The 57,671-nt window shown below is 70.8% G+C and carries 42 protein-coding genes (2 of these 42 cut by a window edge); 11 read left to right on the top strand and 31 right to left on the bottom strand.

Features of this window, described 5'->3' with window-relative positions; all coding sequences use genetic code 11:
* The 5 genes in view from AB0C87_RS09950 to AB0C87_RS09930 are tightly spaced (at most 15 nt apart) and all read right to left on the bottom strand, a layout consistent with a single transcriptional unit that may run on beyond the window.
* A protein-coding gene (locus tag AB0C87_RS09950) for a hypothetical protein (protein ID WP_360577129.1) crosses the window boundary here: on the bottom strand, positions 1–4,365 show its 5' portion. Its footprint begins 873 nt before the window's first position; 4,365 of the gene's 5,238 nt are visible here — the first part of the coding sequence; it begins with the start codon at positions 4,363–4,365; its stop codon lies beyond the left edge, outside the window.
* Positions 4,362–7,499 carry a hypothetical protein gene (locus tag AB0C87_RS09945; RefSeq protein WP_360577128.1) on the bottom strand — a complete coding sequence of 1,046 codons (3,138 nt, stop codon included), beginning with the start codon at positions 7,497–7,499 and terminating at the stop codon, positions 4,362–4,364. The genes AB0C87_RS09950 and AB0C87_RS09945 overlap by 4 nt, the downstream gene beginning before the upstream one ends.
* Complete coding sequence (locus AB0C87_RS09940) at positions 7,496–8,677, bottom strand: kelch repeat-containing protein (protein WP_360577127.1); 1,182 nt, start codon at positions 8,675–8,677, stop codon at positions 7,496–7,498. Before AB0C87_RS09940 ends, AB0C87_RS09945 begins: the two co-directional genes overlap by 4 nt.
* 15 nt (positions 8,678–8,692) lie before the next feature.
* Entirely contained in the window at positions 8,693–13,402 is a 4,710-nt protein-coding gene (locus AB0C87_RS09935) for a DUF6603 domain-containing protein (protein WP_360577126.1), read from the bottom strand.
* Entirely contained in the window at positions 13,395–15,941 is a 2,547-nt protein-coding gene (locus AB0C87_RS09930) for a hypothetical protein (protein ID WP_360577125.1), read from the bottom strand. The genes AB0C87_RS09935 and AB0C87_RS09930 overlap by 8 nt, the downstream gene beginning before the upstream one ends.
* Positions 15,942–16,867: 926 nt before the next feature.
* Between AB0C87_RS09930 and AB0C87_RS09925 the strand changes: the two genes are divergently transcribed.
* On the top strand, positions 16,868–18,379 hold the full coding sequence (locus AB0C87_RS09925; protein ID WP_360577124.1) for a hypothetical protein: 1,512 nt from the start codon (positions 16,868–16,870) through the stop codon (positions 18,377–18,379).
* The gene (locus AB0C87_RS09920) at positions 18,312–19,619 is read left to right on the top strand and encodes a hypothetical protein (protein WP_360577123.1); all 1,308 of its coding nucleotides are present in this window, start codon (positions 18,312–18,314) and stop codon (positions 19,617–19,619) included. Before AB0C87_RS09925 ends, AB0C87_RS09920 begins: the two co-directional genes overlap by 68 nt.
* Before the next feature lie 241 nt (positions 19,620–19,860).
* Here the strand turns inward: AB0C87_RS09920 and AB0C87_RS09915 are convergent, their stop codons facing one another.
* The 20 genes from AB0C87_RS09915 to AB0C87_RS09820 form a co-directional block, all read right to left on the bottom strand.
* Positions 19,861–21,105: an amidohydrolase family protein gene (locus AB0C87_RS09915; protein WP_360577122.1), complete on the bottom strand. Its 1,245-nt coding sequence runs from the start codon at positions 21,103–21,105 to the stop codon at positions 19,861–19,863.
* Positions 21,089–21,574 carry a VOC family protein gene (locus AB0C87_RS09910; RefSeq protein ID WP_360577121.1) on the bottom strand — a complete coding sequence of 162 codons (486 nt, stop codon included), beginning with the start codon at positions 21,572–21,574 and terminating at the stop codon, positions 21,089–21,091. The genes AB0C87_RS09915 and AB0C87_RS09910 overlap by 17 nt, the downstream gene beginning before the upstream one ends.
* Positions 21,571–22,479, bottom strand: coding sequence for an alpha/beta hydrolase (locus tag AB0C87_RS09905; protein ID WP_360577120.1), 909 nt, complete (start codon positions 22,477–22,479; stop codon positions 21,571–21,573). The genes AB0C87_RS09910 and AB0C87_RS09905 overlap by 4 nt, the downstream gene beginning before the upstream one ends.
* Positions 22,476–23,342 carry an NAD(P)-dependent oxidoreductase gene (locus AB0C87_RS09900; RefSeq protein ID WP_360577119.1) on the bottom strand — a complete coding sequence of 289 codons (867 nt, stop codon included), beginning with the start codon at positions 23,340–23,342 and terminating at the stop codon, positions 22,476–22,478. Before AB0C87_RS09900 ends, AB0C87_RS09905 begins: the two co-directional genes overlap by 4 nt.
* Positions 23,339–23,671 (bottom strand): Dabb family protein, encoded by a 333-nt coding sequence (locus AB0C87_RS09895; RefSeq protein WP_360577118.1) that lies wholly within the window; start codon positions 23,669–23,671, stop codon positions 23,339–23,341. Before AB0C87_RS09895 ends, AB0C87_RS09900 begins: the two co-directional genes overlap by 4 nt.
* On the bottom strand, positions 23,668–25,167 hold the full coding sequence (locus tag AB0C87_RS09890; protein WP_360577117.1) for an aldehyde dehydrogenase family protein: 1,500 nt from the start codon (positions 25,165–25,167) through the stop codon (positions 23,668–23,670). Before AB0C87_RS09890 ends, AB0C87_RS09895 begins: the two co-directional genes overlap by 4 nt.
* Positions 25,164–25,466 carry an NIPSNAP family protein gene (locus tag AB0C87_RS09885; protein ID WP_345174042.1) on the bottom strand — a complete coding sequence of 101 codons (303 nt, stop codon included), beginning with the start codon at positions 25,464–25,466 and terminating at the stop codon, positions 25,164–25,166. The genes AB0C87_RS09890 and AB0C87_RS09885 overlap by 4 nt, the downstream gene beginning before the upstream one ends.
* Positions 25,467–25,488: 22 nt before the next feature.
* Positions 25,489–26,124 (bottom strand): isochorismatase family cysteine hydrolase, encoded by a 636-nt coding sequence (locus AB0C87_RS09880; protein WP_345174044.1) that lies wholly within the window; start codon positions 26,122–26,124, stop codon positions 25,489–25,491.
* Complete coding sequence (locus AB0C87_RS09875) at positions 26,121–26,822, bottom strand: MmgE/PrpD family protein (protein WP_353831219.1); 702 nt, start codon at positions 26,820–26,822, stop codon at positions 26,121–26,123. Before AB0C87_RS09875 ends, AB0C87_RS09880 begins: the two co-directional genes overlap by 4 nt.
* Complete coding sequence (locus AB0C87_RS09870; protein ID WP_360577116.1) at positions 26,819–28,177, bottom strand: MmgE/PrpD family protein; 1,359 nt, start codon at positions 28,175–28,177, stop codon at positions 26,819–26,821. The genes AB0C87_RS09875 and AB0C87_RS09870 overlap by 4 nt, the downstream gene beginning before the upstream one ends.
* A complete protein-coding gene (locus AB0C87_RS09865) occupies positions 28,174–28,542 on the bottom strand; it encodes a cupin domain-containing protein (RefSeq protein ID WP_345174050.1) in 369 nt (122 codons plus the stop codon). Before AB0C87_RS09865 ends, AB0C87_RS09870 begins: the two co-directional genes overlap by 4 nt.
* Complete coding sequence (locus AB0C87_RS09860) at positions 28,539–29,402, bottom strand: phosphoenolpyruvate hydrolase family protein (protein WP_360577115.1); 864 nt, start codon at positions 29,400–29,402, stop codon at positions 28,539–28,541. The genes AB0C87_RS09865 and AB0C87_RS09860 overlap by 4 nt, the downstream gene beginning before the upstream one ends.
* A gap of 47 nt (positions 29,403–29,449) precedes the next feature.
* Positions 29,450–29,923: a hypothetical protein gene (locus tag AB0C87_RS09855; RefSeq protein ID WP_360577114.1), complete on the bottom strand. Its 474-nt coding sequence runs from the start codon at positions 29,921–29,923 to the stop codon at positions 29,450–29,452.
* Positions 29,920–31,518, bottom strand: a complete 1,599-nt coding sequence (locus AB0C87_RS09850) for a GMC family oxidoreductase (protein WP_360577113.1) — start codon at positions 31,516–31,518, stop codon at positions 29,920–29,922. Before AB0C87_RS09850 ends, AB0C87_RS09855 begins: the two co-directional genes overlap by 4 nt.
* A gap of 67 nt (positions 31,519–31,585) precedes the next feature.
* Entirely contained in the window at positions 31,586–32,827 is a 1,242-nt protein-coding gene (locus AB0C87_RS09845) for a Tm-1-like ATP-binding domain-containing protein (protein ID WP_360577112.1), read from the bottom strand.
* Positions 32,824–33,720 carry an ABC transporter permease gene (locus AB0C87_RS09840; RefSeq protein WP_353833635.1) on the bottom strand — a complete coding sequence of 299 codons (897 nt, stop codon included), beginning with the start codon at positions 33,718–33,720 and terminating at the stop codon, positions 32,824–32,826. The genes AB0C87_RS09845 and AB0C87_RS09840 overlap by 4 nt, the downstream gene beginning before the upstream one ends.
* Positions 33,713–34,816, bottom strand: coding sequence for an ABC transporter permease (locus AB0C87_RS09835; protein ID WP_345174060.1), 1,104 nt, complete (start codon positions 34,814–34,816; stop codon positions 33,713–33,715). The genes AB0C87_RS09840 and AB0C87_RS09835 overlap by 8 nt, the downstream gene beginning before the upstream one ends.
* Complete coding sequence (locus AB0C87_RS09830) at positions 34,813–36,378, bottom strand: ATP-binding cassette domain-containing protein (protein ID WP_345174062.1); 1,566 nt, start codon at positions 36,376–36,378, stop codon at positions 34,813–34,815. Before AB0C87_RS09830 ends, AB0C87_RS09835 begins: the two co-directional genes overlap by 4 nt.
* 7 nt (positions 36,379–36,385) lie before the next feature.
* On the bottom strand, positions 36,386–37,417 hold the full coding sequence (locus AB0C87_RS09825; protein WP_345174064.1) for a BMP family ABC transporter substrate-binding protein: 1,032 nt from the start codon (positions 37,415–37,417) through the stop codon (positions 36,386–36,388).
* 212 nt (positions 37,418–37,629) lie between these two features.
* Positions 37,630–38,688: a CapA family protein gene (locus AB0C87_RS09820; RefSeq protein WP_345174066.1), complete on the bottom strand. Its 1,059-nt coding sequence runs from the start codon at positions 38,686–38,688 to the stop codon at positions 37,630–37,632.
* Positions 38,689–39,021: 333 nt separating this feature from the next.
* On the opposite strand from AB0C87_RS09820, the gene AB0C87_RS09815 reads away from it, so the two are divergent.
* Positions 39,022–40,557, top strand: a complete 1,536-nt coding sequence (locus AB0C87_RS09815; protein WP_360577145.1) for a PLP-dependent aminotransferase family protein — start codon at positions 39,022–39,024, stop codon at positions 40,555–40,557.
* Between the two features lie 385 nt (positions 40,558–40,942).
* On the opposite strand, the gene AB0C87_RS09810 is transcribed toward AB0C87_RS09815, so the two are convergent.
* Together AB0C87_RS09810 and AB0C87_RS09805 are read right to left on the bottom strand one after the other, a co-directional pair.
* Positions 40,943–42,304: a hypothetical protein gene (locus AB0C87_RS09810; RefSeq protein ID WP_360577111.1), complete on the bottom strand. Its 1,362-nt coding sequence runs from the start codon at positions 42,302–42,304 to the stop codon at positions 40,943–40,945.
* 265 nt (positions 42,305–42,569) lie between these two features.
* On the bottom strand, positions 42,570–43,442 hold the full coding sequence (locus AB0C87_RS09805; protein ID WP_360577110.1) for a LysR substrate-binding domain-containing protein: 873 nt from the start codon (positions 43,440–43,442) through the stop codon (positions 42,570–42,572).
* A 95-nt stretch (positions 43,443–43,537) separates the two neighbouring features.
* Between AB0C87_RS09805 and AB0C87_RS09800 the strand changes: the two genes are divergently transcribed.
* Positions 43,538–43,930, top strand: a complete 393-nt coding sequence (locus AB0C87_RS09800) for a tautomerase family protein (RefSeq protein WP_345174071.1) — start codon at positions 43,538–43,540, stop codon at positions 43,928–43,930.
* A gap of 323 nt (positions 43,931–44,253) precedes the next feature.
* Here AB0C87_RS09800 and AB0C87_RS09795 read toward each other — a convergent pair whose 3' ends face one another.
* Positions 44,254–44,778, bottom strand: a complete 525-nt coding sequence (locus AB0C87_RS09795) for a hypothetical protein (RefSeq protein WP_353833641.1) — start codon at positions 44,776–44,778, stop codon at positions 44,254–44,256.
* 724 nt (positions 44,779–45,502) lie between these two features.
* On the opposite strand from AB0C87_RS09795, the gene AB0C87_RS09790 reads away from it, so the two are divergent.
* The gene (locus tag AB0C87_RS09790) at positions 45,503–46,660 is read left to right on the top strand and encodes a serine/threonine-protein kinase (RefSeq protein ID WP_360577109.1); all 1,158 of its coding nucleotides are present in this window, start codon (positions 45,503–45,505) and stop codon (positions 46,658–46,660) included.
* A gap of 161 nt (positions 46,661–46,821) precedes the next feature.
* On the opposite strand, the gene AB0C87_RS09785 is transcribed toward AB0C87_RS09790, so the two are convergent.
* Positions 46,822–48,471, bottom strand: a complete 1,650-nt coding sequence (locus AB0C87_RS09785; protein ID WP_360577108.1) for an alpha-amylase family glycosyl hydrolase — start codon at positions 48,469–48,471, stop codon at positions 46,822–46,824.
* A 21-nt stretch (positions 48,472–48,492) separates the two neighbouring features.
* The gene (locus tag AB0C87_RS09780; protein ID WP_360577107.1) at positions 48,493–50,835 is read right to left on the bottom strand and encodes a hypothetical protein; all 2,343 of its coding nucleotides are present in this window, start codon (positions 50,833–50,835) and stop codon (positions 48,493–48,495) included.
* Between the two features lie 190 nt (positions 50,836–51,025).
* On the opposite strand from AB0C87_RS09780, the gene AB0C87_RS09775 reads away from it, so the two are divergent.
* Genes AB0C87_RS09775 through AB0C87_RS09755 form a run of 5 tightly spaced genes read left to right on the top strand, consistent with a single transcriptional unit; the run spans position 51,026 to position 56,793 of the window.
* Complete coding sequence (locus tag AB0C87_RS09775) at positions 51,026–52,075, top strand: LacI family DNA-binding transcriptional regulator (protein WP_345174078.1); 1,050 nt, start codon at positions 51,026–51,028, stop codon at positions 52,073–52,075.
* Complete coding sequence (locus AB0C87_RS09770; RefSeq protein ID WP_353833645.1) at positions 52,072–53,670, top strand: FAD-dependent oxidoreductase; 1,599 nt, start codon at positions 52,072–52,074, stop codon at positions 53,668–53,670. The genes AB0C87_RS09775 and AB0C87_RS09770 overlap by 4 nt, the downstream gene beginning before the upstream one ends.
* 48 nt (positions 53,671–53,718) lie before the next feature.
* Positions 53,719–54,990, top strand: coding sequence for a sugar ABC transporter substrate-binding protein (locus AB0C87_RS09765; RefSeq protein WP_360577106.1), 1,272 nt, complete (start codon positions 53,719–53,721; stop codon positions 54,988–54,990).
* 2 nt (positions 54,991–54,992) lie between these two features.
* Positions 54,993–55,958, top strand: a complete 966-nt coding sequence (locus AB0C87_RS09760) for a sugar ABC transporter permease (RefSeq protein WP_345174188.1) — start codon at positions 54,993–54,995, stop codon at positions 55,956–55,958.
* The gene (locus tag AB0C87_RS09755; protein WP_360577105.1) at positions 55,948–56,793 is read left to right on the top strand and encodes a carbohydrate ABC transporter permease; all 846 of its coding nucleotides are present in this window, start codon (positions 55,948–55,950) and stop codon (positions 56,791–56,793) included. Before AB0C87_RS09760 ends, AB0C87_RS09755 begins: the two co-directional genes overlap by 11 nt.
* A 137-nt stretch (positions 56,794–56,930) precedes the next feature.
* On the opposite strand, the gene AB0C87_RS09750 is transcribed toward AB0C87_RS09755, so the two are convergent.
* On the bottom strand, positions 56,931–57,353 hold the full coding sequence (locus AB0C87_RS09750) for a MarR family transcriptional regulator (protein ID WP_353833648.1): 423 nt from the start codon (positions 57,351–57,353) through the stop codon (positions 56,931–56,933).
* 38 nt (positions 57,354–57,391) lie between these two features.
* Here AB0C87_RS09750 and AB0C87_RS09745 point away from each other — a divergent pair, with 38 nt between their 5' ends.
* A protein-coding gene (locus AB0C87_RS09745; RefSeq protein ID WP_360577104.1) for an FUSC family protein crosses the window boundary here: on the top strand, positions 57,392–57,671 show its 5' end (the start). 1,166 nt of this gene lie beyond the right edge of the window; the window shows 280 of its 1,446 coding nt (coding positions 1–280); the start codon lies at positions 57,392–57,394; its stop codon lies off the right edge, out of view.

The following is a 57,671-nucleotide window of genomic DNA, read 5'->3' as shown; positions in this document are numbered from 1 at the left end:
CAGCAGTTCCTTCCCGTACGCGACGACCAGGTCCTGGTGGGGGGTCAGCGTCAGCCCGGCCGGGTCCAAGCCGGTCAGCGGCAGCAGCGCGGCGACCTCGGCCAGCAGCCCGCTCAGCGTCTTCTGGCCGGTGCCGGCGACCTCGCGCAGATCCCGCAGCTTGTTCTGGAACACCTGCCGCCGGTTGTTGATGATCGAGCGCAGCCGCTGAGGCGTGTTCGGGCGCGGCGCGGTCGGCGTGGTGGTCAGCAGCCGCTCGATCCGCTCCAGCAGCCGGAACCGCTCCGGGGCCACGGTGGCCGCAGGGAGCGCGTCGTAAGCGGCGATGAGCGCGTTGGCGTCGGCCAGCGCCTTGGCCATCCGGCCGGCGACCTCGTCGACGGCCGCGAGCACCTCGGTGTAGCGGTCCCGCCGCCACCCGGCGGCCTCGCCCCAGCCGCTGCGCACCATGCCGAACCCGCCCGCCGTCGCGATCAGATCCCCGTACCGGCGCAGGAACGCGTCGATGCCGCTGATCAACTCGCTGCGCCGGACCGGCGCAGGCGGCTCGGGGAACAGCGGCCCGAGGTCGTTCAGGTAGCCGGTGACGGCCGTGCGCAGCGCCACCAGCGCGTCCCGCACCGCCACCAGCCGTTCGCGGGGCAGCGTCACGGCCGCGTCGGCGGAGCGGTCGACCGGGGCGTCCCCAGCGGCCGGGATCAGGTCGGTGGGCCGCACGGGCCGGGACGTGGTCAGCAGCGACCGCAGAGCGGCGATCAGTGGCGACAGCTCGAAGAACGTCACCTTGCCGGTGATGCGCTGGGTGTGCTCGATCACCAGCCGCGCGTCCGGACGTGGCTGGTCGCGGGTGGCGACCACGCCGATGATCCGGTCGTCCAGATCGGTCATCGACGCCTCGCTCGCGGGCCGTACCGCCCACAGCAGGTCGATCGGCCGCAGCCGCAGGTCCCGCTGGGTGACCACGCTGCTGCGGGCCACCCCGTTGACCGGGTCGGTCCAGGTGACCAGCGCGGCCACGTCCCGCTGGTCGGGCAGCAGCGTGGGCAGCCAGTCGTCCACGGCGGGCTCGGCCTTGGCGCGCGGGCCTTCGCCCTGCACGGACGGTGCGCTGTGGCCCGGCCGGATGCCCGGCGTCAGCTGCAGAGCCATCCGGTGGGTCAAGGTGGTGCCGCTGCGCGGTGTCCGGACCACCTCGGGTTCGGGCGCGACCCCTTCCTTCGCGTAGGCGTCGAGGGTCGTCGTCGCCCGCTCGGGATTGCCCGCGAGCACCTGGTGCGTGCTTTCGGCCACCGCCAGGTCCGCCAGCGCGTCGTGGGTGTCGAGGAGCCGGTGCGCCTCCTCGTTGATGGCCCTGCGCTGGTCGGCGTCGGGGTCCGGGAGCCCCTGGGCGCCGAACGGGTAGACGTCCGCGCCGGGCACCTGGGTCACCCGCCGCACGAGTTCGAGGCCGTCGATGACGTTGCGGGCCTCGACCAGCTCGACGGCGGTGCCGGGGGACGGCTCGGTCTCCTCGATCCGCCCGGCCCGCAGCGGGAAGGCCCCGCGTAGCGCGGTGATGAACGAGTCCAGCTCGGCATCCGGATACCGGTCGTGCAGGGCCCGTTCGAGCCGGTAGCCGAGCAGGGCGCCCAGCGACTGGCCCCGCCGCAGCCCGTCCAGCAGGGTCAGCGCCACCCGGACCCGTTCGGAACTCAGGTTGACGGCGAACGTGTGCCGGTCGGCGGGACTGGCGTTGGCGATGTATCCGGCGCGGAGGACCGCGGCGGTCGTGGCCTGCGCGGGCGAGGGAGCGTGAATGTAACCGCCGTTGGCCTTGTCGTGCATCAGTGGCTGCGTGCCCGGCGGGTTGAACAGCTGCCCGAGGTCGCCGCTCAGCTCGACCGGCGTCATGCCGGGGCGCGGCTTGGGCCGTACCTCCTCCAGCCAGCCGTACGCACCGAGGTGGATGCCGCGCCGGGCCGGTCCCGTGCCGGACGCCCCGTAGCGCAGCTCCGCGAGCCGCTCGTTGACCAGCCCCAAGCGCCAAGCGTCGAGCCGGTACGTCGCGCAGTCCAGGTGCTCGGTCAGCACCCGTTCCAGCCGGGCGGTCGGCAGCCCGGCCAGGTGTTCCAGCGCGTCGATCTGTTCGGCGAGCTGCACGGTGGCCGGGCTCTGCCTGATGACCTCGGGGATGAAGCTCGCCACCAGCCGGTCCGGGCTGCCGGTGATGGCTCGGTCCGGCGAGTACAGCTGGCGGAACCGGCTCTCGCTGTCCACCGGGGGTGCGCCGGGCCGGTTGGGACGTACGTGGACGAACAGCGGATCGCGCGCGGGTGGCACCGTGCTCCCGGCTGCGGCGGCCAGGCGGCGGGCGGCGTCTTCCCAGGCGAGCAGGACCGCGTGCCGCGCCAGCAGATACAGCAGCGCCGCGGGCGGCTTGTCACCGTTGAAGCCCAGTTCGAGCCGGACGGTCTCCAGGTCCTGCTCGGCGTGCTGGGCGAGCCAGTGCAGGTAGTTGCCGCCGTCGGGAAGGTACGCGCGGATGTGGTCGGTCTCCGACAGCGGCCGGTCGTCGACCAGCGGTCCGAGCAGTGGATACTGGTCGCCCACGAACAGCCGCCGGATCACCTCCGGGCCGGCTCCAGGCGGGATGGCATAGCCGAGGCGGTTGAGCAGGGCACGGATCGGCTGCGGCATGTTGAGCTGGTCCAGCGCGGGGATGACGCGCGGGCCGCCGCTGTTGAGGTTCTCCCGGTTGAAGATGTCCTCGACGCTCTGCGCGTACCGCTGGTAGAACTCCGCCGACGTCGGATGCAGCGCCAGGATGTCCAGCAGCAGCTGGTGGGGGTCGCCGCCCTTGCCCAGGTAGCTGACCTTCGCGAGGGCCTTCTGCCAGTCCCCCGCCGCCACGCTGAGGAGCTTGTACAGCCCGCGGCGGTGCGTCGCGCCTGCCGGGAAGGTCATCTTGGAGAAGGCGGTGGTGGGCAGGATGCCGTACGGCTGCCGCCCTATCTTGACCGCCGGGACCGGGCCGCGCCCCGACACGTACCGCACGAAGAACTCGCGCGTCTGGTCGACCACCTGCTCGGACAGGATCGGATGCATCATGCCGCGCAGGTACGCGCCCCAGGTCGCCGGCCACAGGGCGACGTTGGCCGCGCGGGCGTCACTCTGGTCGGTGCCGTCGGCGTTGGGCATGCCGGTCAGCACGGCCGGGTCGATGCCGAGCAGGTCGGCCAGCCACTGCCCGTCGGTCCGGGTCCGCCAGTCGTCAGGCGCGTCCGCCGCCGCGAACCCGAAGGCGGTGCGCAGCGCTGCCTGGGCTTCGGCGCGGCGGTCCTGCCCGGCGGGGGCGGCCTCGCTGTTGTTGGTCGGGGTGCCCTGTGGCAGCAGCCCGTACCCGGACGGGCTGCGCAGCTGCCGGGTGATGAGGTCGGCCAGCTGGACGGCCGTCTGCTCGGGGCCGGACCGCTCCCGCAGCCCGAACACCAGTAGCCGGTCCAGGCCGTTGCGGATCTGCGGGGTGAGCGGGATGCGCAGGCCCATGCCGAGTGTCACCGCCCGCCCGAAGTCGGTCAGCCACTGGAGCTCGTCGGGCACCCGCAGCGCGCCGGTCCGCTCATCCACCTTGAGCTGTTCGTCGGCGTCGGCCTCGGGGTCGGGGCTGACCGCGAGCGCGTCGGGCACCGCCTCGCCGGTCGCCGCCAGCACCCGCTCGCCGCCCACGTATCCGAGCACGGTGAAGCGGTCCGGCAGGAGCCTGGCCTTCGCCGCCTGGGTCCACGACTGCTCGGCCAGGCTTCCCGCGGCCGGCGGCGGCAGCACGAGGAACGCGACCATCACCGCGTCGTCGACGGCGGTAGGCGCGGCGTCAACGCCCACCGGCCGCCGGGTCCGGATCGTGTCCGCCCGGCCGGCCCCGACGTCGGCGCGCAGCGCGGTGTCGGCGGCGCGCAGCTTGGCCCGGTCGCCGTGCGCGCGCCACACCGCCGTCCAGTACGTGACGGTCGGTTGCCGGTCCGCGGCCGGTACGGCCTGGCCGGTCACGACCACCAGCACGGTCGCGCCCTCCGGCACCGTCACGGGCCGGTCGGCGAGGTTGGCGGGGGTACGGGTCCGCAGCAGCCAGCCGGCCCGGCCGCCGGGCACCCGAGCGACCAGCTCCTGCCAGGCCGCCTGCTCGGCCACCGCGTTCCCGCCGGTCCGCCAGTGCGCCGTCCAGTACGCGTCCACCGCGGCGATCTCGGCGCGGGTCGGCTTGGGCTCGAACTTATCGGTGCACCACTCGTCCGGGAAGATCCGTACCAGCAGCTCGGTGGCGGTGAACCGGGTCTCCACCCGGACCGGGCCGAGCAGTACCGGGAAGTCGTCGCTGAGCGCGGTCACAGCAGCATCTCCTGAGCGTGGACGGCCATCAGCACCGGCGCCTGGAACAGCATGTAGGCCACGTCGGCCGAACTCAGCCCGCCGTGCCAGACGGGCAGGAACGCGTCCTCCAAGTGCTGGTCGTTCTTCTCTGCATCGGCGGCGGGGTCGTCGAAGTCCTTGAGCGGGACCTGCACAGTGCTCGCGTCCAGCCGGATGAACCCGGTCCCGCCCGGATCCACGTCGGCCCACGTCAGGTCGTTCCACACCTCGACCGGGGTGGGCGGGCCCTCGTCCGCGCCGAACCGGGGGTCGCCGGGACGTTCCTGGATCACGAAGAACCAGCCCGCCGCGCCGGTGGCGAAGTCGCCTTTGGCCTCGGCCGCCGTCAGGTCGAAGCCGAGCAGGGTCAGGTCGGGGTCCACCTTGGCCTCGTACAGCGGGAGCCTGATCTCCTCCAGCGTCGGGTGCGCGTGGTCTGCGAGTTCGACCGGAACCCGTTCCTGGGCCGGGTCCGGCGGTCCCGCCTCGGGCTGCCAGCGGGCGCGGTGCGCGTAGATGGCGGCGTTCGGATACTTCCTCAGCAGGTCGCCGCGGATGACCAGAACGAGGTCGTCGGCCTGCTCGCCGGTCTCCCGCGCGTCGTTCTCACCGAGTTCGGCGGCCTTCGGCCAGGTGTGCAGCGGCTGGATGTCGTACTGCTTCACGCCCCCGCGCGTGTCCCAGAACTGCCGGAAAGGCGAGCCGCGCTGGTCGGTGGGGTACTCGCGCCAGAGCAGCTCGCGGGCCATCTCGTGGTTGAGTCCGACGAGGTAGGACTCGATGAACTCCTGGTTGGTCTCCAGCAGCGTCACCGTGTTCCGCGGGATCAGCCCGAGGTTCGGGGCGAAGTAGTCCACCGACAGGTCCAGCAGCGCCTTGTACATCGGCAGGTCGATGACGGGATACGCCATCGCCTCGATGAACCGCTCGGCGAACGACCGCAGCCGTTCCGGCAGGCTGACCGACGTCAGCAGGCTGGTGGGCACGGTCTTCTCGGCGCGCAGGCCGGTCATCATCGCGTCGGTGGTGGCGCGGACGTTCAGCGGCTCGTCGCCGCCCTCGGTCCGGCCGCCGACGCCCGCCGCGTGCCAGCCCCGGTAGATGTCGCGCAGCCCGTCCTTGAAGCGCTTGGCCTCCTCGCTGTCGGCTCCGCCTTCGGAGGGGACGAACGTGTCGCCCGGCAAGGTGATCCGGAAGTCGGCGCTGCGCGGAAGCCGGTCGACCGGATCGGCTGGGTCGGCCTCGATGGCGGCCGTGAGCCCGATCGGCGGTGGTGCCGGGTGCAGGACATCGGTCAGCTGCTCGGTCGTCACCACCGCGTCGGGAGTCTCCTTGGCGGCGGCCGCCGTCACGGGGTCGTCCGGGTCGTCCATCCGCGGGATCAGCGCGTCGGGCGGCGTGGTCTCACTGAACGGCAGGTCGCGGATCAGCCGCCCCGGCCGCAGCATCCGCCGCATCGGCGGGGACAGCGGCGCGGCCGTCACGCGGCTGCGCGCCACGTGGAACCCGACCGCGACCCGCTCGCCCTCGACCGCCGCCGCCCCGCGCACAGCCCGATCACGCGTGGTCACCCGCGAGTTGGCGGGAGCGGTGAGCACGAGGGCCTTGCCGGACGGCACCGGCTCCTCGGCCAGCATGATCGGTGCGCCGGCGGGCTCCACATGCTTGGCCTGCAGCACGGTCCCGACCTCGCGGGCGAGCTGGGCGGCGCGGATCTTGGCGTTGGCCGCCAGCACGTCGCCGACCTGCGCCCAGGCGGCGACCATGAACTCCTCCTGCCGCTCCTGGACGACGCGGGTGCCCAGGTGGGCGGCGACGCGGTAGCGCGGGTCCAGGTTGAGCCGGTGCACCCAGTTGCGGTCGGGCGTGATCGGGCTGCCGTCACGCTCGGTCAGCAGCCGGTTCGCGGGGGCGTGCCAGCGCCCGTACAGCGGCGGGGTGATGATCGGATCGACCTCGCCCGCCACGTCCTGCACCCCGTGGGCGGCGTGCGCGGCGGCCGGGGTCTGGTCGAGGTAGGCGTCGGCCAGGTTGACCAGTCCAGCGAGGGCCTTCTGGAACGGATGCGGGTACGGCTCGTCCCACTTGTCGTAAACGTCGCCCTTGGGACGGTTGGGCGACTGGAGTGCGCCGCCCAGCTTGAGCACGCCGTGCAACTCCGCCGGGCTGGTGATGGGCGGCAGCCCCGGCCCGGCCGAGTTGTGCACGTCGAGGTCGCGGCGGCCGATGGCCGGGTCGGCGGGCCGGGGCTCCAGCAGCCGGACCAGGTACTCGAAGTCGCCCGCGCTGCCGGTGCCGAAGAACCAGCGGTGGTAGTACGGCAACGTCGCGGGCTCGGGGCGGCCTGGGTAGTCGGGGCCCCAGCTGGAGTGCAGCGCGCCGGGCGCGGTGGCCGGGTCCAGGCCGAGCCCGGCCAGGCGGCCCGTCTCGAACGCGGGGACCAGGAACGCGTGGTAGCCGGTGTCGGGCTTGAGCCGCCGCGGACACATCAGCCGCGAGCACGCCAGATCGGCGTTGGTGATCAGCACCTGGCGCAGGGCGGCGAGCGCACCGGCGGGATCGTCGTTGGCGACCAGGCCGTCCAGCGCGCCGTTGACGTGCACGTGCGCCCAGGCGCCGAGCTGGCCCGGTGGCGGCAGCGTCCCGGCCGGGTCCTTGACCTGGATCGACGGCAGCGGCCGCCCGGCGACCGCGCCCTCGGTGAACTCCGCGCCCGGGTCGCCCGCCGGCTCGGCCGCCCCGGCGAGCACGACGAGCGCCAGCCAGGGCAGCAGCCGCTTGGTGGCCCCGTCGGGCGGGGCCGGGCTGTAACTCCACGGCAGGCCCTCGTCGTAGAACTCGATGTGCGCCAGGTAGTTGGGCTCCACGTTGGTGATCCAGGGCCGCGGCTCCATTCGCGAGATCACCCGGGGATCGACCCCCACCACGTCGCCCGGCCCGTACAACTGCACGGCCTTCTCGACGTCGCGGGTGATCGTGCCGCCGGACACGCCGTCCCCGGTCAGCCGCAGCTTGACCGGGATGACCGCCCGGTCGGCGGTGCCCGGATCGGTCGTGATCCGGGTGCTGAGGCCGGTCCGCAGCCACGGCAGGAAGGAGTACGCGTTGCTCACGGTGTCACCGGGCCGGTGCCGAAGATCTCGCTGGTGGCGGTGACCTCGGTGGCGCCGGGGCCGGCGGCGGCAAGGCCCGCGCGGGCGATGCCGCCGGTGACCAGTACCGTGCCGCCGGTCAGCGGGACGGCGGCGAACCCCCACCGGCCCACCGCCAGACCGCCCGCCGGGCTCCAGTTCCGGGTGGCCGCGTCGAAGATCAGCGCGCTGGCGTAGCCGACGCCGTTGTCCGGGGTGTCGGTGCCGCCGGCCACCAGCACCTTGCCCCCGCCCAGGGAGACCGACCGATGCAGGCCGCGCCCGGCGGGCATGTCCTGCACCGCGCTCCACACGCCCGCGACGGGGTTGAACGTCTCGGCGGTGGCCCTGCTGAACGGGTCGAAGGTGCCGTTGCCCGGTGCGCCCGGAGGACTGCCGCCACTAGCCAGGACGGTGCCGTCCGGGAGCAGCGTGGCCTGGTGCCCGCTGCGCGCCACCAGCAGGCTCCCGGTCGGCGTCCAGGTACCGCCGGTGCCCGAGGCCGGATCGTACAGCTCGCAGAAGGCCAGGGCCGCGTCGGTCTCGCGGGACACGGGTGCGCTGCCGCCGACCACCAGCACCTTGCCGGTGTTGAGCACGAGCGCCGGGTGGCCGCAGCGCGCGTCGGTCATCGCGGTGACCTCCGTCCACGCGCCGGTGTCCGGGTCGTAGACCTCGGCCGAGCGCAGCGCCTTGACCGACTGCCCGGACCGGGTGGTGCAGCCGCCCGCGACGAGCACCTTACCGTCGGGCAGCAGCACCGCGCTGTGCCCCCACCGGCCGGTCTTCAGGCTGCCGGTCGCGGTCCAGGTGCCCTGAGCGGGGTCGAACAGCTCGGCGGAGGCCAGTCCGGCGGACGGGAACGTCGCCGCCCCGGTGATGCCACCGGTGACCAGCACCTTGCCACTGCCCAGCAGGGTGACGGTGTGCAGCCGCCTGGCGGTGTGCAGCGCGGCGGCGGCCGTCCACGTCTTGGCGGACGGGTCGTACAGCGACGCTTGCCCCAGCGCTTCTCCGGCGGCGCCGGCTCCACCGGCCACCAGGACCTTCCCGCCGGCGAGGACGACCGGGCTGTCATGCTGGCCGGACCACACGCGCGCGGAGGGAAGGGCCCCGGTGCTCGTCCACTGTCCGGTAGCCGCCGCGGTGGGACTGGTCATGGGGTGCCTCCGTCGTCAGGGCGTGAAGATCTCGGCGGTCGGGGTGAGGATGTCGGTGCCGGGGTGCGGGGCGGCAGCGGCCGAGCGGGTCCGGCCACCGGCCACGAGCACCCGGCCGTCGGGCAGGTCGATCACGGCGAACGCCCACCGGCCGGTGGCCAGGCCGCTCGCGGGGGTCCAGGTGCCGGCGGCCGGGTCGTAGAGCAGCGCACTGCGGAAGCCGCCGTCGAAGGCGGTGGCACGGGTGCCGCCCGCCACGAGCACCAGGCCGGACCGCAATGGCAGGGCGCGGTGCCGGGTGCGCCCGCCGGGCATGTCGCGAACCGCCGTCCATGTGCCGGATCCGACGGTGAAGCGTTCGGCACTGGCGAGGGCGGCGGAGTCGTACGGACCGCGCGCCGGGCCGGTCGGGGCATCGCCGCCGGTCACCAGGACGGTGTCGTCGGCGAGCAGCGTCGCCTGGTGACCCGCGCGAGGTGTGGCGAGCGAGCCGGTCGGGGTCCATTCGCCGGTCGCCGGGTCGTAGATCTCGCAAAAGCCGAGCGCGGCGCTGGTCCGGCCGGTCTTGAGGACGCCGCCGACCACCAGGACCCGGCCGTCCGCGAGCAGTACGGCTTGGTGGTCGGAGCGGGGGTCTGTCATCGCGGTCTCGGTCCACTGCCGTTTGGCCGGGTCGTACACCTCGGCGGACGCGAGCGAGTTGCCGCGGGCGCCGGTGCCGCCGGTGACCAGGATCCTGCCGTCGCGCAGCACGGTGGCACTATGGCCGGACCTGGCGGTGCGCATCGACGGAACGTCGCTGCTCCAGGTCGCGGTGAGCGGGTCGAAGATCTCGGTGGTCGCCAGGGGCTCGGTCTGGGTCACGCCGCCGGCGGCGAGGACCCGGCCGTCCGGCAGCAGGCAGAGGGTGTGCCCGTCGCGGGCGACCGGAAGCGGCGCGGCGGCGGCCCAGTTCCCGGCGATGGGATCGAAGAGCGCGGCGGCGACGAGCGGCTTGCCCGCGGCGTCCTGACCGCCGGCGATGAGAATCCTGCCGCTGCTCAGCCGTACCGCTGCCGGGGCGATGGCCGGGGTGGGCAGGGAGCCGGTGGAGGTCCACGACTGCGGGGCGACGGGCAGGGCGGCCGCCTCGGATTCGGGGATGACGTGCAGCCGGCCGATGAGCGCGGGGTCCGCCATGACCCACTCGGCGAGGGCCTCCTCGGCCGCCGCCTGGCTGCGGAAACTCGCCGCGGCCGAGCCGAGCGAGGCCGGCGGGAAGGCCTGGGCGTTGTTGCGCAGGTGGGCGACCACGAAGCGCTGGCCCGTGACCTGCACGGTCTCGTCAGGGGTGTACGGCCGGCGCTGGTCGGCCTCGCGCTGCGACAGGGGTGAACGGCTGGTGCTGCTGCCCTCCAGAAGCCGGGTGAACACGGCCGGGCTGACGCTGGTCAGCGTCTTGGTGGGCGCGGCGGTGGGGGCGACCTGGCGGACGAGTCCGTCGGCCCGCACGATCGTACGGGTCAGCGGTCGTACGGTGCCGGGCCGGCGGCGCAGCCTGCTGTCGATGACGATCTGCTCGTAGCGGGCGCTTCGCTTGACGACGCGGGCGGAGGCGATCGCGCCCTGCGCCGCCACCAGTTCCAGCCCCGCGTCCTGGTCCTCGTACGCCGGTCGCGACAGTTTGGTCGCGTCGTCCATGTCCTGGAACTGAGCCATCGCGAACTTGTCGGCGGTGATGGAGGCGCGCACGAGGCCGCTGCCGGGCAGGGGCTCGACGGTGAACCGTTTGCCGTCGCGCGGCCGCTGCGCGCCGATGCGATCCAGCCGTACGGCGAGCGGGATCGCACGCTGGCGGACGAACAGCGAGCCGAGGGGGTGCAGCACCAGGTCCTCGGTCGGCGGCAACGCGCGCAGCGTGACCAGCGGGTTGCCGCCGCCGGTCGGCAGCCGGGTCTGCCAGCCTTCGGGCTTGGCGACCTCGCCCGCCAGGAGCGGGAGCACGTCGACCGGGGGCAGCGTGGTGTCGCGGTCCTCGCCCCAGGTGATATCGAAGTCGGCGGAGATCTCGAAGAACAGCAGCGAGATCGAGCCCCGGCCGTGCGCCCGGAACGGGGCCGGTCCTTCGAGCTGGAAGTCCAGGTCGATGCCGAAGAGGCCGACGCCGAACGCCTTGAGCGAGACCCCCGCGGAGATGGCGATGACGAAGCGGAACGGGGAGAACTGGAAGAGCGCGTCGAAGCTGAGATGCCCTGAGATGCCGAAGTCGTCGAAGCCCAGCACCATTTCGGCGCGCGCACCGAACTGCACCGTGTTGCTGGTGATCGCGAAGTAGCCGGAGACGGTGATCCGGGCGCCCGGCCGGTTGAGGATGTCCACCCGGATGCGGGGCGGCACCGGAAACGGCAGCGGCGGCGGCTTGTACGACGGGTGGAAGCCGCCGACGGAGATGACCAGGTCGGGGTCGTCGCCCCAGCCGACCAGCAGGCCCATTCCGCCCTCGAGGGTCATGAACAGCACGCGCGACTCGAAGAGCTGGGCGAAGAACCACAGGCGCTGCTTGTCGAACTCGATCGCGCCGACGAACTGCACCTGCAGGACCAGCAGCGGCAGGTCGGTGGTGGGCAGCACGCAGCGCAGCACGCCGAGGATGGCGATGTTGCCGGGGATCTCGATGATCACCGCGAGCGAGACCGAGACCAGCGTGGGGGTGCCCCAGCCGATCTTGGCCATCGGCCCGACCAGGAACGTGCCCTGCTCGGGCGGGAAGAACGCGCGCAGGTCCGACAGGATGCGCGGCGCGTTGGCGACCACGTCGCGCGGGAACATCACCGACTCGATCGAGCCGCTCCGCACCCCCTCCACCAGAGCCTGCAGGTTCATCCGGCGGTTCAGCCCGACGATCCCGCCCACCGCCAGCAGGGTGAAGCCGAAGCCGAGCTGGATGCCGGTGCCGAACTCGGCGGTGATGATCAGCAGCAGCGAGAAGCCCGTGGAGCCGTCCGGCATCCTGGTGGTGATCAGCCCGATCGCCTTGACGTCGAAGAGCCCGGCGAACTCCAGCTCCAGCGCCCCGCCGTACTCCCCCCTGGCCGGGTCGAAGAACAGGTAGCCGCCGCCGCTGACCACCCCGGCGTCCACCGACAGGCCCGCGCCCTTGGGCGGCTTGAACCCCAGCGAGACGTCCAGCGGGCCGAGGTTGCCGTCGTTGCCGGACGTGAAGCCGAAGGTCGCCGCCAGACCGAGCTCCTCGACGACCGCCTTGATCGGGCCGAGCTCGGCCTTGATCGTCGCGCCGAGGTTGATCGGCAGGCCGTCCGCGCCGGGGGCGGCCGAGACGGTCAGCGACTGGACGTCGATGGGGCCGAGGTCGAGGTGGACGGGCAGCTGGATCTCCAGGCTGGAGGTGCCGCGGAAGTAGAAGCCGGTGCGCTGGGAGACGCCGAGCGTCAGGTCGGCCCCGAAGGAGAAGCCGCCGTCCGGCACGATCTTGGCGATGAAGCCGTCGGCCTCGCCGGGATCGAAGACGAACTCCAGACCGGCCAGCTCGAACTCGGCGAACACGTCCGCCGCACCGTCGGACAGCCGGATGCCGCCGGTGCCGCCGACCTTGCGGAACTGCAACCGAGTCGCTCCGGGCGAGCCGAGCAGGACGATCGGGGCGGCGTCGGCGCGACCGCGCTCCGCCTTGACCACCAGCGAGCCGGCGGCGTGGGACGGCGAGCCGCCGCCGGCGAAGCCGACGATGATCTCGATCGGGCGGTCCGGCCGCACCCGCAGCCCGATCCCGCCTTGCAGATCCAGGTCGGTACGGATGGTGAGGGCGATGTCGTCGCCCAGCTGGAACCTGAAGTCCAGCGCGCCGTTGAAGGCGGGGATCAGCGCCAGGCCGGGCGGGTCCCCGGCTGCCGCCGGCACCGGCAGCAGCCTCATCTCGGCGGCCATCCGGCCCGAGGCCTGCGCCCGTTCGAAGAAGACCGCCCGGATGCCGCGCACCGGCGGGTCGGTCAGCTTGGGAGCGGTGCCTTGCAGGGCGGCCGCACTCGCCTTCGGGATCTCGGCGGTGGCGATGTCCACGCCGAGGGCCATCATCAGGTTGTCGACCTGCACGGCCAGCGCCTCGAAGTCGAAGTCCGCCTCGCCCCAGCCGAAGGCGTTCTTGAGCACCAGCGAGGGTTCGCTCAGCGTCTTGGGCAGGTCCGCCAGGTCGAGCCGGACGTTCATGTAGGGCGGCCGATTGCCCTCAGCCGGTGCGTAGCCCGTCTTGACCACGCCCAGCGCGCGCAGTCCGAACCCGATCGACGGGTGGTACCGCTGCAGGTAGGTGATGACCAGGTAGTCGATGAGCTGGCCGGGGAACTTCTCCCTGAAGCCGTCCGCGCGCAGCGGCGCGGGTATGGCCGAGTCGGGTGCGGTCGCGATCGCCTTGATCGCGTTGACCACGTCCTGGAAGGCCCGCAGCACCCGGCCCACGTCGTCGGGCGAGATCTGCACGGAGGCCTCGCCGTCGCCCACGGAGCCGCCGACGTTGAGGCCGCCCTCGCCGAGCAGCCTGGTCAGACCGTCGTAGAGGGTCTCCACCCCGCTGCCGAGGTCGCGCAGCGGCTGCGGGACGTCCTCGGCGCGCCAGCCCAGCTTCTGCAGGAACGCGATGAAGGCCTCCGGGGAGGCGAGCGCCTCGCGCAGCGGCAGCAGCGCCTGCCCCAGCTCGGCCACCAGCCTGTCGAACGTGCCGGGCTCAGCCATTCTTCTTCGCCTTCGGGTAGAACATCGCGTCGAGGATGTTGTGATAGCCCGGATCGACCCGGTTGACGATCAGCCACTTGCAGACGAAGCAGAACTCGCCGTCGTTGTCCTCGTCGTCGGAGCGGCGCATCTTGCACGCTCCGGTCGGCCGGTAGTAGCCGCCCGCGAAGTCGAGCGCGCCCTCGTAGACGCCGATCAGTTTCGAGGACTTGCAGGGCGCTTTGAAGTCCGGAATGGACCTCGGGTTGTCGACCTCGTGCTTGGGATGCAGGACGTCGGGGTCGACGTTCAGCGGAAGCCTGTTGGCGGGCGTGGGAGTGGTCAGGTGTTTGCGGACCGCCGGCTCGACCACGGTGAGGAGCTGACCGGCGGCGTCCTTCAGCGGCACGTACACGGCCGAGCCCGCGGCGAACGTCGGGAACGGCGCGGGCGGCAGGCCCGGGCCGTCGAGCGTCATGGTGCCCAGCTCGGGCTCGATGTGGGCGATCTTCAGGTTGGTCAGGACCTGGGCGGAACCGGTGGCCAGCGGCAACTGGATCCCCTGCGGGCTGACGTGGAAGTTGCGCAGGTGCACCTCGGCAGGCGGGTTCTGCGCCGCGACCTTCTGCCACGGCGCCATGTATCGCTTGTCGATCACGATCTCGATGCCGCCGAGCCCCGGCGCGGAGTCGATCACCAGCCGTGCGGACTGGCGCATCCGGGGCAGCGCGAACCATTTGACCTTGGTGACGTCGATCTGCCGATCGGGCGCGGGGTTGATCCGTAGGAACCCCAGCATGCTCACGTTGTCGCCGAGGATGTCGTTCGTTGAGGTCGCGGGCGCGTTCGGGTCGTCTCCCCCGGAGTTCTCGTACTCGTCCATCAGGCCGAAGCTGTGGCCGAACTCGTGCGCGACCGTGTCGACGGTCTCGGTGAAGTTGACGTCGGGCTCCGACGACGGCTTGCGCCGCATCACCCGCTTGTCACCCGCGGCGTACTCGAACTCCACCCCGAGGCCCTTGTTGGTCGTCAGCGCCGTCAGGGTGTTGTTGTTGACGTTGCTGCCGCCGTTCACCTCGTCATAGGTGATGAGGGCGACCAGTCCGCGGCTGGGCTTGAAGTTGGCGTCGTCGGGCTCCCACACCGGCCCGATGTGATGGAACGGGGCGAACGCGTACTCCAGGCCCGCGAGGTACTGCAGGATCAGGTTGCCCGGATTGGTGCTGTCCCGGCCGGCGAAACGCTCAGGAGGATGCCTGCGGGGATCGGGCGTCAACGCTCTGGTCGCCTGTTCGGGCTCGTAGAACTCATAGAGCCGGGCGATGAACTCGCGCAGCCCCGGCGTGCCCGGCTGGTCGCTTCCGGGCGGGATCACCGCCGCGCTGCGGCCGGAGGAGCGGTCGCCCCACCGGCAGCCCAGATGCATCCCGAACAGGGTGTCGCGTGCGTGCAGGATCCCGGTCCCCTGGTGCTTCTTCCACGCCTCCAGCAGCGGGCCGTCCACCTTGTTGCGATCGAACCCGGTCAGCTCCTGCCCTGCCCAGATGTCCTTGAGGTTGGCCCTGCTCTCGTTGCGCATCGGCAGCCCGACCTTGGCGACCAGGTCCCGCAGCGTGTAGACGTTCTCGTTGTCGCTGACCGGGTGGATGAACGGGATGGGCACGCCGGTCCCCGTCGTCTGGTCCGCGTCGGCGATCCGGTGAGCGACGGTGGCGCAATGCTCCTGCGAGGCGCCGAAGGCCTTGAAGATGTTGAAGCTGCCCTCAAGCATCGGGTACGGCTGATGCCGGGGCTGGTCGAACATCTGGTCCACGACGCGAGTGACGATCTTGTCGAAGGTCCCTTCGTCGGACTTACGGAACCCTTCCGCGAGGAAGACGATGTTGTGCTGCTCGGCCGCGTGCGCGACGTTGGGCGTCTGGACCGGCTTCAGGTCGCGGCGGTGCTTGGCGTAGTTCACCACCCGCACGGGCAGCCGCTGGGTCTGGTTGACGAGGGTGCCCGTCAGGTCCACGGTCCCGGGGGTGCCGGTGGTCTCGCGCAGCCCGCGCAGCCGCCCCTGCGGGGTGACCACGAAGGTGGCGGTGTCGGCCGACGTCAGCGTCACGTACCCGTGCCCGGTGATGTCGCCGATCAGGTCCGTACCGGTCGGATCGTCGCTGAACTTGGCGTAGATCGACGGCTGGGCGTGCGCCACGGCGTCCACGGCGGTGGTGATGGAGTCATTGCCGAACCACCAGGCCACGATCGAGGTGTGCACCTGTAGCCGGCCGACGATGTAGTCCCTGCCGCGCCGGACCTGGAACAGGTACACCCCCGGCTGGGCGGCGGTGACCTGCCCGTTGGCGCTGTTGTACGCCGGCAGCGGCGGGAGAAGCCGCTGTCCGACCGGGCGATGCGGCGCGAAGAAGTCCACGGTGATCGCCCCCGGGGCGATCGGCGTCAGCGTGTACCCACCGGCCGTCACCACCCGGTCGAACACCTGCAGCGTCAACGGCGGCGTACCGGACAGGGCCAGGTGGAGATCGCAGTGCGGGAACAGCACGATGTCCGGTGTCATGAGCGCCCCCATCCACGTGGGACTTCGGACGGCTCAACGGAACACGACCGATTATCGCCGTCAGTGATGCCTGGAATACTCACCGTGCCATCAGGAATATCCGGATGTCTCGTTACTGGCCGACTCCGGCCGCAACTATCATGATCGTGACCTCAACTCACGGTCAGAACCCGTATTAACTCCGAACCGGAACTGCGGAACCAGGACCTGGCCTCACACAGCGGCCAGCGCGTTCACTATAGGGATCTTTGATATGGACAACCCCGTAAAAAAGCCAGAGTGAGCCTCGATAAACGATCGAAGTATCCAATATGTTTCTCGACGCTCAGGGGACGAGTTCAGCCCGGTTCGAGGGCTGCCGGTTTCCGAAGCCCGTTGCACTGATCGCTGTAGGCCCTGGCCCACGCGGTCCAGCGGGCGGCTCCCGCGAGAGCGGTGCGATCACCTGCCGAGGAAGGTGCCGAGCGCGCTCTACCTGGCCAGTGGCCCGAATGCGTCATGACCGGTGTTGGCCCATGGTGGGTATGTCTCGGCGCCGATCCCACGGGCCACCCCAGTTGACAGGCGCCCGTGCAGCCTCACCTCAGTCTGGGCTGAAACACCGACGCGAGCACACTGGGTGACTTGGTGGTCAATTCGGATGAGTAGACCGGGAGGGGCGGAAGCAGCCCCGTTTCGCGTTGTGACGGCTCGCCTGCATCGCTTCGGCCCGGAAATGCCGTAGTGGTAGCCGGATCACTCCGCAAGTGGGCGTTCTGACCGGCCCTCTCCAGAAATGCAAGTAAATTTCGGGCTAATGTTTTCGGTCCGTTGCTGTAGCGCCCTTGGGCGCCGGTTGCCCTGCCGGGAAGGCCGCGGGGACAGTGCCGTGAACCCGGTTCGACGGAAACTGGGATACAGCAAAGGGGCTGCTCTTCGTGGGCTTCATGCGGATCAAGAACACCGGGTACAACTCGGCGCTGGTGCTGCCGACCGGGGCATGGAAAACCATGTTCCTGCGCGGCGATCAGATGGCGCAGACCAGCGCGGCGGGCCTGGACCACAACGGGCCGATCGGCGCCACGAGCATTCACAGCGGGAAGCTGAACGGCATTCCCGAACCGTACAAGAGTGCCTGTGAGGGCGCGCTGATGCTGCCGATGACCGGCGGTTCCTGGCAGATGCTGCTGTTCAAGGGCGACCGGGTCTGCTGGTACCACTGGGACACCAAGGTCCGCAGCGAGGGGCCGGTCACCGAGTTGAGGCATGCCGACGGACTACCGGCCTGGGGCACGATGCTGCCCGTCGGCTACCGCGAGGGCGTGGACGCGCTGCTGATGGACTCCACGGCCGAGTCGCCGTACTGGACGACCTACGTCTTCAAGAACGAACGGGTCGCCACCATCGACTGGCGGAACGGCTGCACCCGGGAGTGCCGGATCTACGAGGGCGCGCAACCCACCGCGGGCTGGGCGAAGCTGCCGGCCGAGTGGCTGCGGGACTACGACCACGTACTGCCGCTGCCGGGCGCGTCGGACGCCAAACGCAGCCTGCTGGTCAAGGGCGGCAACGGGTGCGTGTTCAACTGGAAAACCGGCCCGGAGAAGACCGGCGCGCTCACCACGCTGATGCCCGAGCTGGCCGCGCTGCCCGCGCCCTACACCACGCAGTACAAGCCGATCGTGGGCCGCTGGGCCACTCCGGCCGCGCCCAATCCGGTCACCGTGCGTGTCGATCTGGACGGCCTGGGCGCGACGCGCCAGTTCAGCGGTGACTTCGACCTGGTCAGCGGCTCGACGCGGAGCCCCATGTACTCCTTCCGCGTCAGCGCGCCGGAGATCGCCGCCTCGGCCACCGAGGTGACCGCCACCGGCAGGGTGCGGTGGAAACCGGATTGGACCGGCTGCACCGCCAAGATCACAATCCCGCGGGTGACGCAGTCCTCCGCCGCCCCCGCCCTGCGGGCAGAGTTCCGCTTCGACGACGGCAACGTCCCCACCTACGATCTGCCCTTCGAGTCGACGCACCTGCGCACCATCGACGTGGAGATCGACACGATGGCCAACCGGGCCGCACTGGCCTCGTACAACACCGCCACCGACGCGGTGGCGGGCCCGCCCGACTACGTCGACCGGGAGCTGACCATCGCCTCCGCCTTCGCTGAGGCGGGCATCGAGTTGCGCTCCGCGGGCACGGTCAACGAGGTCGGCACCGCCGACGCCGGCACCGACCTGAAATGGTCGGACTCCGAACTACACACCGCGATGCTCCACAACTTCTCGGGCCACGCCGAGACCGAGCAATGGAAGCTGTGGGCGTTCGTAGCCAGCCGGCACGTCAACGACAGCACGGGCGTCATGTTCGATGTCAACGAGGGCAAGCAGCGGCGGCATGGCCGTCTTCTACGACCAGATCAGCGGCCAGCCCGGCTACTTCATCCTGGGCCTGTACGTCCATGAGCTCGGCCACTGCCTCAACCTGCAGCACTCGTGGCAGAAGAACGACTCCGGGGCCCCGCTCGGCCCCAGAAACGGCCATGGCGACCTGTCATGGATGCAGTACTGGAACCTGTACACCGCCGAGGACGGCAGTAGCGGCTGGGACGTCTTCTGGAGCCGGTTCCCGTTCACCTTCACCGCCAACGAGCTCGCCCACCTGCGGCACGCCTTCCGCTACGACATCATCCCCGGCGGGGCCAACTGGGCCGCGCAGGGCAGCGCCGCCTACAACACCAACGACCCGGCGCTCGCCGCGATGGGCGACCCGATCGCCGACGACTCCGGCCTGGCCCTCACCCTGTCGGCCCGGCCGTTCGCCTATGGCGAGCCGGTCACCGTCGAGATCAAACTCGCCCGCGACGGCCGTGATGTCACCGTGCACCGCGACCTGTCACCCAAGAGCGAATACCTCACCATCGCCATCACCGCCCCCTCCGGCATCACCCGGCCGTTCCGGCCGCTGGCCCGCCAGTGCAGCGGGCACGGCAACGACACCCTGACCACGTTGACCGCCGAGGCGCCCGCCCTGTACGAATCGGCCTACCTGGGCGCGGGCGCCGACGGCCAGTACTTCACCGACCCCGGGCTCTACACCGTCCGCGCCCTCTACACCGCACCCGACGGCTCCCGCGTGGTCTCACCCGACCTGACCATCCGGATCCGGCTGCCGCTCACCGGCGACGACCAGGACGCCGGTGAACTGCTCATGGGCGACCAGGCCGGCACCCTGATGGCCCTGCTGGGCTCGGACTCACCCGCCCTGCAAGCGGGCAACGACGCCCTGGCCGAACTGTCGGACCGCTTCCCCGACCACCCCCTGGCCATCTACTCCCACCTCGCCCAGGGCGCCAACGCCGGCCGCCACTATCAGCACATCCGCGACGGCCGGCTTCACATCCGGCAACCTGACACCGAGGACGCCGTCACCCAACTGACCGCCGCGATCAACGCCTCCACCGGCTCGGGCGGCCTCAACGACATCACCCTCAACGCCGCCATGCGCCGCCTGGCCACCGTCCACGCCAAGGCCGGCGACCGCACCGCCGCCGGCGCCACCCTCGACCGCATGGTCGACCACTTCCGCGCCCGACACCTCCCCACGCACGTCCTGACCACCATCCAGGACCAGGCCGACGCCACCCGTCGGCAGATCATTCCCGGCGACCAGAACCGCCCCCACAAGGGTCGCAAGCGCACCTGATCCCCACCACCCCGGCCACATCGTGCGCCCGCCGCCAACAGGCGGCGGGCGCACACTCACCCGCTTCGACAAGCCCGCCCGCCACACCGCAGCGAGAGGGCATGAGGCTGAGGTTCATACTTCTTGGGGACGAGCCTTAGCCTCCCGGCGCAGAGGCGCTTTTCTTGTCTGGACGGTCACTCCGGACCCGCCGGCCAGTGAAAGCCTGTGGCTAACACTGACACGAGCGCCGGTTTCGGTTTCAGGTCGTCCAGACGCTTGAGCTGGCGCCGCCTACTATGCGGCCTCGCTTGATGGTGGTTCGGCGGCCGGGGGCGTTCCGGAGAACGTCGCTGAGGTGGGTGGCCGAGAACAGCACCAGGTCCGCCATGGCTCCCACATGGACGCCTTCGGCCGGTGCGCCGACATAGTGGGCCGCGTTCACCGTCACCATGTCGAAGACCTGCCTGAGTTGCCGGTCCGACCACATGCGGGCGGCGATGGCGGTCACCATGGCGACCTCCGCCGGATCAAGTCGGCCGAACGGGAACCACATGTCGTTCATGTTGTCGCCTCCCGCGGCGACGGTGACGCCATGGGCGAGCAGCGACCTGAGACGGGCCACTCCCCTGCCTGGCGGGCGGGGGGAGTCCCCCACCAGCAGCAAGTTGCCCATAGGGCAGACGCAGACGGCGATCCCGGCGGCGAGCACTGCTTCGACGACCTCGGTGGCGGTCGTTTCGTCGTAGGCGTCCAGGGCACAGCAGTGGCCGGCTCGGACGCGGCCGGTGAGGCCCGCGTCGATGGTTCTGCGCGCGAGTTCCTCCAGGTCGCGCTGGGCGGGGTCGTAGCTGTAGTCGCAGTGGACGTCGAGGTCCGCACCGGTCTCCGCGGCCAGTTCGACGAGCAGGTCGAGGTGCCGGAGCCGGTCTTGGGGCTCTTCCACGTCGGGGGCCCCGCCGAGCACGTCGGCGCCTGAGGTCAGGGCTTCGCGGAGGAGCCGCAGTGCTCCGGGGTCGCGGACGATGCTCTCCTGGGGGAACGCCACGAGCTGGATGTCGAGCAGGTCGCGGTGGCGGTCCCGCAGGTCGGCCATGACGCCGAGGGCCGACAGTCCCCCCACCGGGTCGACGTCGACATGGGCGCGCAAGGTTCCCACACCGTGACCGACGGCGAGCCGGATCGCGGTGGTCGCACGGTCTCTCAGTTCCTCGGGGGTGTAGCGGGCCTTGACGTACCGGGTGCGCTCAAGCGCGGCTTCCAGAGGATGGTCATGGTCGCTCGGGGGCAGGCTCGGGTGTGTGAGCGCCTTGTCCATGTGGAAATGAGGTTCGACGAAGGCGGGCGTCAGAAGCCCGCCCTCCGCGTCGATGATCTCCACGGTCGGCGGGGCCGGGAGGTCGCCGATCGCGGCGATCCGCCCGCCGGCCAGGTGGACGTCGACCGGGGCGGTCGAGTCGAGCAGGCGGGCGCCGCGGATCAGCAGCGGTTCAGGGTCCGGTCGCATCGGACCGTTCCTGCTCGGTGCCGAACCCGTCCAGAGCGCTGCGCTCCTCCAGGGTCGTCAGCTCCTCGAACAGCGTGATCTGCACGCCGCCGGGCGCGTCCAGGCGGGCGTTGAGCGACTGCCAGGGCGTGACGGTGGGCGGGGCGACGGGTTCGGCGCCCGCGTCCAGCAGCCGGTCGTTGACCGAGCGGGTGTCGCCGACCTCGAACGCGACCCTGAACTTCGGCGCGACCTGCCGGCCGACCTCCACCTCGTCGATGAGCCGCTTCTGCGCCGGGTTGGCGATCTCGAGCGTGGCCCGGCCGGCGTCGAGGATCACTACCCGGGCGTCGCCCTCACCCGAGAACGCGGCCTGCTCGGGCAGGCCGAGCGCGTCGCGGAAGAAGGCGACGGCGGCCTCGTAGTCCTCCGCCACAACGACGAGGCGCAGTTGGCGGACGGCAGGGGCGTCGTCTCTTTCGGCGGTCATGGCAACTCCTTCTCTTCGAGCCGTACGGGGGTCATGCCGACAAGACCGCGCCCCAAGGTGGCGGGGTCCCTGGGCGTCCACCGGCCGTGGGTGACCTTGTCCAGGAAATCGTCGAGCACCGCGTTGAACGCCGCGGGCTCTTCCAGGTTGAGGGTGTGGCCGGTACGCGGCAGCACCGCGAGGGCGGCCCCGGGGATGGTCCGCTTGAGCATGACCTTGACGTCGAGGCAACCGTCGTCCTCGTCGCCGACGACCAGCAGGACGGGGGTCCGCACCGCCGCCAGGCGGTCGCGCAGGTCGTCCAGCGAGGGGCGTTCGGCAAGGACCTGGGAGAACGTCAGGGACATGCCGACCGGGTCGCGTCCGGCGAGCCGTTCGCCGAACGAACGCCATCCGCCGGGGTCCTTGAGCCGGTACTGCACGCGCGTGGGGCCGTTCTGGTAGGCGTTCGCGGCGGCCCGCACGTCCTCCCGGAACATGCGGGCGGCCGTGCGCGCCTCTTCGGTGAACCCGGCCCGCTGGTGCGGCGCCGAGCCGTATCCGGCCCCGGCCACCGTCGCGCTGAGGCAGCGTTCCGGGTGCTGCAGCATCAGGTGGACGGCACAGAATCCGCCCATCGAGAGGCCTGCGACGTGGGCGGCGTCGAAGCCGAGCCCGTCCAGGACGGCGATCGCGTCCTGGACGGCGATGTGCTGCCCGTAGCTGTCCGGGGCGGCTGGGACGTCGGACGGCGGGTAGCCGCGAGCGTTGTAACGGACGCAGGTGTACCGGTCGGCGAAATGCGCCACCTGCGCGCGCCAGTCGCGCAGGTCACCGGCCACCTCATGCAGGAAGAGCAGGGGCGGGCCGGCCCCGTCCACCTCGACCGCCAGGCGAGTGCCGTCAGGGGTCGTCACGGTGGTCATTCCGGCACCTCCCCCGCCCGGGCGGCCTTGAGCGCGGCCCATGCCGGCCACACATGCCGCATGAGCTGGAACGCCAGCGCGGTGACGGGCATGGGGAAGTCGCCACTGTCCGCTTCCCGCTGCACCGACCGCATGTCCTTCAGGAGGATGTCGAGGTCCTCGCCGGGCACGTAATGCTCCCACCAGGGCTTGACGCGCCGCCAGTTGTCCACGACCCAGCTGCCGCCCACGCTGACCGACAGCATCTCCATCAACTGGTCTTCGCCAACGCCGAACTCGTCGGCCAGACGGATCGCCTCGTACACGCCCATCATGTTGACGCCGAAGGTGAGTTGCACGGCGAGCTTGGCCGCCTGAGCGGTGCCCACCTCCTCGCCGACATGGAAGATGTTGCGGCCCATGAGGTCCAGGAGGGGGCGAAGCCGCCCGAACACCTCGGGTGCGGCCGACACCATCAGCGTCAGTGCGCCCGCCTCGGCGCCCCAGGGTCCCCCGGACATGGTCGCGTCGACGGCGGTCACGCCGTGTCCGCCGAGTTCGGCCGCCAGCGCGCGCATCGTGGACGGGTCGAGGGTGCTGGCCACGACGACGGTGAGCGGGCGGCCCTCCCGGACGACACCCTGCTCGCCGAGCAGGACCTCGCGGGTCTGCGCGGCGTCCCGCACCACGGACAGGACCACGCCCGAGGACGCCCTGGCCGCCTCCCGGGGGGAGTCCACCAGCCGGATGCCCGCCTCGGCGGCCTTCTCGCGGCGTTCCGGCGAGGGATCGTATCCGTGTACTTCGTGGCCGCCCTTGACGAGGTTGCCGGCCATTCCGAGCCCCATCGCGCCGAGGCCGATGAAGCCGATGCTTTCCGTCATGTCCGCTGCGCTCCCTGGGATGCGAGGCCGGTGGCGGCCGCCGGCAGGTCGACGACCAGCACCGAATCGGCCGCCGCGGGCAGTTCGCGGGCCAACTCGGCGTGCCGGGGGTTTCGAAGGTAGGCGTCCCGGGCGCGCTCGCCGGGGAAGGCGATGGCGAGCCCGGTCGTGTAGCCGCCGCCGAACGGCTCGATGCTCACGTCGGGGCCGGCGTAGACGTCGCCGGCGCCCAGTTCGGCGGCGAGCGCGGCGAGCCGGGAGGCGAGGTCGTCTGCCCGTGACTCCTGTCCGTCCCGGGGCCTGACGAGCACGATGTGGACGAGGCTCATCGGGCCGGCTCCGCTCTGGTGAACGGGCTCACGCGGGGTTCTCCGCGGAACTGCACAGTCTTGTACTCGGTGAACTCCCGCATCCCCTCCTCGCCGCCCTCGCGTCCGAAGCCGGACGCCTTCACGCCGCCGAACGCCAGCGCCGGTGACCCGTCGCTGGCGGTGTTCACCCAGACGGTGCCGGCCTGGAGCTCGCCGCTGACCGCGAAAGCACGGTCGAGGTCCCTGGTCCACAGGGACTGGGCGAGGCCGTACTCGGTGGCGTTCGCCAGCTCGACGGCCTCCCGGTCGGTGCCGAACGTCGTCACCGACAGGACGGGCCCGAAGATCTCCTGCTGGAACACCGGCGACTCGCGGTCCACGGAGGCGAGCACGGTCGGCTGGTAGAAGGCGCCCTCCGCCAGTTCGGGGGCGTCGGGTGAACTCCCGCCGGTCAGGACCTTCCCGCCGGCGTCGACCCCGGCGAGCACGGCCGCGTGGACCCGGTCCCGGTGCTCGTGGTGGATGAGCGCCCCGATGTCGGCCCGAGGATCGTCGGGCATCCCCACCCGCAGCGCGGACGCGCGGGCGGCGACGGCGGCGGCGAAATCGTCGGCCACGGTCTCGTCCACGAGCAGCCGCGAGCTGGCGACGCACGACTCCCCCTGGTTGGCGAAGGCGGCGAAGACGATGCCGTCGGCCGCCGCTTCCAGGTCGGCATCGGCGAAGACCACGTTGCCGGTCTTGCCGCCCAGCTCCAGCCCGACCCGGGTGAGGGAGTCGGCGGCCGCGCGCATCACCTCCCGGCCGACCCGCGTTGATCCGGTGAACGAGACATAGGAGACCAGGGGGTGGGTCACCATGGGGAGCCCGGCGCCGGGCCCCGTGCCGGTGACGACGTTCACCACGCCGGGCGGGAAGCCCGCGTCCTCGCAGCGGGCGGCGATCTCCAGCGCGCTGCCGGAGGTGAACTCCGACGGCTTGACCACCACGGTGCATCCGGCGGCGAGGGCGTAGGGGAGTTTCTGCAGGAGGACGAGCGCCGGGAAGTTCCACGGGATGATCAGCGCGGCGACCCCCACCGGTTCCCGGGTCGCGAGCGCTGTGTACGCGGGTGCCAGGCCGGTGTAGGCCTCGCCCCTGGACGTGCGGGCGAGCGCCGCGGCCTGCCGGACGTGCGCGATGCCGAGCTCGATGTCGCCGCGCGCGAACGCCAGCGGCTTCCCGACCTCCTCGGAGTCGAGGGCGGCGAGCCGGTCGGCGTCGTGTTCCAGGAGGGCGGCCAGGTTCTCCAGGAGCCTGGCCCGGGCCATAGCGGGGGTGCGTCGCCACTGCTCGGACGCGAACGCCCGAGCGGCGGCGCAGGCGGCGGCGTCCACGTCGTCCGCCGTGCCGGCGGCGTAGCGGGCCACGACCCTGTTCGAGGCGGGGGCGCGTCGCTCCAGGAGCGGGCCGTCGACTCGCTCTCCGGCGATGTGGTGGCCGTGGACGCGGACGGCGGTGTCACGGGAGCTCATCGGCTCAGCTCCACGATCTCGCCGCCCGCGATGTGCGGGACCTGGCCCCGGCCGGCCTCGACGACGGCCTGCCATTCGGGATCCTCGCGGAACGCCGTCCAGCGGGTCTCGCGGTCGTGCTCGTCGGCGAACTCCAGGACGTAGACGAGTTGCTCCCCCTTGGTCAGCCGCCGCAGCCACGGGCCGTGCGCGGTGATGCCGTGCTTGGCGAACAGAGGCAGGCTGGTGCCGGTGAACTGGTCGAGCAGCGCCTCGGTGTGGCCGGGCGTGATGGTGTAGTAGCGCAGTTCTGCGATCATGTGGCCTCCTCGTCGGATTCGGTCAGGTCCAGGCGGCAAGGACGTCCCCGGTCGCCGCCACCACGGCGAACCGGCTCTCGGCGGTGCTGAGCGCCGCGGCGTGCAGGCCCATGTCCCACGACGCGCAGGCGTCGGCGGCGATGGTGACGTAGAAGTCGCGGGCGAACGCCTCGCGGGCGGTGGTGTCCACGCAGACATTGGTGGAGACGCCGCAGCAGAGGACGCTGTCGCGTCCCAGGCTGCGCAGGATCAGTTCCAGGTTGGTCCCGGTGAAGCCGCCGTAGCGGTACTTCTTGACGACATGGTCTCCGGGCCGGGGCGCGACCTCCTCGGCGATCTCCTGCCCCCAGGATCCGTCGAGGCAGATGTCGGGGGCGGAGTACGCGGCGCGTGAGCGCGCGTCCCGCCACACCGGTGAGTCGCCGGCGCCGCCCGGCAGCGTGGTGTGCTGGCTGTGGATCACGGCCACCCCGGCCTCGCGGGCGGCCTCCGCGAGGCCGGCGGCGACGGGCAGGATCCGCTGGGCGTGGCTGACGTCCCGGCCGCCCACGGTGGCGGTCTTGCCGCGTGGATGGACGAAGTCGTTGGACAGGTCGATGAGGATCAGCGCCGTCCGGTCCGGCCGCAGCCGGTCGGCCAGCGTGGCGGTCGCCGTCATGACAGGGCCTCCGCGGCTCGCTCGATCGGGTTCGGCCGCCGCTCCTCCCGGCCGGGCGGCGGGGTTCGGCCTTCCGCGGTCGGGAGCGCGGTGACGAGCCACCGCCGGCCGAGCCGGTCGGCGGCGGCGGCCGGGTCCGCGGTGGGCGCCATCAGCGCGTACAGGCCGCGCCTTCCTTCCAGCCCGGTGACGGGAGCGGTCATGCCCGCGCCGGCCAGCCGGGCGGCCTCCAGTCCGTTGCGGGCGGCCATGCGTCGCTGGAACGTTCCGAGCGGGGTGTCCGAAAGGATCTCCAGGCCGGACGCCTGGGTGACGGCGATGCCGACCGCGCGGGCCGTCGCCTCCCCGTCCAGGCCGTCCTGGCGGGCGGCGGCGCAGGCGGAGCCGACGAGCACGGCCGCGCACACCGGATCCCACCCGCCCACGACGTGGCCGTCCAGCGAGTCGCGCACCCGCAGAGCGGGTTCCAGCCCGGCGGCCAGACTCTCCGTCGCGAGGTCGTCGGCGCTGCCGGCGTGATGCAGGAGGGCGCAGGCGACCCAGTAGGCGACCGCCGCCCGCTGGTCGCGGACGGACGCTGTCTCCAGTCCGGACAGGTTCTCGCACAGAGCCGCCGCGGCGGCGGCCGCGTCCGGCGGGACGGGCGTCTCGGCGACGAAGCCGGCGACGCTCGCGGTCGTCCCCTCGGTAGCGGTCATCGGGCCACCACTTCCCTCCGGGTCTCCTCCAGCAACGCCTGGACGGTCCCCGGTCCGGACCCCTCCCCCAGGCGCGCGACCGCGTCCCAGATCGCCTGTGCCCGGCCGGGCGCCAGGGCCTCGGCCTTGCCGATGAGCTCGTCGTCGGTCAGCGGGCGCAGCAGGCTTCCCCGCGCGTGCTCGACGGCCGACACGACGGTTCCCCCGTCGACGGTGTGGATCTCCAGGACGGCCGAGTCCCGCGGCATGCGGGGTTCCGGGCACAGGTCGACGCGCGCCCGCAGCCGGGCCAGCACCGGGTCCGCCGCCGCCGCGTCGCCGAATTCGGCGAGCCCGCCGGTGCCGCGGGCCAGGCCGGCGGCCACCCCGTGCACCGCCGAGAAGCGCGCTTGCAAGCCGGTCCGCGGCTCGAGCCGCCCCATCAGCTCCGGGACCAGCGGATGGCAGCGGTAGCGGATCCGGACGACGTTCGCCGGGGCGACACCGCGGTCATGGGCTCTGACGGCCGCGTCGATGCCGGGGTGCGCGACGATGCCGCAGGGATAGGGCTTGAAGGTGTTGTCGGCCAGTTCCCACCGCGTCCCGAACCCGTCGAGAAGGCGGCCCGGGGACCGGCCCCCGGGCGCGAGGGCGCGCAGCAGCCCGCCGGTGTCGGGGAGGACGGCCGCGGCGCCCGCGGTGAACCGGCCGCGGCCGGCCTCCGCCGCGGCCAGCACCCCGGCCGCAGCCGCCTTCCCGGCGTGGAAGGGCTTGACCTCGGTACCGAACGCCTCCCGGTGCCCGAGCGTCTGCAGGGACGCCAGCCGGAGCGCGGCCGCCATCCGGTCGCGGCCGGGCTCGCCGATCAGTCCGGCGGTGACCGCGGCCCCGGCGACCCCGCAGGTGCCGGTGATGTGCCAGCCCCGGTCGTAGTGCTCCGGACTGACCGCCAGGCCGAGCCGCAGCTGCACCTCGCAGCCGAGGGCGAAGGCCGCCAGCAGGTCCCGTCCGGACGCGCCGGCGGGCCATCCGGCCGCCCACGCCGCACCAAGGACGCTCGCCCCGGGGTGGATGACCGTCTCCAGGTGGGTGTCGTCGAAATCGTCCAGGTGGGCGGCGAAGCCGGTGAGCAGCGCCGCGCCGACCGGGCTCGCCTTCCCGCGCACCCCGGGAGCCGCGGGGACGCCGGTCGGTGCGGCCAGCGCGGCCGCAAGCCTGCCGACCTGGGGGGAGCCGGACGCTCCCAGGGCCACTGCCAGGACGTTGAAGAGCGTCCGGCTCGCGGCCTTCGCCACCTCTCCGGGGAGCGGCCGGGAGGCGCAGTCGAGCACCGCCTCGGCGAGCTCCTCGTAGGAGGGTGCGTCACCGGTGGTCATGTGCTCGGCTCCAGCCAGGTGATGGCACCGAAGGAGAAGGCCAGCTGGGCCAGCCCGGCAGCGGAGGCCCCGTGCCAGTGCTCCTCTCCCGGCTCGATCCACACGATGTCGCCCCCGGTCACCTCCAACGGTTCACGGCCGCGGCGCCCGACGAAGCCGGAACCCGCCACGATGTGGATCACCTGGCCGTCGGCGTGGCTGTGCCAGTGGCCGCGCACGCCCGGGTCCAGTCGGATCAGCGCGGTGGTCGCCTTGCTGGTAGGACACCCCTGGACCGGGGAGCTGAACGCGGCGCCGGTGAAGCGTTCCGGTTCGGGGACCGGCGTGGGGTCCTTCAGCAGGTCCGCGGTACGGAAGAGCTTCACGCCATGACCTCCTTTTCGTGCGGGCCATCGGCGGCGGGTTCGACGGAGACCTCGGTGAAGCGCCGCATGGTCTCGACGAGGGCGGTCTCCGCGGGCAGCCGCTCCATGCTGGACGCCCCCAGGAAACCGGCCGCGCCCGGGACCATCCGCAGCACTTCCTGGGCGTCGTCGGGCGTGGCGATCGGTCCTCCGTGGCACACGACCAGCACGTCCTCGCGCGCGGACTCGGCCTGGTCGCGGATCTCCCGCGTCCGCGCCGCCGCGTCGGCGAGCGACATGGGGGCCCTTGCGCCGATCATCCCGGCGGTCGTCAGCCCGACGTGCGCCACGACGATGTCGGCGCCCGCGGCGGCCATGTCATAGGCCTCCTGTTCGGTGCGCACGTAGGCGGCCGTGATCAGGTCCATCTCGCGGGCGGTGCGGACCATCTCGACCTCCTTGTCGAAGCCGTAGCCCGTGGCCTCCAGGTCCGCCCGCACGCTGCCGTCCAGGAGGCAGACCGACGGGAAGTTCTGCACCCCGGCGAATCCGAGTTCCTTGAGCTGCCCCAGGAACAGCGGGATGTTCTTGAACGGGTCCGTGGCGCAGACGCCGGCGAGCACCGGTGTCCTGCGCACCACCGGGAGGACCTCTGCGGACATCTCCACGACGATGTCGTTGGCGTTGCCGTAGGGCATCATCCCGGCCATCGAGCCGCGCCCGGCCATACGGAACCTGCCCGCGTTGTAGATGACGATGAAGTCGACGCCGGCCTCCTCCGCGCACTTGGCGGACAGGCCGGTGCCGGCACCCGCGCCGATCAGGGCGCGGCCCGACCGGACCCGCTCGTGGAACAGGGGGACGTAGTGCTGGCGGCTCATTGCCGTTACCTCCAAGTGGATGTGAGACGGGCTGCCTCCCCGCCCGGTCACGGGCGGTGCTCCGGCGGGGAGTCCGGGGGCAGCCGGTAGAGGGGCGCGCGTTCGGCGACCAGGTCGAGCAGGCCCTCCCCGACGACGGCCGTGATCTCCCGCGGATCGACGATCTTGGCTTCCTGGAAGGGGTACTTCAGCAGCGCGGCGACACGCGGCGACATCAGGTAGCCGCCGGCGACGACCAGCGTGAGCACCTCGTGCAGTTCCGGCCGCCGTTCGGCCAGTCGCTCGACCGCCGCGAGGTCGAGGGCGGGCCCCAGCTCGTCCAGCGCCCGCAGCAGCGGCGGGACGAGGTCGGGACGCGCCTTGACCACCTGGTCGAGCAGATCGGTGTGCACACCGGCCTGCGACCCGGACGGCAGTCCGGCGCCTGCCTCGATCAGCGCGTCCGCGACCTGCCCGAGCCGCCGGCGGGCCTCCGGCGGCACGGTCACGGCCGGCGTCTCCCCGGTCTTCGCGGTGGTCATGAGGTCACCTCCACATCGCGGCGGCGAGCGACCAGGGACCGGGCGCAGCGCAGCGCGTTGGCCGCGATGGTCGCGGTGGGGTTGACGCCGGACGACGTCGGGAACACCGAGCCGTCGAAGACGTACAGGTTGGGCACATCGTGGCACTGGCCGTGCGCGTCGACCACGGACGAGCCCGGGTCATCGCCCATCACGGTCGTCCCCATCAGGTGCCATCCGGTGCCGCGCAGACCCGAGTTGAGGATCTTCTTCGTGGCCCCCATGGCGTCGAGCACCTCGGAGAGGCGCTCCAAGTGCCAGGCCATCATGGCCCGCGTGTTGTCGGACGTGCGGTACTGGATCCGCACGCCGGGGACCCCGCCCGCGGCGGCGCCGTCGTCCAGCAGCACCCGGTTCGCCGGGTCGGGCAGGTCCTCGCAGATGACGCCCCAGATCGCCGAGTGGCCGAGCCGTTCGCGCAGCAGCCGGGTGAAGTTCGGGCCCCACACCGGTTCGTCCCCCCAGGTGCCCGGGAGCATGAACGACAGCGGCGCGCCGGAGGGGATCAGGTTCCACTTCGCGCCGCGCACGAAGCCGCGGGACCGGTCGGTCTCGTAGAACTCCAGGGAGTGCAGGTACTGGCCGAGCGGCCCGCGCCAGGACTCCAGGTCCTCGTCGAAGATTCCGATCGCGTTGCCGAACGGGTGCATCATGAGGCGCCTGCCGACCAGGCCGCTGGAGTTGGCGACCCCGGACCCGTCCGCCGACGCGAGCATGATGCGGGGCGTGCCGATCGCGTTGGCGCACAGCACCACGACGCCGGCGCGAACCTCATGGCGCACGCCGTCGGCGTCGAGATAGGTGACGCCGGTGGCGCGGCCCCGGTCGTCCAGGAGTACCTGCTCGACCGTCGCCCGCACCGTCAGGCGCACCTGGTCCTTAGCGAGGGACTGCCAGTGGGTGCGGTCCGCGGACGCCTTGGCTCCTGTGGGGCAGCCGAAGGGACAGGCGGTCCGCTGCGCGCACGCGTGCAGGGGGCCGTACTCGGCGGTGGCGATGGCGTTGCTGCCGGGCCACCAGTGCCAGCCGAGCTTGTTCAGCGCCTCCGCGCCCCGCCGGCCGAGCTTGTTGAGCGGCACGGGCGGCAGCGGCGGCGGCGTGCTCGGGGGAAGCGCCGGATCACCCTCGAGGCCGCTGACGGCGAACTGCCGCTCGACCTCGTCGTAGTAGGGCTCCAGATCCCAGTACCCGATCGGCCAGTCGTCGCCGACACCGTCCATGGTGCGGGTGCGGAAGTCCGAGGGCAGGAAGCGTTCCCAGTGCGCCGCGTAGAGGACGGTGCTGCCGCCGACACCGTTGTACATGAGGGCGGTGACGTCCGACTCGGCGTCGTCGATGGGATAGTCGCCGCCGGCGCGGCGCTGGTTCGGATCCCAGTTCCAGTGCTTGCGGGACACGAGTTCGAAGTCGGCATAGCCCGCGCGCGCCTTCTCGTAGTCGGGCCAGTCCCCCTGTTCCAGGCACGTGACCCGCATTCCGGCGCGGGCGAACTCCTGGGCGGCGACCGCGCCCGAGGGGCCGGCGCCGACGATCAGGACGTCGCAGTCTTCGCGCACATCCCCGTCCTTTCCTTCGATCTTCTCCACGGGCCGCCCGCACCGCGTCGTCCGGGCGAGATGTCCATCACGGTTCGCGGCTCCCCGCCGCCGGCTTCCCGGCGAGCCGGGCCAGCAGCAGTCGCGCCGCCTGCTCGCCGAACGCCGGGGTGTTCAGTGCCACCGGGGAACGCTCCACGGTGACGTGGGGCGCCAACGACTCCAGCAGCGCTTGTTCGAGGGCGGCGTCCGCCTCAGGCCAGTAGAACGGGCCTCCCGGCTCCGACAGGGCGGACGTCCCGCCGGTGGGCAGCAGCAGCGCGACCGGTCCGCGCGCAGCCGACAGCTTCGCGCCGAGGCGCGCGCCGAGGACGGCGGCCTCCCGCGGATCGGTGCGCATCAGCGTCGCCGTCGCGTTGTGCGAGTAGAGCCGCCGCCCCCGGTACGCTTCCGGCACGGTCTCGGGCGCCCCGAAGTTGACGACGTCCAGCGCTCCGGTCGACACGACCTGCGGGGTCCCCCGCCGGCCGGCGGCGACCAGGCGGCCGGGCCCCGCACTCGCCACGCCGCCGGCGAGGTCGTCGGCCAGCTCCGTCGTCGTCAGATCGAGCACCCCTGACAGCCATCCGTCCTCGGCCAGCGACTCCAGCGTCCTGCCGCCGAGCCCGTTGGCGTGGAAGACCAGGACGTCCAGGCCTCGTGACTCCAGCACCCGGCAGGCGCGCGACACGCCGGCGGTCGTCACCCCGAACATGCTGGCGGCCACCATCGGCTTCCCGTCGCCGCCCGTCGCCGACGGCACCGGCCGTCCCAACTGGGCCGCCAGCATCGCCACCGACCGTTCGAGGACGAAGCGGCTCACCGTGTTGAGCCCGGCGATGTCCACGATGGAAGGGACCAGCAGCAGATCGCTGGCTCCCACGTGGGGACGGGTGTCACCGGAGGCCATCGTGGTGACGATCATCTTGGGCACGCCCAGCGGCAGGGACCGGAAGCCCGGCGCCAGCACGCTCAGCGCTCCCGAACCGCCCATGCCGAAGGCGGCGTCCACCTCGCCGGCCTCTCGCAGGGACCCCAGCAGGGCGGCCACCCCCTCGGCCATGGCGGCCAGGGCCTCCGCCCGGGTGGCGAGCGCGGCGATCTCGCGGCGGTCACGGCCCGCGGCCCGCGCCACCTCCGAACGGGTCACGTCGGGCCGGATCCGCGGCTCCCCGCGAACACCCGCGTCGACCAGCAACGGCCTCAGGCCGGCGTCCGCCAGCAGGTCCCGGACGTAGGCGTACTCGACGCCCTTGGTGTCGAGCGCCCCGACGAGGACGACCCGGCTCACAGCGTTCGCTCCATGATCACTTCCGGCTGCTCTCCCCGGCGCCGCTTGATCACGACCGTGGCCGAGATGGCGGCGATGGTCGCCGCGTAGGGCAGCATGAGCACGAACTGCGGCGGCAGGACCCCGTTGAAGTCCAGCTGCGACTGGATGCCGAAGGCCAGCGCGGATCCGAAGAACACTGCCGCCACCGACACCCCGACCGGGGCCACCCCACCGAGCAGGACCGCCGCGAAGGCGAGGTAACCGCGGCCCTGCGCGATGTTGTCGGAGAAGGACCGCACCTGGGCCAGCGACAGCTCTGTACCGGCCAGCGCGCACAGCAAACCGGCGACCTGCAGCGCCGCCATCCGGTAGAGGTCCACCGGGACGCCGGCGCTGCGCGCCGCGAACGGGTCGCTGCCGCAGGCGCTGAGCTTCAGCCCGGCCCGGGTCCGCCGGATCGTCCACCACGACAGCCAGGTCAGCCCGAACGCCGCGAAGGTCAGCACCGACAGGCCGCCGAGCGGCCCGCCGACCGCGCCGAGCGGCCGCGGCAGCCCGACGGGCGACTCGATGGCAGCCTCGGTGTCGAAGAAGGCCACCAGGGCGTAGCCCGTCGCACCGGCGGCGGTCATCGACAGGCCGAGCCCGACGATGAGCACGTTCGCCTTGAAATGCGTGACCAGCACCCAGAACAGCAGCGACAGCAGCAGGTTCACGGCGATGGCGGCGCCCACGGCCGCGAGAACCGACCCGGTGCGGATGGCAGTGGCGGTCGCGACGAACGCGCCGCTGAGCATCAGCCCCTCCAACCCGAGGTGCAGGATGCCGCTGCGCTGGGCGAACAGTCCGGCGAGCGCCGCCAGCCAGATGGGCGTGGCGGCCTGCAGGCAGGTCACCAGGAAGTCAACCACGGGAGTTCACCACCTCCGGATCGCGGTGGGCGGGCCCACCCGGCGGATCACCGGCCTGGGCCGCGGCCCGCGTTCGCCGGCGTCTCAGCAGGGCGGGCACCGTGGAGACCGTGATCCACAGGGCGACCATCCCGTTGAGCATGTCGAGACCCGCCTGCGGCAGGTCGCTCACGACCGGCAGGTAGATCGTGGCGGCGCGCAGCGCACCGAAGAACACCGCGGCCAGCAGCGTGCGGAGCGGACCGAACGTGCCGACCAGCGCCACGATGACCGCCATGAAGCCGACCATCGGCGAGAACCCGACCCGCAGGCTGCCCGACGGGCCGTAGGCCTCGACGGCGCCCGCGAGCCCGGCCGCCGCACCGCTCAGCGCGAAGACCACCAGGCCGACCCGGGAGGCACGGATTCCCATCCACTGCGCCATCACCGGGTTGCGTCCCACGAGGCGGATCTCCAGGCCCAGCCGCGTGCGGCCGGTCAGGACCACGGCGCCCGCCATGAGGAGGCCGCACAGGATCAGCAGGGCGGGCGAGACTCCGCTGCCGTCGCTGAGCCGGAAGGCCCCCGGCAGCTGATCGGTCGTGGCCGCCTGGCCCGTGCCGTCGCGGCTCTTCAGCGGGCCGGTGCAGACCCACTCCAGGACCAGCACGGCGATGAAGTTCATCATCAGGCTGGTGACGACCTCATCGGCGCCGAGCCGCGTCCGCAGCAGCCCGGGCACCAGCGACCACAGCGCCCCGAGCGCGATCCCGACCGCGAAGGCGCACGGGAGCACCACGAGCACGGGACCGTCCCGCCACACCAGGCCGAGGGCGAGCGAGCCGATCGCCCCGACGTACATCTGTCCCTGGGCGCCGATGTTGAAGTAGCCGGCCTGGAAGGCGAGCCCGACTCCGAGCGCGATGATGAGCAGAGGAATGGCCCAGCGGATCGTCTGCGTCCATGCGGCCGGCGAGCCGACGCTGCCGTCGACCGTTCCCGCGATGATCGCCTCCACGTCATAGCCGGACAGGGCGAAGATGCCGAGGACCAGCAGCAGGGACACACCGATGACCGCGACGGGCCGGGCCGCGGCCGGCCTTGGCCGAAACCTCACGCGGCCTCACCCCTCACCATGGCGCCGCCCACTCGATCCAGATCGAACGGCCGGTCGAACTCGGCCACCACGCGCCCGGCGAACATCACCAGTACGCGATGGCACACCTCGAACATCTCCTCCAGGTCCGCGCTGACGATGAGGACGGCGGCGCCGGACGCCGCGGCGTCCACCAGCGCCGCCCGCACGTCACCGGCCGCGGCGATGTCCAGCCCGCGTGTCGGGTGCGCGGCGATGAGAACCCGCACGTCACCGGTGATCTCGCGCGCCAGGACGGTCTTCTGGACGTTGCCGCCGGACAGGTTCCCGGCCGGCTGGGTCTCGGTCCGGTAGGCGACCCGCCAGCGGTCCAGCGCCTCCCGGCACCGTTCCCGCAGGGCCCGTGGATCGAGCATCAACCCGTCCCCGACGCGCCGCGGGGCGGCGTGGTTCTCCCACAGGGCGCTGCTGAGGCTGACCCCTTCCACGTTGCGTTCGAAAGGGATGATGCGCAGGCCGCGGTCGCGGCGCCGCCGTACCGAGGCCCCCGAGATGTCGGAGCCGGCCAGGGACACCGTCCCGCCGCGCAGCGGCGCCATCCCGACGAGCGCCTCGACGAGGCTGCGCTGCCCGTTGCCCTCGACGCCGGCGATCCCCACGATCTCTCCTGCGCGGATCTCCAGCGACACGTCGGTCGCGGCCGCGTCGTGCGACCCGGACCGCGCGGTCAGCCGGGTCGTGCTCAGCACCGCCGGCGCGTCCGGCGCGGGTTTCGCGACGGTCGGCACCTCCCTGGCCGAGGCGTCGCCGATGATGGCCCGCGAGACGTCCGACGGCTCCAGGTCGCCGATGGGCGTCGGCTCCAGGACGAGCCTGCCGGCCCGCAGCGCGGTGACGGTGTCGGCGACCGCGAACACCTCGTCCAGCTTGTGCAGCACCACGATCACGCACAGGCCCGCGGCGGCCAGGTCGCGCAGCCGGTCGAACAGCCCGCGCATCGCGGGTGGCGGCAGAACCGCCGTGGGTTCGTCCAGGACCAGGACGCGGGGGCCGGAGGCGAGGGCGCGGGCGATCTCCACCGCCTGCATCGTCTCGATCGGCAGCCTGCCGATCAGGGCGTCCGGGGCGACGGCGGCTCCCCCGTCCTCCAGGAGCGTCCGCGCCCTGCGGTGCAACGCGGCCTTGGAGAAGCCGCCGAGGGGGCGGCGCTCGTCGTTGAACAGTTCCAGTGCCTGGGCGACGGTGAAGTCCGAGGGCAGCGCGAAGTGCTGGTGAACCAGCTCCACGCCCTGTCTGCGTGACTCGGCGACGTTCCCTCCGGCGAGCAGGTGCTCTCCCACCCGGACGGTGCCGCCGGAGGGTTCGACCAGCCCGGCCAGCACCCGCGCGAAGGTGGTCTTGCCGGCGCCGTTCTGGCCGACGATGGCGTGCACCTTGCCCGGTGCGAAGGTCCCGCTGACTCCGTCGAGGGCACAGAAGTCACCGAAAAGTACCGAGACGTCCTGGCAGGTGACGGGTGCTCCGGCGCGTTGCGGACCGCCCGCCGCGGCGGGTCCGGTTCTCTCGTGTGGTCGGGCTCGCATGGCCCGCTCACACGTTGCCGGTGTTGACGGGCACGTCGACGGAACCGTCGACGATCTTCTGCTTGGTCTCGCCGACCTTCTGGAACGCCGAGTCCAGGTCCAGGGCCCCGGCGCCGGGCCGGAACATCTTGGCGCGTTCCAGGAAGGTGCCGTCGTCGGCGAGGCCCGCTTCGCTGCCACCGGGCTTCCAGGTCCCGTCGGCGATGGTGAGCACCCGCTTGGCCATGGTCGCGCCGTAGTGCTGCGACGCGACCGCGATCACGCTGGTAGCGGTCTGGGCGCTCTCCGCGTTGTCGTAGATGACGAAGGTCTTGGCCTGGTCGGCGGCCTTCACGACGCCGACCGAGGAGCCGCCCGCGTAGGCGAGGACCACGTCGACCTTGTTGTTGAACATGGTCTGGGCGATCTGCTGGCCCTTCACCGGGTCGCCGAACGACCCGACGAACGCGCTCTTGACGGCGATGCCGGCGCGGGTGGCCTTCGCCCCCGCCTCGAAGGCGTGGTAGTCGGCGTTCAGCGAGGGGATCGCGGTTCCGCCGATGAACCCCACGACGCCCGTCTTCGACACGGTGGCGGCCAGCACCCCGGCCAGGTACGAGGGGCCCTGCGTGTCGAACGAGACCGTCTGGACGTTCGGCAGCTCGGGCTTGTACGGGTCGGAGTAGATGTGCACGAACCTGGTCTTGGGGAAGTCGGGCGCCACGGTCTTGAGTACCTGCGTGAAGTCCGAGAACGACACGACGATCACCGGCGTCCCCGACTGGGCCAGGCTGCGCAGCGTCGACTCGTGCGAGGAGGGGTCGGGCGCGGCCACGTGGCGGGTGGTGTAGCCGGCCGCCTTCAGCGTGTTCAGACCGGCGATCAGGTTGTCGGTCGGCCCTCCGTCCCCGGCCTTCTGCGGGGTGACGAGCGCCACCGACTTCTCGTCTCCGCCTCCCCGCTGGTCTCCGGTCCCGCATCCGGTGAGCGCGAGAGCCGATGCCAGGCTCGCGGCGACGAGGAAACGACGGCGGTTCAGCGGCCCTGTTCCGAGACGCATAACAGGCTCCGTTCTGTCGGCCCGTTCACCGACACGGTCCTTCGTCCACCGGGTCCTGCGCCCGGCGGTTCTGCGAACGTACACGGCTGTCATCTTGGTGTCTAGAGGATGTATGCATAACAATCAGTACGCTTACTCCGGAACACCTGGCCGCGGCGGACGGGGAGGCCGTGCCCGCGGGGCGTTGCACCGGCGGGCACGGCCGACGGGATTCAGCCGGTGACGATCACGCGAGCGCCGTCGAACGCGACGACGGTGTCGAGATCCGCCGATTCGACGGCCAGCCGGTCCGCGATACGGCGGGCGTTCTCCGGATCCGCCAGGACGGGGAGCCCGTGCTCGGCCGTCATGATCGGCACCAGTGACACCTGCGGGACGTCTCCGCCGGCCAGGTCGACGACCGTGATGAAGGCGTCCCGGCTGAACGCGTCGTAGATCTCCTCGATCTCCGGGGTGATGTTCTCCCTCGGCTGCTGGGCCACGAAGTTGCCCGGGCTGTACACGATGACCCGATCCCGGTACACCTCCACCCCCTGCGGGGCGTGCACGTGATGGCCGAGGACGAGGTCGGCCCCCGCGTCCACGAGCGCGTGTCCGAACACCCGCTGGTACTCGGCGCGCGCGCTGCCGAACCCGAAGCCCCAGTGCACGGTGACCACCACGACGTCGACGCGCTCCCGCAGTTCCCGGACGCGGCCGATGACCCGCTCGTGGTCGGCCGCGCGTACCCGAGTCCGGATGACCGGGGGCACGCCCGGTTCCTCCAGCTGGAACTCGCCGTTCACGACCCACTCGGTCTCCACGTGCACGGGAGAGATGCCCGGCTTGGACGGGCCGGCCGCGGCTCCCAGCGGCAGCAGGCAGGACCAGGCGAGGATCCCTACGCGGCGGCCGGCGATATCCAGGACGACGGCCTCCTCGGCGGCCGCGAGATCCTCTCCCGCACCGATCGCCGTCACTCCCACCGAGCGCAGTCTCCGCACGGTGTCGTCCAGGGCGTCCCAGCCGTAGTCAGAACTGTGGTTGTTGGCGAGTGTCGCCACCCTCAGGTTGAAGGCGGCCAGCTCGTGGACGAGTTCGGGACGCGCCCGGAAGTTGAGGATCCGGTCGGAAGGGTGACCCCGGTCGGAGAAGGGCAGTTCCACGCTCGACAGCACGCAGGACGATGCTCCGAGCACCTCCTGAAGTGCGGTGAAGCCGGGATCAGCGGGCACCTCGGCCAGGGACCTGGTGAGAACGATGTCACCGGTGGCGGTCAGATGGGAGATCACGCGCGGCGCCTTCCTGTACTGCGGACGGTCGCCGTACCGGCACGCACTGCCGGAACGGCGAGCGCGTCAGGCCATGCCGGACCAGACGGTACGGCGCTGAGGACGGACGTCACAGTGTCACGCTCGCGTAACACAGTCAATACGTTAGGGGTACAGTTGACGGAGGCTGTGGTGCTCGGTCCGGCCGCATCTCTGTGCCCGACAGACCTTCCCAAAGAAGCACGCAGGCCCCAGAACGCCATGCCACGGGGGGCTTCCCAGCGGAGGCAGAGGCCCACCCGCTCTCTGGGGGCACTCCAACGCCGCAAGACGTACTGGTAAAATGTATGCGTGATGCTTGAGGTGCAACGACGGATAATGACCTTGCGCGACTCCTCGGGCAACGGGCGTCCGCTCTACGAACGAGTGGCACACGAGATGTCCGAGGCGATCCGGACGGGCGAACTGGGCCCCGGCGAGCGCTTGCCGTCCGTCCGGCAACTCGCCACCGACCTGGGCCTCAGCGTCACGACCGTCATGAGCGTCTACGCCCGGCTCGGAGAGCTCGGCCTGGTGCACGGGGAGGCCGGCCGCGGCACCTTCGTCAGCGAGGCCGCCGACCTCCCGCGGACGGCACCGCCCCCCCGCGGAGGCGAACCCCCGATGCCCGCCCGCGGTGGCAGGGCATGGCGGCGCCAGGTTCTCGCCCAGACCGAGGCACGACTGCAGCGCAGCCATCCGAACGCGCGCGACCTCACGCGCGGCGGGCCGGACCCGCGACTGCTGCCGCTGACCGTCGTCAAGCGCGCCTACCGGGACGTCGCCGCCCGGTTGCAGGCTCGGGACCTGGAGTATCCGGCGACGCTGAGCACCGAGCCGGAACTGGCCGCTGCGCTCGCCAAACGGCTCGCCCACGACGGCATCGAGACCGATGCCGACGACCTGCTCATCGCCAGTTCCACGCAGCAGTTCCTGGCCCTGCTCGCCATGCTGCTCCAACGTCGCTCCCCCGGCGAGACCGTCCTTGTGGGCGTCGAGGAGCCCGGTTACCAGACCGCCATGGACACCCTCGAATTCCAAGGACTGGGGCTCGTCCCCATGCCGCTGGACGAGGCGGGGGTCACCGTCGAGGGGCTACTCGGTGCCATCGACGCGGGCGTCTCGGCCGTGCTTTTCACCCCGCGCGCCCAGAGCCCGACCGGCTGCTGCTGGACGGCGCAACGCCGACGCGCGCTGGCAGACGCCCTCGCGCCACATCCCGACGTCTGGATCATCGAGGACGACCAGTTCGCCGAGGCCGCGACCCTGCGACCAGGGTCGCTGTACACCGATCCCCGGCTACGGGACCGCGTCGTGTACCTTCGCTCATTCTCCAAGTCCATCGCTCCTGACATGCGGCTGGCGGTGGCCCTCGCCAAGCAGCCGATCCGCCATCCGCTCACGCTGGCCAAGTCCTTCGCCGACGGATGGACGTCCCGGACGTCCCAGCGCGTACTCGCGGCGACGCTCACCGACCCCCGCCTCGACGAACTTCTCACGGAGGCGCGCACCGAGTACGCGCACCGCCGGGCCGCCGTCCGCGAGGCCCTCCGGCAGGCCAGCGCCTCCCAGCAGATCGGCCTTTTCGTCCCCGAGTACGACACTGACGGTTTGCACGTCTGGGTCACGCTCCCAGACGGTTGTGACGCCGACCGGGTGGTCGAAGCCACGGCGCAGCGAGGGTTCCTACTGGCAGCCGGGCAGCCCTTCTACCTGTCCCCCGGCCACCAACGCCACCTGCGGATCAACGCGGGCGCACTTCCCGCCGAGCACGCCCCGCAGCTCGCCGCGGCGATCGGCGAGGCCGTCGTCACCCTGATGGGCCAGCCCACCGCCCTGCTCACGCCCTGACTCGGCAACCGACCGAACCATGCCGCCGACCCGCGTCCCACGGTTCAGCGCGTGCGCCACGGCCACCGGCTCCCCCCGTAGCGGGAGACGCGGCCCTGCCGCCGGGCCCGGCCAAAGGGTGTATCCGGCTGGGTTCAGCGTGGTGTTGAGCTGGCAGTAGATGAGCTGGTGCGCGGCGGCCCCAGGGCCTAGTGGGGATTTCCATCTCGTTGGTCTGTGCCCAGTTCCAGGTAGGGGCCAACGACCCGTGTGCCGACCATCGGTCTTTCCCGTGATCGTGATCGATCGGCAGATCACTACGTGAGGCGCTGACCGTACGGAACGATCCAATTCTGCCCGGTTGCCCGATCGACGTTTCCGCAGTTCAGCCCGAACTTCCCGGAGGTCACAAGCCGGCAGCGGTAAGGATCCGATACATCTGGGTCGGCCGTAGCGCAGAGTTGGCAGCGGCGTCGTCGGCTAGCTCAGGGTCTGGGTCGCCGAGCAAATGCTCCAGCAACACGTCAGTGATGTTGGGGTGACGGGCGACCCCCCGGCGCAGGAAGGGCTCGGAAGCGCCGGCGAGCTGCTGAAGGCATGGCAGGGGTAGTTCCGGGTCTTGCAAGGTGAGGTAGCGCACGTCCGGGCTTGGCTCGTCGACGAACGTGCGCAGCACCTCGCGAGGGAAATTGGGGTGGTCGACGAGTAGCGGTCGGATGTGCAATACGTCGCCGTGGGCGCGGACCAGTCTTTCCAGGACCTCTGGTGGCGTGCCTGGCCGACGGGCGGCAGCACGGCGGACTGCGAGTTCCGGGTCGTTGTCCAGCCGACGCCATGCCTCTTCAGGTAGGTCGTGACAGGAGGCCAGAACGCGCCGAAATGTTGTGTGCTGGCAGTCCAGGTAGGTCATCCGCTCATCGAGAGGCGCTTCGCGCAGCCAGTCAGGTTCGACGAAGTTCCAGCTCAGAGCTACTTTCGCCTCGATGCTTCCGTCCGCGCGTTCGGCTTCTACGAGCGCATACAGTCGGTCCCGGGTTTCGGCGTCCACATGCCGACTCTGCGCAGCCGCGACCCGCACGAGCGGGTCATCGATGCCCAGGAGCTGGGCAACCATCTCTGCCGATAGATGAGGGTTACCGGCGACAGCCTGCTGGAGCTCCGCCTCCTCGCGCCGCATGAGCCGCGCAAACTGCTCTGATGTGAGTGGGACGTAGCGCGCCACGTTAATGCGCACTGCAGGGTCGGCTAGGCACCGCTCCCTGCACTCAGGCGGGACACCCGGAATTTTGCGCTCGGTGGCCGCTGCACGGACCTGCGGATCCGGATCAGCGAGTAGTTCCACCTGCATGGCGAGAGGCCGGTCGTACCAGGCTCGTGCGACCGCGGCACGCAGGCTCGGACTCGGCGCACTGGCAAGCATCGTCCGAGGCTGGCCATAGGCTTCCTCAAGGTCGTCGATGCCAATCGGCACCTTGCGGTCAACCATGTGGCGGACAAAGTCTGTGAACGCGTTGCGGATCGCCGGATCGGGATGCTCGGCAATCCTTCGGCGCATCTCCGGGGAGATCCGGTCCCCGTGAAGGCCAACCGCGGTGTCGCCGTCGTCGTGCTTCAGCAGAGCATCGACAACGGCGTCCTCCAGCCGCCCACGGCGCTGCGATATCCCGTGTCGGCCAGCCCTATGTGCAGCCAGACGTACCAGGACATCATGAGGAGAGGACGGGTTCCGCCCCAACCCGGAGAGTTGGGGATGATCCAGGCTTGTCATGCGCTCAACCTAGTCGGGCCGTTGCGTGCCAGTCCTTTCATCGATCCCTAGAGGGCACCAGCGGTGTCAGGTAAGCGTGGCCCGGAAGGCACTCCCCCGGTGGACGCAATGGCGGAAGCGTGGGGCCGCCCAGCCCGGCGCCGGCCATCGCAGCCACCACGAGGAAATCGCGGAAGCTGATTCGGTTAGCAATCTGGGGCGCCGAGGATGACAGTTTCCTTCGGAGGCGAAGCTGCTCACCCAGCCGATACCTTTACATTGTAGATCAAAAAGAGTGCCGCTGGGCGCGCAGGGCGGAGGCGAAGGTGCGCAGCGCCCTGCGAGCGGCCGGCTCGGACGGGCGTGATTGCAGGACGACGCTGCGGGCGGGCAGCGGGGGGAGGCCGAGCGATTCGCCCATGTCCATGGTGCCGGGTGGGGCCACGCGCGGGCTGAGCGCCGCCACGGCCAAACCTGCTGCCGCGGCCGCACCGATGGCCGCGATGCCGCCGCCCACGAACACCTCTTGCCAGGCGATGCCCGCTTCGTTCAGCGCGGTCACCGCCATCTCGTGCACATGGCATGACTCGGCCAGCAGGGCGAGGCGCAGAGGCTCGCCGGAGCGGTGTTCGAAGTCGGATGAGGCCATCCAGCCAAAGGGCTCCTCCATCAGGACTTCACCGTCGGTACGACGGCCCTCGTGGCGCAGCACGATGGCCGCGTCCAGCGCACCGCTGTCGAACAGGTCAAGGAGCTCCCATGAACTGGCGATTCTCACCTCCAGCGTCAGGTCTGGCTCTGCTCGCCCTATCTGGCGCAGGAGGTGGGGCAGTTCGGCGCCGACGACGTGGTGGCTCATGCCGATCGACAGGCGTTGCCGCTGGACGCCGAACGAGCCCAGCGCGCCCGCGTGGGCGGCCAGCAGTTCACGTGCGGGGCCGAGGAAGGCGGCGCCGTCTTGCGACAGGCGGACCAGGCGGGGCGTACGGTCCAGCAGGCGGCGGCCCAAGGCGTCCTCCAGCCGCTTGATCTTCAAGCTCACGGCGGACTGCGTGGAGTCCATCGCCTCCGCCGCGCGCGTGAAGCTCTTCATCTCGGCGGTCAGCACGAAGGCCTGCACAGCGTCCAGGGCGAGCATCTTCATCGTCACGCCGATCATTGGAATATTTAATGACTGAAATATCCTAAGATGACTTTTTTGAATGATCAAGTGCTGGCTACGTTGCGAACCATCCCGAGGAACGGAGTCAGACCATGCCCTTGGTCCAAGTGTCGTTGCGGCGCGGCAAGTCCGCCGAGTACCACCAAGCACTCTTCGAAGGCGTCTACCACGCCATGCGTGAGACCTTCGACGTGCCGGAAGACGACCGCTTCATGACGATCACCGAGCACGACAGCAGCACCTTCAGCGTCAGCCCCACCTACTACGGCGTCGAACGGAGCGACGAGGTGGTCATCATCCGGATCACCGCCAACAACACGCGCAGCCTCGCCCAGAAGAAGGCGCTCTACCTGCGCATCGTCGACCTCTTGCAGGCGAACCCCGGCGTGCGCCCCGAAGACGTGTTCATCAATCTTGTGGAGGTACTGCCGGAGAACTGGTCGTTCGGCAATGGCATCGCGCAGTACGCGGTGCAGCAGGGCTGAGGGGAACGGTGTGAGCCGCAGCGACAAGAAGCCCGCGGGTGGGCCGCACAGCTCGCCGGCGGCCCTCCGGTGTCCGGTCAGAGGACAGCCCGCCGGCTACAAATGCCGTCCTCCGCAGCCGCAGCCACGGGCCAGTGCCGTGGTCCTCGTGGAGGGCAGTGCGAGCATGCCACCGAACGCCAGCAGGCCGATCAGTGCCGCGGCGATCGTGGTCATGCCCACGTAGACCACGGCTCTGTCGACCTGGTGGCGGAACGCAGGGCGCGGTGGCCCGCTCGGCGGACCACCGCACCATCGCGCAATTCCTGCATCTGGTCAGGGAGCTAGCAATACTTGTAGCTCGTATCCACGGACCAGACGGGGTACCAGTTGGCGGATTTGAAATTCCGCGAGAGGTCGGGCGCCGAGGCGGGAGCCGGGTAACACGCGATAATGCTCCCGACCGCACCCCCGTCGAACGTCAGCGCGTCCACGCCGCCCGTCTGGTTGTTGATGATCCACTGGTACTTGCTGTCGTAGTTGAAGTTGTGGACGCCGTAGGACTTCTCGTCGTACAGCCGGAAGACGTACCAGTAGTTTCTCGTGCTCGTCTGGTTCGAGAGCACGTACAGGCAGACGTAGAACTTGGCGCATGAGGGCAGGTAGTCCCTCGACTCCTCGCCGCGCGGCCGGTCCATCCACCTCCAAGGACCCTCGATGCCGTCGACCTTCGGCTCTCCCCCGGGGCCGATGTAGGGGTCGGCGGACGCGCTCGGCGCGACGGCGATCGTCGACAGCAACATCGCCAATGCCGCGACGGTGACCGCGGCGAACCTTCTCTTCGGCATTCGCGCCGCTCGCATGATCATGTGGCCCTCCTGGTTCGCGATGAGCGCGCGTGTCGCGCCACTCTGGGATAGCGAGTTCGTCCTTTGAATTTTGAGTGAGGCGCCATAGGACATCTATCTGGTGAGTGCACACTGCTTTAGGATCCGTCCACTGTTCGGCGCCAACCGTCCGCGCAGCGCACACCGGGCAGCCGCCACCTCCCGGGTCAGGGAGAAGTGGATTACGCCGTCGAGGAAGGCAGGTCGACCTTTGCCACCGCCCGCGCCGTCGATCCATCGCGCCGACCACCGAGCCAGCGTCGAGGACCGAAGGCCAGAGCGCAGCACGCGCCACCGGCTCGCACGCACCGCTCTTTTCGCGACGGTGCGTGGACTGGCTTACGCGCTCGGCACCACGATCGGCACCACAGCGGTGCGAACAGTGGGAAAGCGCCAGCGCATCAGGGCGAACTCGGGATTGAGCGCCGTCCCCGGTAGGGACCGGGGACGGCGGACATCCCGCTCAGCGCACACGCGGTGCGACTCCTGGGAGAGGACGCGCCTCGCGTATACGGTGATCGCGGCGGACTTCGACCGTTCCACACAGGCGCCTGCACCTCCATCAACGGCTCTTCTGCTGCGGGCTGGGATCGACTCCACGCCGGGATGGGGGCTTGATGTGATGTTCCGCTTGGATTGAGCGCTGTTCTTTGATAGTTGCGCATTTCAACGGGCGTGGCCATCGGGGACAAGGGATCGAGGACGAGTGCTGGTAGCGGGTCGATATCGACTGGACGAGCCGATCGGCCAGGGAGGGATGGGCGAGGTCTGGCGCGCCACCGACCAGAACCTGGATCGGACGGTCGCGGTCAAGCTGCTGCTGACGGCCGCGCCGGACTCACAGGCACGCGAGCGGTTCCTGTTGGAGGCGCAGACCGCAGCCCGTCTCAGTGATCCGCACGTTGTGGCGGTGTACGACTTCGGTACCCATGAGGGCCGGCTCTTCCTGGTGATGGAGCACGTCCAGGGACACAGCCTCGCCCACGCAGGGCCCCTGCGTGGTGCCATGACGCCGTCGCGTGTCGCCGACATCGCCGCGCAGGCGGCGGCGGGGCTTTCCGCCGCGCATCGTCAGGGCGTCGTGCACCGCGACATCAAGCCGGGAAACCTGCTGCTGGCCGCCGACGGCACCGTGAAGATCGCCGACTTCGGCATCGCGCGGTTCACCGGCGAGGCTTCGGCGTCTCTCACCATGACCGGTCAGGTGATCGGCACCAGTACCTACCTGGCGCCCGAGCGGGGCCTGGGCAGGCCTGCCTGCGCCGCCTCCGATGTGTACTCTCTCGGCTGTGTCCTGTACGAGTTGCTGACCGGTCGGCCGCCGTTCCAAGGTGATAACGCCGCCGCCGTCGTGTTCCAGCACGTGGACGCCGCACCCGTGCCGCCCCGGAACTGGTGTCCGGGACTGCCAGGCCCGTTCGAGGACTATCTGATGCGGCTGCTGAGCAAGCGGCCCGAACAGCGCCCCACGGCCGCCGAGGTAGCCGCCTGGTTCGCTGAACAGTCCTGGCGTGCAGACCGCCCCGCCCCGGACGCGGCCGTCACCTCCACGACCCGGCTGCCTGTCGTCGACCTGCCGTCCCCCGTGTCGAGAACCCGTTCCTTGAAGTTCTACGGGATCGCCGCAGGAGCCTCGGCCACTGCGGTCGTGATCGCGGGAGCGATCGGATTGGCGGTCGCCTCTGCTGGGGGCGAAACTGCCCCGGTCCCGACGGCGTCCACATCGGCGCCTCCGGCAGGCGGCGCGCCTCCGGGAACGCCCACGGAGAAGAAGTCAGCCGTCGAGCGCCAAGAACCGCCCCCGAAAAGGACATTGAAACCAGCTAAGAGGGCACCCAAACACAAGAAAGGTAGGCACAAGTGAACCACGCCGTTTGGCTGGAGGTTCTCTTGACCGCATCAAGACCAGCAGTAGCGCGCCTCCGGCGGCGGCGTGGCGCATGCCCAGCATCAGGGCGCTCCAGGGCCTGTCCGGATAGCGGGGCGTGAGACGGGACAGGCCCTGGGGTTCTCGGGTGTGGCCTGCTACACGGTAAGCCAGGCCGCCTGGTCCTGGGCCAGTCGGCTGGCTTCGACGGGGCCGCTGGCCAGCAGGATCGAGGTGTGTTCCGGCAGGTGGTACGGCTCGGTCGAGAAGTTGACGACGAAGATGAAGCCGGGTTTGCGGTGGAAGGCGAGAACTCCGGCGGGAGTGTCGTCCAGCCAGGTCAAGGTGGAGTCTCCGAGGACGGGATGGTCGCGGCGCAGGCAGAGGGCGGCGCGGTAGAGCTCCAGTACGGAGTCCGGGTCGCCGCTCTGGGCTTCCACGGTGCGCGGCGCCCAGTCGGCGGGTTGTGGCAGCCAGGGCGCGGTGGTGGCCTGTGGGCTGAACCCGTACGGTGAGGTCCGTCCGGACCAGGGGATCGGAACTCGGCAGCCGTCGCGGCCGCGCTCGGTGTGGCCGGAGCGTTCCCAGACGGGGTCCTGGAGGACGTGTTCGGGCAGGTCCTCCACCTCGGGCAGGCCCAGTTCCTCGCCCTGGTAGATGTAGGCGCCGCCGGGCAGGGCGAGAGTGAGCAGGGCTGCTGCGCGGGCACGCCGGGTGCCCAGTTCGAGGTCGGCGGGGCCGGCGGGAACGTAGGACTCGTTGGCCACCCACTTCTTCGCGGCCACGCGGCCGTAGCGGCTGGCGTGGCGCATGACGTCGTGGTTGGACATGACCCAGGTGGCCGGGGCGCCGACCGCGCCGAGTGTCGTGAGGGTGTCATCGATGACGGCGCGCAGGCCCTTCGCGTCCCACTCGGTCATGAGGAAGTCGAAGTTGAAGGCGGTGTGCAGGCCGTCCTCACGGACGTAGGCGGCGAGCCGTTCCGGGGTGTCCGTCCATGCCTCGGCGACGAAGCAGCGGTCGCCGGGGTACTCGTCGGCCACCTTGCGCCAGGCGCGGTAGATGTCGTGGACCTCGTCGCGGTCCCAGAAGGGGTGCACGCCGCCTTCGCGGTCGGCCAGGTCCGGCAGCTCGGGGTCCTTGACGAGACCGTGGGCCACATCGACGCGGAAGCCGTCCACTCCGCGGTCGAACCAGAAGCGCAAGACGGACTCGAACTCGGTGTGGACGTCAGGGTGTTGCCAGTTGAGGTCTGGCTGCTGGGGGGTGAAGAGGTGCAGGTACCACTCGCCGTCGGGCACCCGGGTCCAGGCCGGGCCGCCGAAGCGGGACTCCCAGTCGTTGGGCGGCAGGGCGCCCTCGGGGCCGAGGCCGGGGCGGAAGATGTAGCGCGCGCGTTCGGGGCTGCCGGGGCCCGCGTCCAGCGCGTCCTGGAACCAGACGTGTCGGTCGGAGGAGTGGTTGGGGACGATGTCCGCGATGATGCGGATCCCGTGCGCGTGCGCCTCCTCGATGAGTCGCTCCGCCTCGGCGACCGTGCCGAACAGCGGGTCGATCTCGCGGTAGTCGGCCACGTCGTAACCGTGGTCGGCCATCGGCGACTTGTACCACGGGTTGATCCAGAGGGCGTCCACGCCGAGGGACTCGAGGTACGGCAGGCGGGAGCGGATGCCGGCGATGTCACCGACGCCGTCGCCGTCGCCGTCGGCGAAGCTGCGGATGTAGACCTGGTAGATGACGGCAGTGCGCCACCAGGGAGTGGTGGCGGTGGTGGCGGGCACGGTGTTGCTGCTCCTTGGTCGTTTCATGTCGGGCTCGGACCTGGTGTCTCAGGCGGGCGCCGGCAGGCTGTGGTGGCCCGCGCTGTCGCTGTGCGGGAGGAGGCCGTAGTAGATCCGGGGCGCGCCGTCGAGCGTCAGCGTCGCGCTGCCGTTGGTGACCGGGATCTGGGTGACCTGTCCGATCGCGTTCACCTGCCGTACTGCGGTCGTGGCGGCGACCGCGAGCGGGGTCTTGGTCGGCCAGGGGTCGGTCCACATCTCGGGGGCTGGGAAGTGCCAGTCGGTGCGTGGGCCGGCGGTGTTCAGCAGGTAGCCGTCGGCGCGGTTCCACAGGATGACCGCGGGGCCGTCGGGTGTGTCGAACCACAGGCCGAAGGTCTGTGGGTCGGCAAAGGTCAGCCAGTCACGGAAGGTGGCCTGGTCGAGTGTGCGGGCCGCGGTCGCGTAGGCCAGGAGTGAGGGCTTCGGGCTGAGGTCGCGGTTCATCAGGCCGTAGTGGTACTCGACGTTGTCCGGGTCGGCGATCTGGGGCATGCCGAGCACGCTGTCGTGGAACTGGTACCAGCACACGCCCCGGATCCCCTCGGCCTTGGCCAGGGCGAGGGTGAGGAGCACGTTCTCCGCGGCGTGCCGGTAGGTGTCGTGCCACCAGCTGTTGGGCTTGGTCGGCGCGTACGCCTCGGTCAGCCAGATCTCCTTCTCGCCGTGCTCGGCCATCAGCGCCTTCAACTGCCGCAGGCCGCCGTAGAAGTTCCAGTAGGCTCCGTCGCCGTCGGTGGTCCAGTCGTCGCCCGGCGGTATGTAGTCCGGGGTGAAGTTGCCGCGTCCCGGGTGGTAGGCGAAGGCGTCGATCAGGTCCCAGCCGCCGGCCGCGATGAAGTTCTCCACCCATGGCTTGTCCATGCCGGCCAATCCGTTGTTCATCAGTTTGACGGTGCCGCCGGTGGCTGCCCGCCGGTCGAAGACCGGCCGCAGTGCCTTGTCCAGGTAGGCCTGCGCGGCGTCGCCCGTGTTGAACGGTCTGTTGAGCTCGTTTCCGATCTCGAAGTACTCGGCCCCGGCGGCGACCGCCACCGCCAGTTTGTCCGCGGCCCAGGTGGCGGCTTCGGTGTCGGTCGCCTCCAGGGACGGCTGGAGTTCGATGTTGTGGCGCATGCCGCGGGCGTCGAAGTCGGCGGGCGGCAGTCCGGGGCCGCCGTCGTAGGCGATCCGGACCAGGCCGATGCCTGCCCTCTGCCACAAGTCCAGGAGGGCGGTGGCGCTCGGCCGTTGCAGCCAGGGGTAGTTGGCGACGCCGAACATGCCGGCCGTGCCCGCCTGGTAGTCGTAGGGCGGCAGTACCGCGAGGTTGGTGCGGGCGAACGCCTGGTCGTCACCGGAGCTGACAACCACTTCGGCCAGGGCGATCCCGCCCGTCGGGGCGGCCAGGGTGAAGGTGTGCTGCCAGGTGCCGGCCGCATCGACGCTGCCGGTGACGGTCTTGGCGGCCAGCTGCGCCCCGTCGAAGTCGCGCACCCACAGCTTCAGGTCGACTGATGAGGCCGCGCTGCCGCCGTTGGCCACCAGAGCGGTGAGTTCCATCTGTTCACCGGCCGACTCGTACAGGTTGAAGTCGCGGTTCGTGGTGAGTTCGAGGCCGAGTTCACGGCCCCGGCCGATGGTGGCGGTGGCGGACGGCCGGGTCTCGGAGAAGAAGAAGTCGGCCCGGCTGGTCCAGCCGCCGCGCGCGTCGGCCACGCCCGGCGCGTGGACCCAGGTCGCGTTCGTCCAGGCCTGGCGGGACCGGTCGAGCAGGAACAGGCCGTGCAGGGAGGCCGACCAGGTGGAGGTGTGGGCGACGCAGAGGGTGTCCTCGTAGGGGATGCCGCCGCCCGCGTCACGCACCCATTCGGTGATCGGGACGTAGTCGTCGGGCGCGGCCGGTGCCTGGATCGCCCTGCTGAACAGGAAGCCGTCCGGGACCAGCGTGTCCGCTCCGGTGACGCGCCACTCCAGCACGGCGTGGGAGGTGCCGACGCTGAACCAGCCGGTGACGGCGGTCGGTCCGGCGGCGGCGTCGAAGGTGTAGTCCATGCGGATCGCCGGTGTTCCGTCCGGGAGCGCGCTCAGGGTCGGGGTGCCGCCGGTGGACACATGGATTCCGGTGACGCTGTCTTTGACCTGGAACTTCGACCCGGCGGACCGCGTGACGCCGGCGCCGTCACGGATGGCGAGCCTGCCGCCCGCACTGGCCAGCAGGCTGATGCCGCCGCCGGTCAGGGAGACGTCGCCGGCCGCGGCGTGAGCGGCGATCGGGGTCGGCTCGGCGACGAGGACGACACCGGCGGCGAGAGCCGCGCCGAGGAAGGCGCGGCGGTTGAGCGTGGCTCGGGAGAAGGCTTCGGAGGTCATCGTCTGCTCCTGTCCGGCGTTCGGTGACGCCGACCCTGATAATGCCTATCTGCAGCTCGGTGAACGACACGTTTCCAGGCCGCTACTTTGGTGTCAACAGGTACTTGCCCTGACGATCCTCGTGAAATACGGTCATCACCCAGAGCTGAAGGTAGGCATTATCAGGATGGTCACTCACGATGGAGGAGCGATGTCGCCGAGACCTCGCCGTGTCACGCAACGCGAGATCGCGGAGCTGGCGGGCGTCAGTCAGACCACGGTGTCGGTGGTGTTGAACGACCGCGACGGCTCGAACGTGCGGGTCCCCGAGGCCACCCGGGCGCGGGTCAGGCAGGCCATCGAGCAGCTCTCCTACGTCGCGGACCCCGCGGCCCGCCGGCTCGCCGGCTTGGACAACCAGATCATCGGCGTCTTCACGTACGAGGCCGCGTTGTCCCCCGAGAGCATGGACTTCTACGGTCCGCTGCTGAACGGGATCGAGCGGGCGGCCGAGCAGATCGGGTGGGACCTGCTGTTCTTCACCTCCTCTCCGGTGGAGAACGGCACGCGCCGCCTCTTCCACCGCAAGACCCGGTTGCGGCTGACCGACGGCTGCGTCCTGCTCGGTCAGCAGATGGTCGCGTCCGAGCTGGAGCGGCTGGTCGCCGAGCAGTTCCCGTTCGTCGCGATCGGCCGCCGGGACGAGACCGCCGCCAAGGTGCCGTACGTGGCCATCGACTACACCACTCCGACCACGGTGCTGATCGATCAGGCGGCGGCCGGCGGGCACCAGCAGGCGCTGTATGTCCACCGTGGCCGGGACACGCCGACCGCGCGGGACCGGCGCGATGCCGTCGAGGGCGCCTCCGCGGCGGGCCGGCTGGCCTTCCTGCTGGTCGGTGAGGAGAGGATCGCCGACCTGCCCCGACTGGCGCGCGCGACCGGCGCGACCTTGATCATCGCGGAGGACGCGTTCCTGGCGGAGGACGTCGCGCACGCGCTGTCCGGTGCCGGGGTCGCCGTACCGGACGAGGTCTCGCTCGCCGCGCTCGGTGAAGTGCGCGGCCACCGCGTGGAGGGCCGGGCGCTGGCCGGCTTCCACGTGCCCAGACCACAGCTGGCGGCCGAGGCCCTCGATCTCCTCCAGCTACTGATCAACACGGCCCCGCAGAAGTGGGCCGGGCTGGACCGTGAGCGGTTGCTGGTGGCCGAGGTCGAGCCGGGGGACACGATCGTCGCACGAACGGACACGCCGTCATGACCGGCCGGATCACGACCGAGGTGGCGATCATCGGCGGTGGCCTCGGCTCAGTCGCCGCCGCCCTGGCGCTGCTGCAACGGGGCCGCCGCGTGGTGCTGACCGAGGAGTACGCCTGGCTCGGCGGACAGCTCACCTCGCAGGCCGTGCCGCCCGACGAGCACATCTGGGTGGAGCAGTTCGGCGTCACCGCGCGCTACCGTGCGGTGCGCGAGGACATCCGCCGCTACTACCGTGACCACTATCCGCTGACGGCCGCCGCGCGCGCCGACCCGGCGCTCAATCCGGGCCGTGGCCGGGTGAGCAGGCTGTGTCACGAACCGCGGGTGGCCCACGCGGTGCTCACCGCCCTGCTCGCGCCGTACCGGTCGGCGGGGCGGCTCACCGTCCTGCAGCCCGCGGTGCCCGTCGAGGCCGAGGTGCGCGACGCGGTGGTCCGTACCGTCACCGTCGCGGACCCGCGGACCCGGGCCGAGACCGTGATCACCGCCGAGTACGTCCTGGACGGGACCGAGACCGGCGACCTGCTGCCGCTGACCGGGACCGAGTACGTCGTCGGCGCCGAGGCACGGTCCGACACCGGTGAGCCGAGCGCCCCCGAGGCCGCCGACCCGGGCAACGTGCAGTCGATCGCGTGGTGCTTCGTCTTCGACCACGTCGCCGGCGACCACACCATCGCCCGGCCGGACGACTACGACCACTGGCGCTCCTTCGAGCTGCCCTTCTGGGGCGCGCCGATGCTGTCCTTCACCGCGCCGAACCCCCGGACCCTCGTGCCGGAGGACCGCACGATGAACGTCAACCCGGCCGCCGACGCCACCGGGGACCCCCGGTTCGACGCCGGAGACCGGGACCTGTGGCAGTTCCGGCGAATCGCCGCCCGCCAGAACTTCGCCGACGGCTTCTACGACAGCGACATCGTGCTGGCCAACTGGCCGCAGCTGGACTACGTGGGCGGCTCGATCATCGACACCGACGACCGGCGGCTTCACCTGGACGCGGCGAAGGCACAGTCCCGTGCCTACGTGCACTGGCTGCAGACCGAGGCGCCCCGCCCCGACGGCGGCCGCGGCTGGCCCGGACTGCGGCTGCGCGGCGACCTGGTCGGCACCGCCGACGGGTTCGCGCAGGCCCCGTACATCCGCGAGTCCCGCCGGATCAGGGCCCTCACCACCGTGCGCGAGCAGGACATCTCGGTCAAGGCCCGCGGCGACGCCGGACCAGCCCGGTTCGACGGCTCGGTCGGCGTCGGGATGTACCGGATCGACCTGCATCCCTCCACCGGCGGCGACAACTACATCGACGTCGAATGCGCACCGTTCGAGATACCGCTCGGCGCACTGGTCCCGGTGGCCACCCAGAACCTGGTTCCGGCCGCCAAGAACATCGGCACCACCCACATCACCAACGGCGCCTACCGGCTGCACCCGGTCGAATGGAACGTCGGTGAATCGGCCGGGGAGCTGGTCGCGTACTGCCTCGAACTCGGCCTGAGCCCACGGCAGATCGCGACCGACGATCACCTCGTCGACCGGCTCCAGGGCAGGTTGACCGCGGTCGGGATCGAACTCCACTGGCCGCAGATCGCCGGCTACTAGCCCACCCCGCAGGCGCAGCACGCGCCGAGACCACGGAAGACGCACACCATGAACAGAACGAGAAGGCTCGTCGGCGCTCTCGCGCTGACGAGCGCCCTGACACTGACGGCGGCCTGCGGCTCGCCCACCGATGGGTCCGGGGGTTCCGACGCCAGGAACGTCAAGCTGAGGATGACGGTCTGGACCTCGAACCAGGACCAGCTCAAGCTGTTCGGCTCGATCGCCGACGCCTACCGGGCCGAGCACCCCGAGGTCTCCTCGATCACCTTCGAGAGCCTGCCCTTCGAGGACTACAACACCACCCTCACCACCCAGATCGCCGGCGGCAACGCTCCCGACCTGGCCTGGATGGGCGACCTGTCGAGGGACCTGATGGCATCCGACGCGCTGGTCGGCCTGACCGGCAAGCTGAAGGCGACCCCCGGCTGGCGGTACGACGACCTGGAGGCCAGCGCGACCAAGGAGTTCAGCCGGGACGGCACGCTGTACGCCTACCCGTTCTCCACCTCTCCGTACGCGCTGTACGTCAACACCGACCTGCTGGCGAAGGCCGACCAGAAGATCGACCCGAAGAACCTGACCTGGGACCGGGTCGCCGCCGCCGGCGCGGCCGTCCGCGCGGACACCGGCAAGGCAGGCTTCGTCATCCGGGACTTCGACTACAAGTCGTGGAACATGCTGGCCACCGTGTGGACCGGCTTCGGCGCGTCCGCCTGGAGCCCGGACGGCAAGACCTGCACCTTCACCAGCCCCCAGATGCAGAAGGCGTTCACCTTCCTGCACGACGCCGTGTTCAAGACCCAGGCCATGCCCGGCCCCGGGACGACGGCCGACTTCTTCGCCGGTGACTCCGCCTTCACCGTGGCCCAGGTCTCCCGCTCCTCGCTGCTCACCGGCAAGTTCAAGTACGCGCTGTACCCGCTGCCGGCAGGCCCGGCCGGTAAGTACTCCGTCATCGGCCAGGCCGGCATGGGGGTTCTCGCCGCGGGCAAGCACAAGACCCAGGCCACCGACTTCCTCGCCTACCTGACGAACCCGACGAACTCCGAGAAGCTGGCGCAGTTCTTCCCGCCGCCGCGCAAGTCGATGCTCACCGGCGCGAAGCTCGCCGCCGGCAACAAGGTCCTGACCGCCACGCAACTCCAGGAGGCCGTGGTCGACCAGCTGCCGAACGCCGTCACCCTGCCCAACCACACCAACCCGGCCGAGATCGCCCAGAAAGGCAAGACCTCGCTGGACGCGATGTGGAAGGCCGACGCGGACGTCCCCGCCGTACTGAAGTCGGTCTGCTCCGCGATCCAACCGCTCCTGGCCAAGTGACCATGGTCGGCCTCACGAAGACCAGAGCGAGGGCACCGGACGCCTCCCGGACGCCGGCCACGGCCCGGAACACCTCCAAGGCGCCGTTCTGGACGAGCCGGCGCCGAGACGTGCTCGCGGGCTACCTGTTCATCACTCCGCAGCTCGTCGGGGTCGTGCTGTTCGTGCTGATCCCTGTCGGGCTGGCGATCTGGTACAGCCTGAACGACTGGAACGTTTTCTCCGGCGAGCAGACCTTCGTCGGACTCGACAACTACAAGGCCCTGGCCGACGATCCGCAACTCCCCACGACACTGCGGGCGACCGCCGTCTTCGGCGGCGGGGTCGTGGTCCTGAACATCGGCCTGGGCCTGCTGCTCGCCGTACTGCTGAACCGGCGGTTCCGCGGCGCGACCTTCTTTCGCACCCTGTTCTTCTCCCCGGTCGTCGTCTCCGTGGTCGCCTGGACCCTGGTCTGGGGTTTCCTGCTCCAGGACAACGGCGGTATCAACGGGGTTCTCGGCGTGGTCGGCATCGACGGCCCGAATTGGCTCCAGCGCGGCGACACCGCGATGGTGTCGGTGATCGTCACCCAGGTGGTCCGCAGCGTCGGCGTCAACATGGTGCTCTTCCTGGCCGCCCTGCAGGGCGTGCCGGCGCAACTGTACGAAGCCGCCCGCCTCGACGGCGCGGGAAGCAGGGTGATCTTCACCCGGATCACCCTGCCGCTCATCTCCCCCATGGTGCTGCTGACCGCGATCATCACCATCGTCGGGGCATTGCAGTCGTTCGCGCAGATCGCCGTACTGACCAGCGGCGGCCCGGAGTTGAGCACGACGGTGCTCGTCTACTACGTCTTCCAGCAGGCCTTCGAGTTCAACCACATCGGTTACGGCTCAACGCTGGCACTGCTGCTGCTGTCCTTCGTCATGCTGCTGACGCTGGTGCAGTGGCAGTTGCGTCGTAAGTGGGTGTTCCATGAGGAGTAAGCCGCCTTCCCCCGTCCTGAGGCGGGTGGCCCTGCTGACCGCGCTCGGTGTCCTGGCCATTCCGTTCGTGGTGCCGACGGTCTGGATGGTGGCGACCTCGGTGAAACCGCTGCCCGAGATCTTCAAATCCCCGCCGTCACTGTGGACCAGCGACCCGACCCTGTCCGCGTACTCCGAGGCGTTCGGTTTCCAGCCTTTCGCCCGGCAGTACCTGAACAGCGTCTACATCGCCGTCCTGGTCACCCTGATCACCCTGCTGGTCTCCAGCCTCGCGGGATACGCGTTCGCCCGGATCCGCTTCCCCGGCGCGAACGCCCTGTTCCTGGTGGTCCTGGTCGGCCTGCTGGTGCCCAGTGAGGTGACGATCGTGCCGCTGTTCCAGATGTTCAAACGCGCCGGGATGATCAACACGCACTGGCCGCTGATCCTGGTCACCGCGCTGGCCGGACCGTGCGTCCTGGCCACCTTCATGATGCGGCAGTTCTTCATCGCCCTTCCGGCCGAACTGGAGGAGGCGGGCCGGCTGGACGGCCTCGGCCGCCTCGCGCTCTGGTGGCGGATCTTCCTGCCGCTGGCCAAACCGGCGTTGTCCGCGGTCGCGATCCTGACCTTCCTCACCTCCTGGAACCTGTACCTGGAACCCACCGTCTACCTCACCTCGCCGGACCTGTTCACACTCCCGCAGGCGCTCACCCGGTTCACCGACTCCTACGGGGCCGAGATGTGGAACACCCAACTGGCCGCCGCCACCATGACCGTGCTGCCGGTCCTGGCCGTCTTCGTCATCGCCCAGCGCCAGTTCGTCGAGGGCCTGGCCCACTCGGGCCTCAAATAGGGCCGGAACGCCCACCGCTCGCGCAGCGGGCCCGGACACCGGCGCCGGGTCCGCTCGCTACCCCCACGCGGCCGTTGGCGTGATCGGGCCAGCGCATGCGCGTCTCCCTACCTTGGAAATCATTACGTAAGCGCGAACTATTCACCCAGGCGTTCCATGAGGCGGGCGGCGACCCGCAGGAGATCGAGTTCGGTCTCCGACAGGCCGGCGAGGGCTCCCGCCAGCCAGGCGTCGCGCTCGGCGACGTCGCGCCGCAACGCGTCAACACCCTGCTCGGTGATGGCCAGCACGATCTGGCGCCTGTCCCGGTCGGCGCGGGCTCGGGAGATCAGTCCCTCGGCCTCCAGTTCAGCGAACACACGCGTCAGGGACTGCGGGCGCTGCCCTTCCGCCCCGGCGACCTCGCCCGCCGTACTGGGACCGTTCCGGTGCAGGTGGCCGAGCACGGTGAGTTTGTTCGAGCTCAGCGCTTCGGGGGCCCTGGCCGTGCGCATCCGGCGCGACACCCGCATGATCCCGTGCCGGATCTCCGTCACGACCTCCGTTGGTACCCGCTCCATATTGCTAAGCTATCACTTAGTAGTAGGAGGAGGCGATCGTGGCTTTCGTCCGAGCGCGGGTCCGGTCGGTTCCGCCGGTCGTCGTCACCATGGCGGCTGTGCTCGCCGCCTTCGGTTCGGCGCTTGCGCTGGAACAGCCTGCCCACCTAGGGGCCAACGTCGTCATACAGGCGGTCGTGCTGTCACTGATGCTCGCGGGAGCCCAGCAGGGCATGCCCCTGGCTGACAGGCTCACCGCCTGCGTCGTCATGCCCCTCGTCTCCCTTGCCGCGACCTTGGTGGGGACGCTCATGTCCGACCACCGCGTGGTGGGCGACG

Source organism: Actinomadura sp. NPDC048021 (genome assembly GCF_040653135.1).
GTDB classification, from domain to species: domain Bacteria; phylum Actinomycetota; class Actinomycetes; order Streptosporangiales; family Streptosporangiaceae; genus Spirillospora; species Spirillospora verrucosospora.
Note: the sequence above shows the minus strand (reverse complement) of the source record. Positions and strands in the feature narration are given on the sequence as shown.

Bases quoted from the DNA above. Each gene is read 5' to 3' on its own strand.
- AB0C87_RS09810 (WP_360577111.1), bottom strand. From the start codon at position 42,304: ATGACAAGCCTGGATCATCCCCAACTCTCCGGGTTGGGGCGGAACCCG.
- AB0C87_RS09910 (WP_360577121.1), bottom strand. From the start codon at position 21,574: ATGACCGCCGAAAGAGACGACGCCCCTGCCGTCCGCCAACTGCGCCTC.
- AB0C87_RS09875 (WP_353831219.1), bottom strand. From the start codon at position 26,822: ATGACCGCTACCGAGGGGACGACCGCGAGCGTCGCCGGCTTCGTCGCC.
- AB0C87_RS09890 (WP_360577117.1), bottom strand. From the start codon at position 25,167: ATGAGCTCCCGTGACACCGCCGTCCGCGTCCACGGCCACCACATCGCC.
- AB0C87_RS09750 (WP_353833648.1), bottom strand. From the start codon at position 57,353: ATGGAGCGGGTACCAACGGAGGTCGTGACGGAGATCCGGCACGGGATC.
- AB0C87_RS09880 (WP_345174044.1), bottom strand. From the start codon at position 26,124: ATGACGGCGACCGCCACGCTGGCCGACCGGCTGCGGCCGGACCGGACG.
- AB0C87_RS09940 (WP_360577127.1), bottom strand. From the start codon at position 8,677: ATGACCAGTCCCACCGCGGCGGCTACCGGACAGTGGACGAGCACCGGG.
- AB0C87_RS09770 (WP_353833645.1), top strand. From the start codon at position 52,072: ATGACCGGCCGGATCACGACCGAGGTGGCGATCATCGGCGGTGGCCTC.
- AB0C87_RS09775 (WP_345174078.1), top strand. From the start codon at position 51,026: ATGTCGCCGAGACCTCGCCGTGTCACGCAACGCGAGATCGCGGAGCTG.
- AB0C87_RS09755 (WP_360577105.1), top strand. From the start codon at position 55,948: ATGAGGAGTAAGCCGCCTTCCCCCGTCCTGAGGCGGGTGGCCCTGCTG.
- AB0C87_RS09800 (WP_345174071.1), top strand. From the start codon at position 43,538: ATGCCCTTGGTCCAAGTGTCGTTGCGGCGCGGCAAGTCCGCCGAGTAC.
- AB0C87_RS09830 (WP_345174062.1), bottom strand. From the start codon at position 36,378: ATGCGAGCCCGACCACACGAGAGAACCGGACCCGCCGCGGCGGGCGGT.
- AB0C87_RS09905 (WP_360577120.1), bottom strand. From the start codon at position 22,479: ATGACCACCGTGACGACCCCTGACGGCACTCGCCTGGCGGTCGAGGTG.
- AB0C87_RS09785 (WP_360577108.1), bottom strand. From the start codon at position 48,471: ATGAAACGACCAAGGAGCAGCAACACCGTGCCCGCCACCACCGCCACC.
- AB0C87_RS09870 (WP_360577116.1), bottom strand. From the start codon at position 28,177: ATGACCACCGGTGACGCACCCTCCTACGAGGAGCTCGCCGAGGCGGTG.
- AB0C87_RS09825 (WP_345174064.1), bottom strand. From the start codon at position 37,417: ATGCGTCTCGGAACAGGGCCGCTGAACCGCCGTCGTTTCCTCGTCGCC.
- AB0C87_RS09760 (WP_345174188.1), top strand. From the start codon at position 54,993: ATGGTCGGCCTCACGAAGACCAGAGCGAGGGCACCGGACGCCTCCCGG.
- AB0C87_RS09920 (WP_360577123.1), top strand. From the start codon at position 18,312: ATGGCCGTCTTCTACGACCAGATCAGCGGCCAGCCCGGCTACTTCATC.
- AB0C87_RS09895 (WP_360577118.1), bottom strand. From the start codon at position 23,671: ATGAGCCTCGTCCACATCGTGCTCGTCAGGCCCCGGGACGGACAGGAG.
- AB0C87_RS09930 (WP_360577125.1), bottom strand. From the start codon at position 15,941: ATGACACCGGACATCGTGCTGTTCCCGCACTGCGATCTCCACCTGGCC.
- AB0C87_RS09925 (WP_360577124.1), top strand. From the start codon at position 16,868: ATGCGGATCAAGAACACCGGGTACAACTCGGCGCTGGTGCTGCCGACC.
- AB0C87_RS09900 (WP_360577119.1), bottom strand. From the start codon at position 23,342: ATGACGGAAAGCATCGGCTTCATCGGCCTCGGCGCGATGGGGCTCGGA.
- AB0C87_RS09805 (WP_360577110.1), bottom strand. From the start codon at position 43,442: ATGATCGGCGTGACGATGAAGATGCTCGCCCTGGACGCTGTGCAGGCC.
- AB0C87_RS09795 (WP_353833641.1), bottom strand. From the start codon at position 44,778: ATGATCATGCGAGCGGCGCGAATGCCGAAGAGAAGGTTCGCCGCGGTC.
- AB0C87_RS09935 (WP_360577126.1), bottom strand. From the start codon at position 13,402: ATGGCTGAGCCCGGCACGTTCGACAGGCTGGTGGCCGAGCTGGGGCAG.
- AB0C87_RS09915 (WP_360577122.1), bottom strand. From the start codon at position 21,105: ATGCGACCGGACCCTGAACCGCTGCTGATCCGCGGCGCCCGCCTGCTC.
- AB0C87_RS09885 (WP_345174042.1), bottom strand. From the start codon at position 25,466: ATGATCGCAGAACTGCGCTACTACACCATCACGCCCGGCCACACCGAG.
- AB0C87_RS09765 (WP_360577106.1), top strand. From the start codon at position 53,719: ATGAACAGAACGAGAAGGCTCGTCGGCGCTCTCGCGCTGACGAGCGCC.
- AB0C87_RS09815 (WP_360577145.1), top strand. From the start codon at position 39,022: ATGCTTGAGGTGCAACGACGGATAATGACCTTGCGCGACTCCTCGGGC.
- AB0C87_RS09780 (WP_360577107.1), bottom strand. From the start codon at position 50,835: ATGACCTCCGAAGCCTTCTCCCGAGCCACGCTCAACCGCCGCGCCTTC.
- AB0C87_RS09855 (WP_360577114.1), bottom strand. From the start codon at position 29,923: ATGACCACCGCGAAGACCGGGGAGACGCCGGCCGTGACCGTGCCGCCG.
- AB0C87_RS09860 (WP_360577115.1), bottom strand. From the start codon at position 29,402: ATGAGCCGCCAGCACTACGTCCCCCTGTTCCACGAGCGGGTCCGGTCG.